The 55,353-nt window shown below is 71.7% G+C and carries 57 protein-coding genes and 1 pseudogene (2 of these 58 cut by a window edge); 19 read left to right on the forward strand and 39 right to left on the reverse strand.

The features are described from left to right. Positions 1-336, forward strand: the 3' portion of a protein-coding gene (locus JHE00_RS02160; protein WP_200314177.1) for an NADH:flavin oxidoreductase. The gene continues 864 nt to the left of window position 1, outside the view; 336 of the gene's 1,200 nt are visible here — the last part of the coding sequence; its start codon lies beyond the left edge, outside the window; its stop codon occupies positions 334-336. Continuing rightward, positions 333-1,889, forward strand: coding sequence for a long-chain-fatty-acid--CoA ligase (locus JHE00_RS02165; RefSeq protein ID WP_200314179.1), 1,557 nt, complete (start codon positions 333-335; stop codon positions 1,887-1,889). The genes JHE00_RS02160 and JHE00_RS02165 overlap by 4 nt, the downstream gene beginning before the upstream one ends. Positions 1,890-1,893: 4 nt before the next feature. Here the strand turns inward: JHE00_RS02165 and JHE00_RS02170 are convergent, their stop codons facing one another. Continuing rightward, on the reverse strand, positions 1,894-2,514 hold the full coding sequence (locus JHE00_RS02170; protein WP_200314181.1) for an L-threonylcarbamoyladenylate synthase: 621 nt from the start codon (positions 2,512-2,514) through the stop codon (positions 1,894-1,896). A gap of 126 nt (positions 2,515-2,640) precedes the next feature. Here JHE00_RS02170 and JHE00_RS02175 point away from each other — a divergent pair, with 126 nt between their 5' ends. Further along, positions 2,641-3,420 carry a DUF899 domain-containing protein gene (locus JHE00_RS02175; protein WP_200314183.1) on the forward strand — a complete coding sequence of 260 codons (780 nt, stop codon included), beginning with the start codon at positions 2,641-2,643 and terminating at the stop codon, positions 3,418-3,420. A 15-nt stretch (positions 3,421-3,435) separates the two neighbouring features. Here JHE00_RS02175 and JHE00_RS02180 read toward each other — a convergent pair whose 3' ends face one another. Further along, positions 3,436-4,143 (reverse strand): GntR family transcriptional regulator, encoded by a 708-nt coding sequence (locus JHE00_RS02180; protein WP_200314185.1) that lies wholly within the window; start codon positions 4,141-4,143, stop codon positions 3,436-3,438. Positions 4,144-4,296: 153 nt separating this feature from the next. Here JHE00_RS02180 and JHE00_RS02185 point away from each other — a divergent pair, with 153 nt between their 5' ends. Genes JHE00_RS02185 through JHE00_RS02210 form a run of 6 tightly spaced genes read left to right on the forward strand, consistent with a single transcriptional unit; the run spans position 4,297 to position 9,995 of the window. Beyond that, complete coding sequence (locus JHE00_RS02185) at positions 4,297-5,076, forward strand: enoyl-CoA hydratase/isomerase family protein (protein ID WP_200314187.1); 780 nt, start codon at positions 4,297-4,299, stop codon at positions 5,074-5,076. Beyond that, positions 5,073-6,302 carry a CoA transferase gene (locus tag JHE00_RS02190; protein WP_200314189.1) on the forward strand — a complete coding sequence of 410 codons (1,230 nt, stop codon included), beginning with the start codon at positions 5,073-5,075 and terminating at the stop codon, positions 6,300-6,302. The genes JHE00_RS02185 and JHE00_RS02190 overlap by 4 nt, the downstream gene beginning before the upstream one ends. Before the next feature lie 27 nt (positions 6,303-6,329). Beyond that, the gene (fabG, locus tag JHE00_RS02195; protein ID WP_200314191.1) at positions 6,330-7,070 is read left to right on the forward strand and encodes a 3-oxoacyl-ACP reductase FabG; all 741 of its coding nucleotides are present in this window, start codon (positions 6,330-6,332) and stop codon (positions 7,068-7,070) included. Between the two features lie 32 nt (positions 7,071-7,102). After that, positions 7,103-8,317, forward strand: coding sequence for an acetyl-CoA C-acetyltransferase (locus JHE00_RS02200; protein ID WP_200314193.1), 1,215 nt, complete (start codon positions 7,103-7,105; stop codon positions 8,315-8,317). Further along, positions 8,314-8,772, forward strand: a complete 459-nt coding sequence (locus JHE00_RS02205) for a MaoC family dehydratase (protein WP_200314195.1) — start codon at positions 8,314-8,316, stop codon at positions 8,770-8,772. The genes JHE00_RS02200 and JHE00_RS02205 overlap by 4 nt, the downstream gene beginning before the upstream one ends. A 26-nt stretch (positions 8,773-8,798) precedes the next feature. Next, positions 8,799-9,995: an acyl-CoA dehydrogenase family protein gene (locus JHE00_RS02210; RefSeq protein ID WP_200314197.1), complete on the forward strand. Its 1,197-nt coding sequence runs from the start codon at positions 8,799-8,801 to the stop codon at positions 9,993-9,995. Between the two features lie 45 nt (positions 9,996-10,040). On the opposite strand, the gene JHE00_RS02215 is transcribed toward JHE00_RS02210, so the two are convergent. Continuing rightward, positions 10,041-10,373: an STAS domain-containing protein gene (locus tag JHE00_RS02215; RefSeq protein WP_200314199.1), complete on the reverse strand. Its 333-nt coding sequence runs from the start codon at positions 10,371-10,373 to the stop codon at positions 10,041-10,043. Between the two features lie 61 nt (positions 10,374-10,434). Further along, positions 10,435-12,732: a SpoIIE family protein phosphatase gene (locus JHE00_RS02220; RefSeq protein WP_200314201.1), complete on the reverse strand. Its 2,298-nt coding sequence runs from the start codon at positions 12,730-12,732 to the stop codon at positions 10,435-10,437. 179 nt (positions 12,733-12,911) lie between these two features. Between JHE00_RS02220 and JHE00_RS02225 the strand changes: the two genes are divergently transcribed. After that, entirely contained in the window at positions 12,912-13,646 is a 735-nt protein-coding gene (locus JHE00_RS02225; RefSeq protein WP_200314203.1) for a class I SAM-dependent methyltransferase, read from the forward strand. On the opposite strand, the gene JHE00_RS02230 is transcribed toward JHE00_RS02225, so the two are convergent. The 4 genes from JHE00_RS02230 to JHE00_RS02245 form a co-directional block, all read right to left on the reverse strand. Further along, positions 13,624-14,025: a DUF4260 family protein gene (locus JHE00_RS02230; RefSeq protein ID WP_200314205.1), complete on the reverse strand. Its 402-nt coding sequence runs from the start codon at positions 14,023-14,025 to the stop codon at positions 13,624-13,626. The two genes, JHE00_RS02225 and JHE00_RS02230, sit on opposite strands and share 23 nt — an antisense overlap. Next, positions 14,022-14,609, reverse strand: coding sequence for a TetR/AcrR family transcriptional regulator (locus JHE00_RS02235; RefSeq protein ID WP_200314207.1), 588 nt, complete (start codon positions 14,607-14,609; stop codon positions 14,022-14,024). Before JHE00_RS02235 ends, JHE00_RS02230 begins: the two co-directional genes overlap by 4 nt. Next, positions 14,609-15,421 (reverse strand): alpha/beta fold hydrolase, encoded by an 813-nt coding sequence (locus JHE00_RS02240; protein ID WP_200314209.1) that lies wholly within the window; start codon positions 15,419-15,421, stop codon positions 14,609-14,611. The genes JHE00_RS02235 and JHE00_RS02240 overlap by 1 nt, the downstream gene beginning before the upstream one ends. Positions 15,422-15,490: 69 nt before the next feature. Next, positions 15,491-16,093, reverse strand: a complete 603-nt coding sequence (locus tag JHE00_RS02245) for a TetR/AcrR family transcriptional regulator (RefSeq protein WP_200314211.1) — start codon at positions 16,091-16,093, stop codon at positions 15,491-15,493. A gap of 91 nt (positions 16,094-16,184) precedes the next feature. Between JHE00_RS02245 and JHE00_RS02250 the strand changes: the two genes are divergently transcribed. Next, positions 16,185-16,967: an MBL fold metallo-hydrolase gene (locus tag JHE00_RS02250; RefSeq protein WP_200314213.1), complete on the forward strand. Its 783-nt coding sequence runs from the start codon at positions 16,185-16,187 to the stop codon at positions 16,965-16,967. A 13-nt stretch (positions 16,968-16,980) separates the two neighbouring features. On the opposite strand, the gene galT is transcribed toward JHE00_RS02250, so the two are convergent. After that, positions 16,981-18,057, reverse strand: coding sequence for a galactose-1-phosphate uridylyltransferase (gene galT, locus JHE00_RS02255; protein WP_200314215.1), 1,077 nt, complete (start codon positions 18,055-18,057; stop codon positions 16,981-16,983). A gap of 360 nt (positions 18,058-18,417) precedes the next feature. Between galT and JHE00_RS02260 the strand changes: the two genes are divergently transcribed. The 6 genes from JHE00_RS02260 (at position 18,418) to JHE00_RS02285 (ending at position 26,208) form a co-directional block, all read left to right on the forward strand. Then, positions 18,418-20,949, forward strand: coding sequence for a LamG-like jellyroll fold domain-containing protein (locus tag JHE00_RS02260; RefSeq protein ID WP_307831779.1), 2,532 nt, complete (start codon positions 18,418-18,420; stop codon positions 20,947-20,949). Between the two features lie 73 nt (positions 20,950-21,022). Next, complete coding sequence (locus JHE00_RS02265) at positions 21,023-21,472, forward strand: hypothetical protein (protein ID WP_200314218.1); 450 nt, start codon at positions 21,023-21,025, stop codon at positions 21,470-21,472. Between the two features lie 101 nt (positions 21,473-21,573). Further along, positions 21,574-22,656 (forward strand): ABC transporter substrate-binding protein, encoded by a 1,083-nt coding sequence (locus JHE00_RS02270; RefSeq protein WP_200314220.1) that lies wholly within the window; start codon positions 21,574-21,576, stop codon positions 22,654-22,656. A 9-nt stretch (positions 22,657-22,665) separates the two neighbouring features. Further along, on the forward strand, positions 22,666-24,243 hold the full coding sequence (locus JHE00_RS02275) for a sugar ABC transporter ATP-binding protein (RefSeq protein ID WP_200314222.1): 1,578 nt from the start codon (positions 22,666-22,668) through the stop codon (positions 24,241-24,243). Then, complete coding sequence (locus JHE00_RS02280; RefSeq protein ID WP_200314223.1) at positions 24,236-25,219, forward strand: ABC transporter permease; 984 nt, start codon at positions 24,236-24,238, stop codon at positions 25,217-25,219. The genes JHE00_RS02275 and JHE00_RS02280 overlap by 8 nt, the downstream gene beginning before the upstream one ends. Next, entirely contained in the window at positions 25,216-26,208 is a 993-nt protein-coding gene (locus JHE00_RS02285) for an ABC transporter permease (RefSeq protein ID WP_200314225.1), read from the forward strand. Before JHE00_RS02280 ends, JHE00_RS02285 begins: the two co-directional genes overlap by 4 nt. Here JHE00_RS02285 and JHE00_RS02290 read toward each other — a convergent pair whose 3' ends face one another. From JHE00_RS02290 to JHE00_RS02395, 23 genes and pseudogenes are all read right to left on the reverse strand, one after another. After that, a complete protein-coding gene (locus JHE00_RS02290) occupies positions 26,209-27,015 on the reverse strand; it encodes a DeoR/GlpR family DNA-binding transcription regulator (protein ID WP_200315771.1) in 807 nt (268 codons plus the stop codon). A gap of 161 nt (positions 27,016-27,176) precedes the next feature. Continuing rightward, complete coding sequence (locus tag JHE00_RS02295) at positions 27,177-27,995, reverse strand: SMP-30/gluconolactonase/LRE family protein (protein WP_200314227.1); 819 nt, start codon at positions 27,993-27,995, stop codon at positions 27,177-27,179. Continuing rightward, complete coding sequence (locus tag JHE00_RS02300; protein ID WP_200314230.1) at positions 27,992-28,906, reverse strand: sugar kinase; 915 nt, start codon at positions 28,904-28,906, stop codon at positions 27,992-27,994. Before JHE00_RS02300 ends, JHE00_RS02295 begins: the two co-directional genes overlap by 4 nt. Next, positions 28,899-29,519 (reverse strand): bifunctional 4-hydroxy-2-oxoglutarate aldolase/2-dehydro-3-deoxy-phosphogluconate aldolase, encoded by a 621-nt coding sequence (locus JHE00_RS02305; protein WP_200314232.1) that lies wholly within the window; start codon positions 29,517-29,519, stop codon positions 28,899-28,901. Before JHE00_RS02305 ends, JHE00_RS02300 begins: the two co-directional genes overlap by 8 nt. 11 nt (positions 29,520-29,530) lie before the next feature. Further along, positions 29,531-30,676 carry a galactonate dehydratase gene (gene dgoD / locus JHE00_RS02310; RefSeq protein ID WP_200314234.1) on the reverse strand — a complete coding sequence of 382 codons (1,146 nt, stop codon included), beginning with the start codon at positions 30,674-30,676 and terminating at the stop codon, positions 29,531-29,533. Then, positions 30,673-31,398: a FadR/GntR family transcriptional regulator gene (locus JHE00_RS02315; RefSeq protein WP_200314236.1), complete on the reverse strand. Its 726-nt coding sequence runs from the start codon at positions 31,396-31,398 to the stop codon at positions 30,673-30,675. Before JHE00_RS02315 ends, dgoD begins: the two co-directional genes overlap by 4 nt. 32 nt (positions 31,399-31,430) lie before the next feature. Beyond that, the gene (locus JHE00_RS02320) at positions 31,431-32,180 is read right to left on the reverse strand and encodes an SDR family NAD(P)-dependent oxidoreductase (protein WP_200314238.1); all 750 of its coding nucleotides are present in this window, start codon (positions 32,178-32,180) and stop codon (positions 31,431-31,433) included. After that, on the reverse strand, positions 32,168-33,094 hold the full coding sequence (locus JHE00_RS02325; protein ID WP_200314241.1) for a DUF4380 domain-containing protein: 927 nt from the start codon (positions 33,092-33,094) through the stop codon (positions 32,168-32,170). The genes JHE00_RS02320 and JHE00_RS02325 overlap by 13 nt, the downstream gene beginning before the upstream one ends. Further along, complete coding sequence (locus JHE00_RS02330) at positions 33,091-34,191, reverse strand: zinc-dependent alcohol dehydrogenase family protein (RefSeq protein WP_200314243.1); 1,101 nt, start codon at positions 34,189-34,191, stop codon at positions 33,091-33,093. The genes JHE00_RS02325 and JHE00_RS02330 overlap by 4 nt, the downstream gene beginning before the upstream one ends. Beyond that, positions 34,191-35,195 carry an ABC transporter permease gene (locus JHE00_RS02335; RefSeq protein ID WP_200314244.1) on the reverse strand — a complete coding sequence of 335 codons (1,005 nt, stop codon included), beginning with the start codon at positions 35,193-35,195 and terminating at the stop codon, positions 34,191-34,193. Before JHE00_RS02335 ends, JHE00_RS02330 begins: the two co-directional genes overlap by 1 nt. Before the next feature lie 21 nt (positions 35,196-35,216). Beyond that, on the reverse strand, positions 35,217-36,071 hold the full coding sequence (locus tag JHE00_RS36195; RefSeq protein ID WP_443678452.1) for an ATP-binding cassette domain-containing protein: 855 nt from the start codon (positions 36,069-36,071) through the stop codon (positions 35,217-35,219). A gap of 141 nt (positions 36,072-36,212) precedes the next feature. Next, a pseudogene (locus tag JHE00_RS36200) lies at positions 36,213-36,782 on the reverse strand (ATP-binding cassette domain-containing protein); the annotation flags it as partial. Further along, positions 36,779-37,771, reverse strand: coding sequence for a substrate-binding domain-containing protein (locus JHE00_RS02345; protein WP_200314246.1), 993 nt, complete (start codon positions 37,769-37,771; stop codon positions 36,779-36,781). The gene JHE00_RS02345 and the pseudogene JHE00_RS36200, both read right to left, overlap by 4 nt. Positions 37,772-37,872: 101 nt before the next feature. Continuing rightward, on the reverse strand, positions 37,873-39,417 hold the full coding sequence (locus JHE00_RS02350; protein WP_200314247.1) for an SDR family oxidoreductase: 1,545 nt from the start codon (positions 39,415-39,417) through the stop codon (positions 37,873-37,875). 68 nt (positions 39,418-39,485) lie between these two features. Beyond that, positions 39,486-40,148 carry a GOLPH3/VPS74 family protein gene (locus tag JHE00_RS02355; RefSeq protein ID WP_230422781.1) on the reverse strand — a complete coding sequence of 221 codons (663 nt, stop codon included), beginning with the start codon at positions 40,146-40,148 and terminating at the stop codon, positions 39,486-39,488. Further along, positions 40,138-40,359, reverse strand: a complete 222-nt coding sequence (locus JHE00_RS02360; protein ID WP_200314248.1) for a type II toxin-antitoxin system antitoxin — start codon at positions 40,357-40,359, stop codon at positions 40,138-40,140. The genes JHE00_RS02355 and JHE00_RS02360 overlap by 11 nt, the downstream gene beginning before the upstream one ends. A gap of 5 nt (positions 40,360-40,364) precedes the next feature. Beyond that, complete coding sequence (locus JHE00_RS02365) at positions 40,365-41,282, reverse strand: SPFH domain-containing protein (RefSeq protein ID WP_200314250.1); 918 nt, start codon at positions 41,280-41,282, stop codon at positions 40,365-40,367. Between the two features lie 108 nt (positions 41,283-41,390). Beyond that, on the reverse strand, positions 41,391-42,320 hold the full coding sequence (locus JHE00_RS02370; RefSeq protein ID WP_200314252.1) for an AEC family transporter: 930 nt from the start codon (positions 42,318-42,320) through the stop codon (positions 41,391-41,393). Between the two features lie 69 nt (positions 42,321-42,389). Further along, entirely contained in the window at positions 42,390-43,184 is a 795-nt protein-coding gene (locus JHE00_RS02375) for an SDR family NAD(P)-dependent oxidoreductase (RefSeq protein WP_200314254.1), read from the reverse strand. Between the two features lie 70 nt (positions 43,185-43,254). Beyond that, a complete protein-coding gene (locus tag JHE00_RS02380) occupies positions 43,255-44,451 on the reverse strand; it encodes a cation:proton antiporter (protein WP_200314256.1) in 1,197 nt (398 codons plus the stop codon). Positions 44,452-44,682: 231 nt separating this feature from the next. Next, positions 44,683-45,189: an RDD family protein gene (locus JHE00_RS02385; protein WP_230422782.1), complete on the reverse strand. Its 507-nt coding sequence runs from the start codon at positions 45,187-45,189 to the stop codon at positions 44,683-44,685. A gap of 2 nt (positions 45,190-45,191) precedes the next feature. Next, a complete protein-coding gene (locus JHE00_RS02390; RefSeq protein ID WP_200314260.1) occupies positions 45,192-45,653 on the reverse strand; it encodes a hypothetical protein in 462 nt (153 codons plus the stop codon). A gap of 160 nt (positions 45,654-45,813) precedes the next feature. Further along, on the reverse strand, positions 45,814-46,440 hold the full coding sequence (locus tag JHE00_RS02395) for a maleylpyruvate isomerase family mycothiol-dependent enzyme (RefSeq protein WP_200314262.1): 627 nt from the start codon (positions 46,438-46,440) through the stop codon (positions 45,814-45,816). A 51-nt stretch (positions 46,441-46,491) separates the two neighbouring features. Between JHE00_RS02395 and JHE00_RS02400 the strand changes: the two genes are divergently transcribed. Next, on the forward strand, positions 46,492-47,280 hold the full coding sequence (locus JHE00_RS02400) for an alpha/beta fold hydrolase (RefSeq protein ID WP_307831780.1): 789 nt from the start codon (positions 46,492-46,494) through the stop codon (positions 47,278-47,280). Here the strand turns inward: JHE00_RS02400 and JHE00_RS02405 are convergent. The 4 genes from JHE00_RS02405 to JHE00_RS02420 are packed head-to-tail and all read right to left on the reverse strand — an operon-like array spanning position 47,277 to position 52,197. Beyond that, complete coding sequence (locus JHE00_RS02405) at positions 47,277-48,311, reverse strand: FecCD family ABC transporter permease (protein WP_307831781.1); 1,035 nt, start codon at positions 48,309-48,311, stop codon at positions 47,277-47,279. The two genes, JHE00_RS02400 and JHE00_RS02405, sit on opposite strands and share 4 nt — an antisense overlap. Then, entirely contained in the window at positions 48,308-49,354 is a 1,047-nt protein-coding gene (locus JHE00_RS02410) for an iron chelate uptake ABC transporter family permease subunit (protein WP_200314267.1), read from the reverse strand. Before JHE00_RS02410 ends, JHE00_RS02405 begins: the two co-directional genes overlap by 4 nt. Beyond that, positions 49,351-51,177 (reverse strand): siderophore-interacting protein, encoded by a 1,827-nt coding sequence (locus JHE00_RS02415; RefSeq protein ID WP_200314269.1) that lies wholly within the window; start codon positions 51,175-51,177, stop codon positions 49,351-49,353. The genes JHE00_RS02410 and JHE00_RS02415 overlap by 4 nt, the downstream gene beginning before the upstream one ends. Positions 51,178-51,204: 27 nt before the next feature. Then, on the reverse strand, positions 51,205-52,197 hold the full coding sequence (locus JHE00_RS02420; RefSeq protein ID WP_200314271.1) for an ABC transporter substrate-binding protein: 993 nt from the start codon (positions 52,195-52,197) through the stop codon (positions 51,205-51,207). A 106-nt stretch (positions 52,198-52,303) separates the two neighbouring features. On the opposite strand from JHE00_RS02420, the gene JHE00_RS02425 reads away from it, so the two are divergent. Then, on the forward strand, positions 52,304-53,023 hold the full coding sequence (locus JHE00_RS02425; RefSeq protein WP_200314273.1) for a helix-turn-helix transcriptional regulator: 720 nt from the start codon (positions 52,304-52,306) through the stop codon (positions 53,021-53,023). Positions 53,024-53,115: 92 nt separating this feature from the next. Here the strand turns inward: JHE00_RS02425 and JHE00_RS02430 are convergent, their stop codons facing one another. The 3 genes in view from JHE00_RS02430 to JHE00_RS02440 are tightly spaced (at most 3 nt apart) and all read right to left on the reverse strand, a layout consistent with a single transcriptional unit that may run on beyond the window. Beyond that, on the reverse strand, positions 53,116-53,349 hold the full coding sequence (locus JHE00_RS02430) for a phosphopantetheine-binding protein (RefSeq protein WP_200314275.1): 234 nt from the start codon (positions 53,347-53,349) through the stop codon (positions 53,116-53,118). Then, complete coding sequence (locus tag JHE00_RS02435; protein WP_200314277.1) at positions 53,328-54,002, reverse strand: isochorismatase family protein; 675 nt, start codon at positions 54,000-54,002, stop codon at positions 53,328-53,330. The genes JHE00_RS02430 and JHE00_RS02435 overlap by 22 nt, the downstream gene beginning before the upstream one ends. A gap of 3 nt (positions 54,003-54,005) precedes the next feature. Further along, positions 54,006-55,353, reverse strand: partial view of a (2,3-dihydroxybenzoyl)adenylate synthase gene (locus tag JHE00_RS02440; RefSeq protein WP_200314279.1) — the 3' portion only. Its footprint extends 278 nt past the window's final position; 1,348 of the gene's 1,626 nt are visible here — the last part of the coding sequence; the start codon falls outside the window, past its right edge; its stop codon occupies positions 54,006-54,008.

The following is a 55,353-nucleotide window of genomic DNA, read 5'->3' on the forward strand; positions in this document are numbered from 1 at the left end:
TCCGGCACCAGGTTCCTGCGGTCCTACCCATACCGGGAGGCGTATCTGCTGGACCGGGCACTGCAGTTCCGGGACGCAGTGGACCTGCCGCTGATCCTGCTCGGCGGCATCACGCGGCTCGAGACGATGCGGCTGGCGATGCGGCACGGCTTCGAGTTCGTCGCGCTGGCCAGGGCACTGCTGCGCGAGCCGGACCTGCCCGCGCGGTTGCGTTCGGACCCCGCGGCCCGGTCGTTGTGCATACACTGCAACCGGTGCATGCCGACGATCTACGGCGGGACGCACTGTGTGCTCACCATCGACGCGAGCCGAGCCGGAATCGAGGTCAGGCCATGACCGCCACGACCAGCGGGCACATCTTCGACCCGGTGCGCCACTGGGAGCGCAGCGATCCCGGCCGGATCGCCGTGCGTTTCGGCGAACGCGACCGCAGCTGGGCCGAACTGGCCTCCCGGGTCCGCCGCAACGCCACCGCGCAGGTGGCCGCCGGACTGGAGCCGGGCGACCGGGTGGCGTTCGTGGACAAGAACCACCCGGCGTGCCTGGAGACCACGCTGGCGTGCGCGCTCACCGGCACCGTCAACGCCGTGGTGAACTTCCGCCTCGCGCCCGCGGAGCTGGCCTACGTGCTCAACGACTCTGGCGCGCGGGTCGTGTTCGCGGGCGCCGAACTGCTGCCCGCGATCGAGCAGGTCCGCGACGAACTGGACACCGTCGAGCGGGTGATCGTCGTCGGCGGCGAGCACGACGCCTACGAGGAGTTCCTGGCCTCGGGCACCGACACCGAACCCGGCCACACCGCCGATCCCGGCGACTGCTTCCTGCAGCTCTACACCTCGGGGACCACGGGACATCCCAAGGGCGCGATGCTCACCCACCGCTGCCTGGCCGCCCATTCCGCCGCCGCGGCCGAGGCGTTCGAGTTCACGCGCGACGCGGTGAACCTGGTGGCGATGCCGCTGTTCCACGTCGGCGGCACCAGCTGGGCGCTGGCCGGGATGTCGCGCGGGTGCGAGACGATCGTGGTGCGCGAGGTGATTCCCGAGGAGATCCTGGCCCAGTTCGGCAGGGACCGGGTGACGCACGCGTTCTTCGTGCCCGCCGTGTTCGGGTTCCTGCTGCGCGTCCCCGGCGTCGGCGACCACGACTACTCCTCACTGCGTTGCCTCGGCTACGGCGGCTCGCCGATGCCGACGCCGTTGCTGCGCCAGGCGCTCGACACCTTCCCGGTCGGCTTCTACCAGGTCTACGGGATGACCGAGGCCTCGGGCGTGTTCGCGGTGCTCGGCCCCGGCGACCACCGCGCCACCGGCCATCCCGAGCGGCTGACCTCGGCCGGGCTGCCCGTGCCCGGGGTGGAGGTGCGTGTGACCGACCCGGCCACCGGTGCGCCCGTGGCCGACGGCGAGCCGGGCGAGTTCCAGCTGCGCGGCGAGTTGGTGATGGCGGGGTACTGGAAGCGGCCACGGGAGACCGCGGAGACGATCGTCGACGGCTGGCTGCGCACCGGCGACGCGGGGCGCCGCGACGAGCACGGCTACCTCTACATCGAGGACCGCGTCAAGGACATGATCATCTCGGGTGGCGAGAACATCTACCCCGCCGAGGTCGAACGGGTGCTCGTCGAGTTCCCCGGCGTGGCCGAGGCGGCCGTCATCGGTGTGCCGGACGAACGCTGGGGCGAGACCGTGAAGGCCGTGCTGGTGCTCGCCGACGGCGCCACGCTCACCGAGCACGACGTGGTCGAGTTCTGCCGAGCACGGCTCGCGCGCTACAAGTGCCCCTCCACTGTGGACGTCGTGGAGTCGTTGCCGCGCAACGCCACCGGCAAGATCCTCAAGCGCACGCTGCGCGCCCCCTACTGGGAGGGCAGGCAGCGCGCGCTCTGAGTGCTCAGCTGAAACGCGCGGGGTCGCCCGCCCCGGCACGCACGATCTCGGGCTCGTCGGTGGAGAAGTCCACGACCGTGGTGGGCTCGGTGCCGCACTCGCCGGAGTCGATCACGGCGTCCAGCGAGTGGTCGAGCCGCTCCTTGATCTCCCAGCCCTGCGTCAGCGGCTCCTCCTCGCCGGGCAGCAGCAGCGTGCTCGACAGCATCGGCTCGCCCAGGTCGGCGAGCAATGCCTGCACCACGGTGTGTTCGGGGATGCGCACGCCGACGGTCTTCTTCTTGGGGTGCAGCAGCCTGCGCGGCACCTCCTTGGTGGCCGGGAGGATGAACGTGTAGCTGCCCGGTGTCGCGGCCTTGATCGCGCGGAACACGGCGTTGCTGATGTGGACGAACTGGCCCAGCTGCGCGAAGTCCTGGCACACGAGCGTGAAGTGGTGCCGGTCGTCGAGGTGGCGGATCGTCTTGATCCGGTCGATGCCGTCGCGATTGCCGAGCTGGCTGCCGAGCGCGAAGCACGAGTCGGTCGGGTAGGCGATCAGTCCGCCTTCGCGAACGATGTCCACCACCTTCCCGATCGAACGCGGTTGCGGATTGTCGGGATGGACGTCGAAGTACCTCGCCATGCGCAGAGCCTAGGGGTTGACGGGGGCCACCCGCGCCCCGGCGCGCCGGGGCCTTGCCAGTCCTCGGTGCCGAGGGAAGGCTTGGGCGCAGGAGATCCGGCACACCCGGCACACCCGGAGGACACCATGACGACTCCGCATGACCCGGCCGCCCCCACCTCGACCGTCCGCCCGCCCGTGGTGGACCTGGACACGTGGCAGGCCGCGCGCGACGAACTCCTGGTTCGCGAGAAGGCCCACACCCGTCAGGGTGATGCCCTCGCCGCGGCCCGTCGCAGGCTGCCGATGGTGGAGCTCGACGGGACGGTCGAGGTCGTCGGACCCGACGGGCCGGTGCCGTTCCTCGAGCTCTTCCAGGGCCGCGACGAGCTCGTCGTCTACCAGCACATGTGGCATGACGGCGCGCCGCACCAGGGGCAGTGCGAGGGCTGCACCACCACGGCGTGGCACCTCAGGGATGCGGTCTACCTCAACGCCCGCGGGGTCTCGTTCGCGATCCTGACCACGGGCCGCTGGGACGAGGTGGCCGCGTTCGTCGAGTTCATGGGCTACACCCAGCCCTGGTACTCGGTGCGCGACGTGGCCGCACCGATCGGCGGCGAGATGGGGTACCTCGCGTGCTTCCTGCGCGACGGCGACCGCGTGTTCCTCACCTACTCCACGACGGGGCGGGGCACCGAGCGCGTCAACGGGTCGATGGGGCTGCTGGACCTGACGCCCTACGGCCGGGGTGAGGCGTGGGAGGACAAGCCAGAAGGCTGGCCCGAGGGCGACGCCCCGTGCTGGTCGTGGCGTTCGGACGCCGACGGCATCGCCACGTGGGGTCCGACCAGTCGTCCGGTGCCGCAATGGACCCGTCCCGGCGCGACGCCGGTGGGCACGCTCGGACGGCACGACCACCACTGACCGCGTGGCCGCGGATCAGGTCTGCGGCTCGCCGAGCCTGCTGTCGACGTGGCGGCTCAACAGCTCACCCGCGTGACCGACGTGGGCCATCATCGCCGCGCGCGCGGCCTCGGCGTCGCCGGCGTGCAGTGCCTCGAGGATCGGGTAGTGGTCGTGCACCGAGGCCTGTACCCAGCCGCCGATGGTCTCGTAGAAGCGCGAGGGCATGTGCTTGACCGACTGGGCGAGGAACCACGTGAGCTTCGGCGACCGCCCGGCGCGCGCCAGCAGGTTGTGGAACTCGTGGTTGAGGCTCTCGATCTCCTCCACCCGGTTCTCGGCGAGCGCGGCGGCGAGGCTGGCCTGGATCTCGTCGAGGGTGGCCAGGTCCTGTTCGGTCAGCCGCGGCGTGGCGCGCGCGGTGAGCTCGCCCTCCAACTGCGCCTGGACCCAGAACAGGTCGCGGATGTCGTCGCCGGACAGCGGCGCGACCATGAAGCCCCGCCGTGGTTCGAGCTGCACGAGGCCCTCGGCGCGCAGCGTGAGCAGGCCCTCTCGGACGGGCGTGACGCTGACGCCCAGGTCGTCGGCGATGCGTTCGAGCCGGACGAACTCCGGGAAGCGCAGCTGCCCGGACATGATCAGCTCGCGCACGTAGGCGGCGACCTCGTCGGGCAGCCCCCGCTTCGGCTCGCGGACGGCGCGCGAGCGAGTGCGCCGGGGCGCGCTGGACGCCTGACTCATGTCGTGGAACCTCGCTGGTGCCGGGGAGCGCTCGACGCTCCAGAACCGTTCGGACAACTGTAACGGGTGTCTCCGACCAGGGGCTATGCAGGATCATATATTTCGGTTATAAAACATATGCAGCAGCGTCGCACCACGACCGGGAGGTCCTCGATGACCGAGGAACACGCAGTGCACTGGTCCGTCCAGGACGGCATCGCCACCGTGACACTGCATCGGCCACAGGTCCGCAACGCTCTCGACGACGCTTCCTGGGCCGCGCTGCGCACCGCGCTCACCGAGTTCGGAGAGCAGCGCATCCGCGCGCTGGTGCTCACCGGTGGCGACCGGTTCTTCTCCGCGGGCGGCGACGTCTCCAGCATGGCTGATCCCGGTGACCGGCTCACCGGCGCCGCCGAGCGGCTGCAGCGCGCGCACGGCGTCTTCTCCCTGCTCAGCACCGCGGAGTTCCCGGTCATCGCCGCGGTCGAGCGGTACGCGATCGGCGTGGCGTGGGGACTCGTACTGGCCTGCGACCTCGTGGTGGCCGCCGAGGACGCGTTCTTCCAGGCACCGTTCGCGCTACGGGGACTGGTGGCCGACGGCGCCACGGCGTGGGCGCTGCCCCGCGCGGCGGGCAGGCACCGCGCGATGCGGTACCTGCTGCTCGGTGAGCGCATGCCTGCCCGCGAGGCCTTCGAGTTCGGCCTCGTCACCGAACTCGCCGAGCCGGGCACCGCCACCACGGTCGCGAACGGCTTCGCCACCCGTCTCGCCGAGGGGCCTCGCGAGAGCAACGCACTGACGAAATCACTGGTCCGGCAGGGCGGAAGCGTCCCTCCCGAGGCGTTCCTGGAAGCGGAACGGCTCGCGGTCGCGCTCGCCGGGCACGGCAGGGACTCCGCGGAAGGACGCGCGGCGTTTCTCGACAAGAGGGAGCCTGACTTCACGTGAGTACCCCCGACACCCCGCTGGCAGGCCTGCGCATCGTGGAGTGCGCGACCTTCGTGGCAGGGCCCTCCGGCGGGATGGCGCTGGCCCAGCTCGGCGCCGAGGTCGTCCGGGTCGACCTGCCCCAGGGCGGCGGCGACCACCAGCGCTGGCCCGTCGCGCCCAACGGCACGAGCCTCTACTGGCACAACCTGAACAAGGGCAAGCGCTCGGTCACCATCGACTACCGGACGCCGCAGGGCCGCGAGCTGCTCGTCGCCCTCGCCACGGCGCCCGGACCGAACGCGGGCATCTACCTCGACAACGTCGCGGGCAGGTCCGGGCTGCGCTACGAGGAGCTGGCCGCCCGGCGTCCCGACCCGATCCACGTCCACGTGCAGGGCCACCCCAGCGGCAAGCCGGCCGTCGACTACACCGTCAACGCCGAGGTCGGCGTGCCCGACATGACGGGACCCCGCGACCACTCCGCGCCCGTCAACCACGTGCTGCCCGCGTGGGACTTCCTCACCGGCATGACCGCCGCCACCGGGGTGCTCGCCGCTCTGCACCGCAGGGCGAGCACCGGAGAGGGCTCCGCCATCTCGCTGGCGCTCTCCGACGTCGCGCTGGCCTCGGTGGGCAACCTCGGGTGGCTGGCCGAGGCGCGCCTCGCGGGCGAGGGCAGGGCCCGGCTCGGCAACCACACCTTCGGCAGCTTCGGCGTGGACTTCCCCACCGCCGACGGCCGCAGGGTGATGGTGCTGGCGCTGACTCCCGGCCAGTGGAACGCGCTGTGCACCGCCACCGGCACCACCGAGGTGTTCGCGGCGCTGGAACCGGTCTTCGACGCCGACCTCAGCACCGAGTCCGACCGGTACCGGCTGCGCGACACGATCGAGGCGATCCTGCGACCGTGGTTCGAGCGCAGGAACCTCACCGAGGTCGGCGAGCGGCTCGACCAGGCCAGGGTGCTCTGGGGGCCCTACCGCGACACCCACGAGGCCGCAACGCGCGCACTCGCCGATCCCAGCTCGATCGTCACCGAGATCGACCAGCCGGGTATCGGCCCGATGGCCACCTCGGCGGGACCGCTGCGCTGGTCGGGCGACACCCAGGCTCCGGTGCCCGCTCCCCTGCTCGGCGCCGACACCGACGCCGTGCTCAGCCGCGACCTGGGCCTGTCGCCGGCGGAGCTGGGCAAGATGCACGACGCCGGACTGGTGTCCGGCCCGCCCGCACCCCAACACTGAGACACGACCGAAGGGAACACGACGACCATGGCGCTACTGGACGGCAAGACCGCGGTGATCACCGGCGCGGCACAGGGCATCGGCTTCGCGATCGCGGAGATGTTCGCCCACGAGGGCGCCCGGCTCGTGCTCGGCGACCTCGACCTCGGCGCCGCACAGGCCGCGGCCGACAAGCTCGGGGGCGCGAACACCGCCGTCGCCGTGCGCTGCGACGTCACGAACTCCTCCGAAGTGGACACTCTGCTGGCCACCGCGGTGGAGACCTTCGGTTCGCTCGACATCCTGGTGAACAACGCGGGCATCACCCGCGACGCCACCATGCGCACCATGACCGAGGAGGAGTTCGACCAGGTCATCGACGTGCACCTCAAGGGGACGTGGAACGGCACCCGCAAGGCCTCCGCGATCATGCGGGAGCACAAGCGCGGCGCGATCGTCAACATCTCGTCGCTGTCCGGCAAGGTCGGCATGGTGGGCCAGACCAACTACTCGGCGGCCAAGGCGGGCATCGTCGGTCTGAGCAAGGCCGCGGCCAAGGAGATGGCCCACCACGGTGTGCGCGTCAACGCGATCCAGCCGGGACTGATCCGCTCGGCGATGACCGAGGCCATGCCGCAGAAGGCGTGGGACCAGAAGATGAACGAGATCCCCATGCAGCGTGCCGGGGAGGTCGCCGAGGTCGCGAGCGTGGCGCTGTTCCTGGCCAGCGACCTGTCCTCCTACATGACCGGCACCGTTCTGGAGGTCACCGGTGGCAGGTTCATGTGAGCCCGTCCCCGACGACAGCGAAAGGTACGACCATGCGTGACGCGGTGATCTGCGAGCCGGTGCGGACCCCGATCGGCCGGTTCGGCGGTTCCCTCAAGACCCTGACGGCGGCCGAGCTCGGCGAGATCGCCCTGCGCGGGCTGCTGGAGCGGAGCGGGCTCGACCCGGCCGCCATCGACGAGGTGGTCCTCGGCCACTGCTATCCGAGCAGCGAGGCTCCCGCCATCGGCAGGGTGGTCGCGCTCAACGCGGGACTGCCGATCACGGTGTCCGGCCTGCAGGTGGACCGCCGGTGCGGCTCCGGCCTGCAGTCGGTGGTGCAGGCCGCCATGCAGGTGCAGACCGGCGCGAGCGACGTGGTCGTCGCCGGTGGCGCGGAGAGCATGAGCAACGTCGCCTTCTACGCCACCGACATGCGCTGGGGCGTCAAGGGCGCGGGCGTGACACTGCACGACGGGCTCGCCAGGGGCCGCATCACGGCGGGAGGGCGGAACCACCCGGTGCCCGGCGGGATGCTCGAGACGGCGGAGAACCTGCGGCGGGAGTACGGCATCGGGCGCGACGAGCAGGACCGGCTCGCGCTCACCTCGCACGAGCGGGCCGTGGCCGCGCAGCGTTCCGGCGTGTTCGCGGAAGAGATCGTGCCGGTGACGGTGAGCTCCCGCAAGGGCGATGTCGTGGTCGACACCGACGAGCACCCGCGCGCCGACGCGTCGCTGGAGACGCTGGGCGGGCTGCGCCCGGTGCTCGGCAAGCAGGACCCGGAGGCGACGGTGACCGCGGGCAACGCGAGCGGGCAGAACGACGCCGCGGCCATGTGCGTCGTGACCCACCCCGACAAGGCGGCGGAGCTCGGTCTGCGCCCGCTGGCGCGGCTGGTGTCGTGGGGCGTGGCGGGCGTCGGCCCTGAGGTCATGGGCATCGGTCCCGTGCCTGCCACAGAGGCCGCGCTCGGCAGGGCCGGACTCGCACTGTCCGATATGGACCTCATCGAACTGAACGAGGCGTTCGCCGCGCAGGTGCTCGCGTGCACGCGGGAGTGGAAGTTCGGCGAGAGCGACTTCGAGCGGCTCAACGTCCACGGCTCCGGCATCTCGCTGGGCCACCCCGTCGGCGCGACCGGCACCCGCATCCTCGGCACGCTCACCAGGGAGCTGCAGCGGCGCGAGGCCCGCTACGGGCTCGAGACGATGTGCATCGGTGGCGGACAGGGGCTGGCCGCGGTGTTCGAGCGGGTGAGCGCATGACGGTCACCGTGCTGCCCTCGCTCGACGACGTCCGCGCGCAGCTGGGCACCGAACTCGGCCCCACGCCGTGGGAGACCGTGACCCAGGAACGCATCGACGCCTTCGCCGAGGCGACCGGCGACCACCAGTGGATCCACGTCGACGCCGAGCGGGCCGCCACCGGCCCGTTCGGCGGCACCATCGCCCACGGCTACCTCACGCTGTCGCTGCTGCCGCTGTTCGGCAGGCAGCTCTTCCGACTCGACGCGGGCACCGCGCGCGTGAACTACGGCGTCAACAAGGTCCGCTTCCCCTCCCCCGTGCCCTCCGGGGCGCGGGTGCGCGCCACGGCCACCTTCGCCGACCTCCGCGACGCCACCGGGGGCGCCCAGCTGACCACCCGCTACGTCGTGGAACTCGAGGGCGCGGACAAACCCGCCTGCGTCGCCGAGTCCATCACCCTCGTCCTACTCTGACCCGTCCCTGCGAAGGAGCACTTCCCATGGCCCGCCTGGCGCAGACCGCTGGTTTGTCCGATGTGCAGTCCGAGATCCTGTCCACGGTGCGGGCGTTCGTGGACAAGGAGGTGATCCCGCGGGCGCAGGAACTGGAGCACGCGGACGCCTATCCCAGCGAGATCGTCGAGGGCATGAAGGAGATGGGCCTGTTCGGGCTCACCATCCCGGAGGCCTACGGCGGCCTGGGCGAGTCGCTGCTGACCTACGCCCTGGTGGTGGAGGAGATCGCCCGAGGCTGGATGAGCGTGTCCGGGGTGATCAACACGCACTTCATCGTGGCGCACATGATCGCCAGGCACGGCACGGAGGAACAGAAACAGAAGTTCCTGCCGCGGATGGCCACCGGCGAGGTGCGTGGCTCGTTCTCCATGTCGGAGCCGGACCTGGGTTCCGACGTGGCCGCGATCAAGACCCGCGCCCGCCGCGACGGCGACGACTACGTGGTCGACGGCGCCAAGATGTGGCTCACCAACGGCGGCACGTCGAACCTGATCGCGCTGCTCGTCAAAACCGACGAGGGCGCCGAGAAGCCGCACCAGAACCTGACGGCCTTGCTGGTGGAGAAGCCCGAGGGCTACGGCGAGGTGGCGCCGGGACTGACGATCCCCGGCAAGATCGAGAAGATGGGCTACAAGGGCGTCGACACCACCGAGGCCGTGTTCGACGGCTTCCGTGTCAGCGCCGACGCCGTACTCGGTGAGGCTCCGGGGCGGGGATTCTCGTTCATGATGGACGGGATCGAGGTCGGGCGGGTCAACGTCGCCGCCCGCGCCTGCGGGATCGCGATCCGCGCGTTCGAGCTGGCCGTGGACTACGCCCAGCAGCGCCGCACGTTCGGCAAGCCCATCGCCGAGCACCAGGCCATTGCGTTCTCGCTCGCCGAGATGGCCACCAAGGTCGAGGCCGCGCACCTGATGATGGTCAACGCCGCCCGGCTCAAGGACTCCGGCGCCCGCAACGACGTCGAGGCCGGGATGGCCAAGCTGCTGGCCTCGGAGTACTGCGCGGAGGTCACCCAGGCGGCCTTCCGCATCCACGGCGGCTACGGCTACTCCAAGGAGTACGAGATCGAACGTCTCATGCGCGAGGCGCCGTTCCTGCTCATCGGCGAAGGCACCAGCGAGATCCAGAAGACCATCATCAGCCGCGGCCTGCTGCGCGAGTACAAGAACCGCGAGTGATGCGCGGTCGCGTCGGGGTGGTGACTCCGCCCTGGCGCGGCTCGGTCAGTTCTCCTCGCCGGGCGCGCGCACGTCGAGCACCTGGTCCAGACCGGTGACCTGGAGGCCGCGCCGCACCCCGGCGTTGCCGACGACGACGCGCAGTGGTGTGCCCTGCTGCTGGCAGCGCTGGTGTGTCCGCACGAGCACGCTCAGCCCCGACGAGGCCATGAACGTGACCTTCTCCAGGTCGGCGACCACCACCATCGGCGGGCGGGCCTCGGAGCACGCGGCCGCGAGCGCCGAGTCGAGGTCGTCGACCGTGTTCAGGTCCACCTCTCCGCTCGTGCGCACCGCCAGGGCGTCGTCGGCCCGCTCGGTGGTGATCAACAGCTGCATGTGCTCCCCGTCATCGCGTGAAGTCGATGCCCCTGCCGCACGACTTCCCGAGCCTGTTCTATCACGGAGTGGATTCGCGTTCCTGGTGGCGCGGCCCGCCGGGAACCCGCATCACGATCAGGCACGTGTCGTCGTCGGTGTCGGTGGTGGTGTGGGTGAGCAGGCGGTCGCTGAGCTGCTCGACGTCACCGCCGTCGGCCGCGGCGCGGGCGAGCTCCTCGACGCTCTCGTCGAGGAGCACGCCTCGTCGTTCGATGAGCCCGTCGGTGTAGAGCACGAGTGTGTCGCCGGGACGCAGCGCGGTGGTGGTCTCGTCGAACACCGCGGAGAAGTCGGCGCCGAGCAGGATCCCGCGCGGCAGCGGCAGCGCCTGCCCGCGGCCGTCGCGAACGAGCACCGGCGGCAGGTGCCCCGCGCGAGCCCAGCGAAACTCCGCCGAGCGCGGGTCGTAGAGCCCGCACAGCACGGTGGCGTTGACGCAACCGGACCCGCGCAACGTCGTGCCGTTGAGCCACGACAGCAGCTGCCCGGGACCCGCGCCGGTGCTCGCCAGACCACGCAGCGCGTTGCGTAGTGCCACCATGCCCTCCGCCGCGCCGACGCCGTGTCCGGCGACGTCACCGATCACCAGCAGTGCCCGCTCCCGGGGCAACGGCACGACGTCGTACCAGTCGCCGCCCACCGCGTGCTCGGACTCGGCGGGCCGGTATCGCACGGCGATGTCGAGCCCGGCGACCTGCACCGGCTCGGCGACCGCTGGCATGATCGCGTGCTGCAGCGCCCGGACGACGCGGTACTGCTGCCTCGACCGTTGCTCACTGTCGGCGAGCTGGTCCCGCGTCACCTCCAGCGCGATCTCGCTGCGGTACTGCGCGGAGAGGTCCTGGTAGATCCCCCGCACGGACACGAGTGCGCCCGTGTCGGCGACGACCGGCTCGCCGTGCGCCCTGATCCGGCGGATCGTCCCGTCGCCCCTGAGCAACCGGAACATCACCGTCGCGGCGTGCCGCTCGAGCAGCATGGCCTGGAAGTTCCGCAGCGCCGCCGCGTCGTCGGGATGGACCCACGTCGCGAGCTGGGACCAGTGCGGCGCGCCCGCCGACCTCGGACGGCCGAACAACGCGAAGGTCTCGTCCGTCCACGTCGTCTCGCCGGTGACGACGCTGTGCTCCCAGCCGCCGAGCCTGCCGATGCGCTGGATGTCGCCCAGCAGTGCGGAGATCCGGCCGGAGTCGTGGTCGGCACGCCAGTCGATGAGCACACCGTCGAGGAACGGCACCAGGCGCACCGTCACCTCACCGGGGCCGGCGGCCTCACCCGTGGCGCTGGACGGGATGCGGCCGAGCCTGCTCGGCACCCCGGTGCGCAGCACCTCGGCCACCCGCTCGACGATCCCGTGCACGGCGAGCAGCGGGTAGCTGCGCACCAGACCGCGCCCGACGAGCTGTGCACTCGTGCGTCCGGACGGGTCGGTGAAACCGGCGGCGACGTGGGTGATCTCGAAGTCCTCGACCTCGCCGGTCTCGTCACGCAGCGGCTGCACGAGCAGCCCGCTGTCGAGTACGGCGCCGAGCCAGCGGTTCTCCGGGCGTTCCGACGGTACGGGACCGCCGTCTCTGCCCCTGCCGGGGCACGACACGAGCACGTGCGCGGTGACGTCGGCCAGTGTCGTGAGCGTGCGCCGCACGTTCGGCGGCACCACGTGGTCCTCGGCGGACCAGACGACCTCGAGCACCCCGAGCAGCGCGGCGGACCCCCGCACGGGCAGCACGGCGCGGGCACCGCCGGGCCAGGGGCTCAGCGGGTGCTCGGTCGGGTCGGGCGCTCCAGAGCGCCACACCGGTTCGCCCTGACGCGCGACCCGCTGGGTGAAGGAGTCCAGCTGCGGCGGGATGCGGCGCCAGCGGCTCGTCTCGAGTGCGCTGAGCCCCGACCCGGCGACGAACTCCAGGGCACCGTCGGGCTGGAGCTCCCACAGTGCGGCCGCGGCCGCCCCGGCGAGGTGCAGCACCTGCGCCACCAGCGCGTCACCGAGCTCGCGGCGCTCGCCCGCGAGCTCGGTGATGGTACTCACGACGCCGGGCGCGACCGAACTCGTCCCGGGCAGCGAGGACTCTCGCTGCCCGATGAGATCGGCCGCCAGCTCCACGGTGCCGACGCCGGTGCGCTGCGCGAGCTCGTCGAGGTGTTCGGCGGCCTCGGCAGGTGTGCAGTGCAACTGTTCGATCAGGACTCCCTCGGCCAGGCACCGGATCTCGCGGGCGGCCCGGTGGTCGCGCAGCCGCTCGAGCTCACGTTGCTGCCGGGCGACGACCTCCGCCAGCGTCAGCAGCCCGCGATGGTGCGCCTCCCCGGTCACCCCTCGCCGCTGGACCGACACGTGGGTCCCCGTTCTGCCGCGCGCGTTCGTCGCTGTGGCCCGCCGCGGGCGTCGCGGCTGCCGACAGGTGCCCCGGCCCGGAATTCTACGCCCACATCGGGCCTGTTCTCGGCGCTCTGACCACGGTTTCGTCCGCGCCGGCCTGCCAGACTGGGCCCATGGCCGACCTCGCGTTCACCGACGGTGAGCTCGCCGCGTACTACGACGCCCTCAACCCGTGGGGACCCGCCGACGACTTCTACCTCCCGCTGGTGCTCGCCGCCCCGACGGTGCTCGACATCGGGTGCGGGACTGGCAGGCTGCTTCGCCGCGCCAGGACCCGGGGCCACGATGGAACGCTGTGCGGGCTCGACCCCGCGCCGGGCATGCTCGCCGTGGCGCGCCGGGATCCCGGGGTGCGCTGGGTCCTGGGCGAGCTCGCGTCGGTGTCGTGGCACGCGGAGTTCGAACTCGCCGTCATGACCGGACACGCGTTCCAGGTACTGCTGACCGACGCGGAGATCCTCGCCTCACTGCGGGCGGTGCACCGCGCGCTCGTGCCCGGAGGCGTGTTCGCGTTCGAGACCCGCAACCCGCTCGCCAGGCCCTGGTTGCGCTGGAACCCGGACGCCGCCGTCGAGGTCCGCGGCCCGGACGGCACCCTCGTTCGCGTGGAGCACCGGGTCGAGACCCCGGTGCGGGGCGAGCTCGTCCACTTCACGGAGACGTTCACGAGCGCGGAGTGGGACCGGCCGAGGGTGAGCCGGAGCAGCCTCCGGTTCGTCTCCGCCCCGGCGCTGTCGGATCTGCTCGCCGAGGCCGGGTTCGCTGTCGAGCGGCGGTTCGGCGACTGGTCCCGGAACCCGCTCACCGTGGCGAGCCCCGAGATCGTCACGGTCGCGCGGCGGAGCTGACCGGCCGGGCCGCGCACTGCCACCCGTCGCGGGTGCGCAGGCCGTAGCCGAGCGCGCGGTCGAGGGCGAGGTGCGCCAGCCAGGCGAGCGCGGGCGTGAACATCAGCACCAGCGTCGCGTGACTGACCGGCGCGACGAGGGAGAACACCAGCAGCACCACGGGAGGCAGCCAGTGGTGCAGCGCGTTGTAGACGGGTACCGCACGGGGCGCGAGCTGCCCCGGTTCGGTCCGCTGCCCGATGCCCAGCAGCAGTGCCGAGTCGGGGCCGATAAGCCCGGCCAGTCCGAGCGGAACGGCCCAGCCGCCGTACTTGATCGCCTCGAACGCGGCGAAGGCGAGCAGGAACAGACCGAGCACGGTCCAGCCGGCGCGGGTCATGGCGTGTCCTTTCCGCGCGGGGCGTGAAGTCCGGCGTCGATGGTGTCGACGGCGCGGTCGAAGCTGGTCTCCAGATCGGCGGGCAGTCCGAAGCCGCCGAGTTGCTCGAGCGCGACGAAGCCGTGCAGGGTGCTGCGCAGGACGCGCGCGGCGTGGACCGCGTCGTCGCCGTCCAGGTCGTAGCCGCGCAGCACGGTGAGCACGAGCGCGAGCAGCGCGTCGGTGTGCTCGCGGTATTCCTGGTCGGCGGGCGAGTGCGGATCGGGCGGCCGTTGGATGGCGGCGTAGCGGCCGGGGTGCCGGTGGGCGTAGTCGCGGTAGGCCCGGCAGCAGGCCAGCAGCGCGTCCCTGCCGGCGCGTCCGACGGTCGCGGCCGCCACCGCCTCGGTGAGGCCGCGCACTCCGGTGACGGCCAGCCGCGTGCGCAGGTCCGCCAGTCCGTCGATGTGCTTGTAGAGCGAGGGCACCCGCACCCCGAGCTGACCGGCGAGCCGGGCCAGTGACACCGCCTCGATGCCGTCGGTGTCGGCGATCCCGGCCGCCTCGGTGACGATGTGCGTCGCCGACAGTCCCGCGCGCGGCATCAGGCGAACACCCGCTCGAGCACCGGCGTCACTGCCGCGGCCGTGGCCTCGGGGAACTCGGCGGCCGGATAGTGCCCACAGCCCTCGATGAGCACCACGTCGCCGTCGGCGACCAGTCCGGCGACGGCGGACGCCTCCGCCGCGGGATCGGAGAAGTCCGGGTCGGCCGTGCCCATCACCACCCGAACCGGGCAGCGAACCCGCGGCGCGGCGGCCTCGCCGGGGGCGTGGTCGGCGGCGAGCATCGCGCGCAGCGCGGCCAGGTGTCCCGGCCTGCGCAGGCTGGCGCCGAGCGCGCGCTTCGCCTCGGTGAAATCGGCGGGCTTGTGGGTGGGGAACAGCCTCGACCAGTAGGCGAGCCAGGCCCACGTGGCCCGGCCGATGGCGAACATGGCGAGTCTGACCGTCGCCGACGGCGGGGGTTGCCGCCGCGCGAACGGCGCCGTGAGCACGAGTCCGGCGATCAGCTCCGGCGCTCGTGCGGCGGCGACGAACGACGCGCCCGCGCTGTAGGAGTTGGCGACCAGGAGGACGGGACCGGCGTCGAGTTCCGCGGCCAGCGCCGCGAGGTCGTCGGCGACGGCCGGGGTCGTGTAGTCGCTGAACGTGGCAGCGGACTCGCCACCACCACGCAGGTCGGTGGTAACGACGCGGTATCCCCTGGCCGTCAGCAACGGCCGCAGGTGCCGGTAGGCGGAGCGGGTGTCGCCGAGTCCCGGCGCACACAGCACCACCGGACCGTCTCCCTCGGTGTCGTCGTAGGCGATACGCCCGCCCTCCCGGTCGAGGTACCGGGTGCCGGTTGTGGTCATGACACTCCTTGGCTAGTGCTTCTAGCTTTCAAGCTAATACACTTAGCCAACGAGCGGCAAGGAGCGGGCTCAGGCTTGAGCGAGTGCCCGGTCGATCGCACGGCGAGCCCGACGGGCGGCCGTCCGGTCGTGCTCGAGCTGCATGGCCGCGTTCAGCGCCAGCCCGGCGGCGACGATCTCGAACAGCGCCTGGTCGACGTCGAACCCGGCGGGCAGTTCACCGTTCTGAACCGCTACGACCAGATCCGCCCGCAGCCGCTCCCGCCAGCGCGACCACACCTCGGCCACCACGTCGCGAACCCGGCCGGGACGGCCGTCGTATTCGGACAGCGCCGCGGTCATCAGGCAGCCACCGGGCAGCAGCGGCGCCTCCAGGTAGCCCACGGAGTTGTCGCACACCGCGCGCAGCCGCCGCAGGCCCGGCGGGTCTGCCAGCGCGGGCTCGACCACCCGGTGCCAGAAGTCCACGAACGCCTTGTCCAGCGTGGAGATCTGCAGGGCCTCCTTGGTGCCGAAGTGCTTGTGCACCCCGGACTTGCTCATCTCCAGCTCCTCGGCGAGCCGGCCGATGGTGATGCCCTCCAGGCCTTCCTCGGAGGCGATCTCGGCGGCCCGGCCGAGAATGCGGCCCCGGGTGAGCTGCGCGTCGGCCGCGGAGCGTCGTGGTGACATGTGACGAGAATAGCGTACGTGCGTTCGCTATTGATTTAGCGAACGCACGTACGCTAACTTCGCCACGACCACCGAGGCGAAGGAGTGCGAGATGCGGGTGCGACGGCTGGGCTGGGCCGGACTGGAGCTCGAAGCAGGTGGCGAGCGACTGGTGATCGACTTTGTACGGGACCTCTCACCACTGTTCCCGGGATGGAAGCCCGGCGAGGGGCTGGTGGCACCGAGCGGGAAGGCCACCGCCGCGCTGCTCACCCACCTGCACCGGGACCACACCGACGCGTCCGCGCTCGCGGACGTGCTGGCACCGGGGGCGCCGGTGCTGCGGCCCGCGCCCGGCCACGGCGACGAAGTGGACAACGTGACGACGCTGCCCGCCGAGCGCGAGCTGGCCGTGCACGGACTGGCCGCCGACGTCGTGGCCGACTGGGCGACCCGCGATGTCGGGCCGTTCCGCGTCACCGCGATTCCCGCCGTGGACGGGCTGGGCGACCCGCAGCTGAACTGGGTGGTGCAGGCCGACGGGCAGCGGGTCTTCCACGGCGGCGACACGATGTTCCACGGCTACTGGTGGCTGATCGCGCGCCGGTTCGGCCCCCTCGACGCGGCGTTGCTGCCCGCCAACGGCGCGGTGGTCGACGCGCCGCACCTGCAGCCGCCGAGCCCGCTGCCCGCCGCGATGGACCCGGGGCAGGCCGCCGCGGCCGCGGAGATCCTCGACGCCCGCTACGCGGTGCCCATGCACTATGAGGCCGAGCAGCCGGACAAGGTCGCGGGCTACGTCGAGGTGTCCGCCCCGGAGAAGGAGTTCCGTGCTGTCGCCGGACGGCGCGCACACGTGCTTGCTGTCGGGGACTGGCTGGATCTGGCCACCTGAGCGGGAGGCGGATTCAGATCTCGCGCAGCCTGCGGGCGATGTCCTCGGGCAGCGCGTCGGTGATGAAGGCGTCCATCCCGGACTCCGAGCCGGCGAGGTACTTGAGCTTGTCCGCCGTGCGCCGCACGGAGAACAGCTGCAGGTGCAGGTAGCCCAGCTCCTGCTCGTCGGCGACCGGGCCCTGGTGCCACGCCGCGATGTAGGGCAGCGGCGCGTCGTAGAGCCGGTCGAAGCGCCGCAGCACATCCAGGTACAGAGCCGCGAAGTCGGACCGCTCGGCCGCGGTCAGCTCCGGAATGGACCGGACACGGCGTAGCGGGTAGAGATGAACTTCGACCGGCCACCGGGCCGCGGCCGGGACGAACGCGACCCAGTGCTCGGTCTCGGCGAGCATCCGCACGCCCGCCGCGCGCTCGGCGGCGAGGATGTCGGCGTGCAGGTCGCGTCCCGTGCGCTCACGGTGTGCGCGGGCGACCTCGAACATCCGGCGCGTCCTCGGGGTGACGAACGGGTAGGCGTAGATCTGGCCGTGCGGGTGCCCCAGCGTCACGCCGATCTCGGCTCCCCTGCTCTCGAAGCAGAACACCTGCTCGACACCGTCCAGGGTGGACAGTTCGGCGGTGCGGTCGGCCCACGCGTCCACGACGAGCGTGGCCTGCTCCGTGCTCAGGTCGGCGAAGCGCGCGTGGTGGTCGCTGGTGAAGCAGACGACCTCGCAGCGGCCGAAGCCCGGCCGTACGGGTACCAGCGGGTGGTCGACGTCTGCCTCGGGCGGGACGGCCGCGGTGGACAGGCTCGGGAACCGGTTCTCGAAGATCGCCACCGTGTAGCCGGGAGACGGGATCTCGGTCTGGTTGCCCGCGCTGGACGGGCACAGCGGGCAGCTCTCCACGGGTGGCTGGAACGTGCGGTTCTGCCGATGGGCGGCCATCATCACCCACTCGTCGAGCAGCGGGTCGAGCCGCAGCTGCGAGGTGGTGCTCACCGCGGGCAGCGTCCGGGGGTCGCGCTGCGGGTGCACGGCCGCGTCGTCGGTGTCGAAGTACAGCAGCTCGCGGCCGTCGGCCAGCGTGGTGATCGTCCTCTTCACGGGTCACTGCTCCTCGGGCCTGCGGCGCATGAGACGAGCGAACGTGCGGCGCATTCAATCACGAAGCAACAAAAACGAACAGTCAGCATGCCAGAGCGTTACGCGTCGCGGCGACGAGCAAACGAGCGCATGATCATGCGCTGAATGTCCGATAACCGACACGCAGAGTGCGCCTGGTTCCGACCGGATTGGGCGGTTGGTGTTGAACCTTGCGCGAGTCTGGTTGCAACTGTTGACACCACTCCACAAACTGTGTGAACTGCTTCACACCGGGGTGTGATCCGCGTGAACCACGGTGCCCCGGACGTTGTGTCGTCGGCGACGACGCCGGCGAGTCCCCCCGAGAAAGGGTGTTCGACTGTGCTCCCACTCGCACCACTGACTCGAAGACGCGGAAGCGGTGCCCCGAAATCGCTGCTCACCGCAGCACTCTCGGCGCTGCTGCTGGCGGCGGTCGCGTCCCCGCCCGCACAGGCCCAGACGTCGACGGACTGGCAGCCCGGCGAACCGAGGCTCGTCACTCCCTGGACCGAGGACGTCTCGCCGGACAACGCCCTGCCCGAATACCCACGACCGCAGCTGACCCGCAAGGACTGGCAGAACCTCAACGGAGTCTGGGAGTTCGCGGGCGCCAGCGAGGGCGAGCAACCACCGTTCGGTGAGCAGCTCGACGAACGGATCCTCGTCCCCTACCCCACCGAGTCCGCACTGTCCGGCATCCAGCGGCACGAGGACTACATGTGGTACCGCCGCACGTTCGAGGTGCCGCGCAACTGGCAGGTGGGCAAGCACAAGGATCTGCGGATCAACTTCGGCGCCATCGACTACAAGGCCACGGTCTGGGTCAACGGCCAGGAGGTCGCCAACCATCAAGGCGGCTTCGGGGCCTTCAGCGCCGACGTCACCGACGCGCTGGACGGAAAGGGCGAGCAGGAGATCGTGGTCGGTGTCGAGGACCGCACCGACGCGACGTGGCAACCGGTCGGCAAGCAGCGCAACGTCCCGGACCGCGGCATCTTCTACGAGGGCGCCTCGGGCATCTGGCAGACGGTGTGGATGGAGCCGGTCGCGCGCTCGCACGTCGAGACGCTGGGCATGGAACCCGACATCGACTCCGGCACGCTCGGGCTCACCGTCCACTCGGGCGGCGAGGACGGCAGGCTCACCGTCGAGGCCACGGTCAAGGACGGCAAGCGCCGGGTCAGCCGCACCAGCGGCGACGCCGACGCGCCGCTGGAGGTCCCGGTACCCGACGCCAAGCTGTGGTCGCCGGACTCACCGTTCCTCTACGACCTCGACGTCGTGCTCAAGGACCGGGGCCGCGTGGTGGACCGGGTGTCGTCGTACTTCGGCATGCGCGAGATCGGCATGGTCGAGGGCGAGGACGGCAGGCAGCGGATCACGCTCAACGGCGAGATCACGTTCCTGATGTCCACTCTGGACCAGGGCTACTGGCCGGACGGCATCTTCACGGCGCCGACCGACGAGGCGTTGCGGTTCGATCTCGAGCAGCACAAGGTGCTCGGGTTCAACACGGTGCGCAAGCACATCAAGACCGAACCGGACCGGTGGTACTACCACGCCGACAAGCTCGGGTTGCTCGTGTGGCAGGACATGCCCTCGATGAAGACCGGAGGGCGTCCGCCCGCCGACGCGCAGGACCAGTTCGAGAGCGAGCTGCAGGAGCTCGTGGAGCAGAAGAAGAACTGGACCTCGATCATCGGCTGGGTGCCCTTCAACGAGGGCTGGGGCGAGTGGTCGCAGGAGGCCACCGGCCGCATCGCCGACGAGGTCAAGGAACAGGACCCGACCCGGTTGGTCAACGCGCACAGCGGGGTCAATTGCTGTGACTCGCTGGGCGACTCGGGCAAGGGCGACGTGATCGACTGGCACGCCTATCCCGGGCCGGCCACGCCGGTGCCGGACGACACGCGGGTCTCGATCGACGGCGAGCACGGCGGGTACGGGCTCGAGGTCGAGGACCACATGTGGTTCGGAGAGGGCCATGCCTACGAGATGCGGCCCGACTCGGAGAGCCTGACCGAGGCCTACGTCGAGAACCAGCGGGAGGTGCTCGCGGCGGCCCGCAACTGTGCGGTCAGCGGCGCGATCTACACGCAGATCACCGACGTCGAGCACGAGGTCAACGGCTTCTTCACCTACGACCGGCAGGTGGAGAAGATGGACTTCGAGCAGGTCAGGAAGATCAACGAGCAGATCATCCGTGAGGCCGACGGCACCGGTGGAGGCGGAACCGATCCCGGTCCCGGCACACCCGGGCTGGCGGGGGTCAACGCCTACAAGTTCAACGAGGGCGAGGGCACCACGGCGGCGGACTCGGTCGGAGGCGCCGATGCCGAGCTCACCGGTGCCGAGTGGACCACCGGTGTGCACGAGGGTGGACTGTCGTTCGCGGGTGACGGCGAGGCCGACTCCGGTGCCCCGCTGGTCGACACGGCGGGCAGCTACTCGGTGTCGGCGTGGGCGAAGCTCGACGAGGCGGGCGACGGGTTCCAGACCGTCGTCAGCCAGGACACCGGCGCCAACAGCGCGTTCTTCCTGCAGTACTCCGGGCAGGACGAGCGCTGGGCGATGAGCTTCGTGGGTCTGCGGACCCTCTCGCCCGAGAAGCCGGAACCGGGCCGCTGGTACCACCTCACCGGCGTGCGCGACGCGCAGGCAGGCACGGTGGAGCTGTTCGTCGACGGCGAGAAGGTCGACGAGCAGGGCGCCTGCGGCGCGGCGGAGTCCACGGGCAACACCGTGATCGGCCGTGCCCAGTACGGCGGTAACGAGGTCGACCACCTGCGCGGCGACGTCGACGACGTGCGCGTGTTCGACAGGGCGCTCTCCGAGGACGAGATCGCCGAACTCGCCACCGCAGGCGAGTGATCGACTCCCTGGGCGGGGCCGCACGCGGGCCCGCCCAGGGATCTCCCTCCCCCACCCCACCCGGAGTGCCAGGATGCGTTCTCCGCCGCGTCGCCTGTTCACCGTCGGCGTGCCGCTGACCCTGCCGGCCACCCGGCGACGGGTAGCGGGTGCGGACCCGTCGTCCGCGGCGGTGCTCGCCGCTCCGGTCGCGGGGACGTCCGACGACGTGGCCGTGGCGGTGGAGCCGCGCTCGTTCTCGGGTGGCGCTCGCGGGGACGGCGTGTTCTTCGGTCTCGCCCGAGGCCCCCGGGACCTCGCGCCGAGCCGGTACGACCACCGCCACGCGGCCCCCGGCGTGGACGTGCGTGTTGACGGGCAGGGCCAGTGCGACGACGGGACGGGCGGTGGCCGCGCCTCCACCGGGTGGGCCGAACGGGATGGGCGGTGGCACCGGTTGCGCGCGCCCACGCCTCGTGAGGTCTCAGGGGCCGGGAGTCCCGCCGTCGGCGTTCGGCTGACCGTGCTGGGAGGCGCCGATTGACATCCGGTTGTTGCTGTTCCTTGATGATTCGAATCTTGCGCGAAACTGTTTGATCCTGGTTGATTGTTCCGGTTGGGGCCTGGGTGAACAAAGGAGTTCTCATGACACGCTCGTCTTTCCCGCGCTCGTGGCGCGTGCTCGCCTCCGCCGCCGTGCTCGGCGCGGCACTCGCCGGGTGCACCAACCCCGGCGACGATCAGTCGGGGTCCAGTCCCTCCGCGCAGGGCGGCGGTGACGACCAGGTCGTGAAGGAGAGCTCCGGCGAGGGCTGCACGCTCGAGGCCTACGGCGCCGAGAAGCTGGACCTGACCGACGCCGTGGTCGGCTTCTCGCAGTCGGAACCCGACACCGCGGCGTTCCGTGCCGCCGAGACCAAGTCGATCCGCGACGCCGCCACCGAGGCCGGGGTCAAGGACCTGCTCGTCACCAACGCCAACAACGAGCTGCCCAAGCAGATCGCCGACATCCAGAACATGCTCAGCCAGGGCGCCGACTTCCTGATCGTGGCTCCGGTGAACTCCGACGGGCTCGACCCGGCACTCACCGCGGCCAAGAACGCCGGTGTGCCGGTGCTGACCGTCGACCGCAAGGTCACCAACACGCACTGCGAGGACTACGTCGCCTTCCTCGGCTCCGACTTCCGCGACCAGGGCAAGCGGGCGGCCGACGCGCTGAACACCGTCACCGAGGGCGAGGCGAAGGTCGCGGTGCTGCTCGGGGCGTCGGGCAACAACGTCACCGACGACCGCAACGCCGGCTTCAAGGAGCAGGTGCAGGCGGAGTACCCGGGCCTGGAGATCGTGGCCGAGCAGACCGCCAACTTCGCCCGCGACGAGGGCCAGGCCGTGGCCGAGCAGCTGCTGCAGTCCAACCCGGACATCTCCGCGATCTACGCGCACAACGACGAGATGGCGCTCGGCGCGGTCACCGCGGTACAGGCGGCGGGTCTGCAGCCGGGTGAGGACGTCAAGATCGTCTCGATCGACGGCACCCGCAACGCCGTGCAGGCGATCGTCGACGGCCAGATCAACGCCGTGATCGAGTCCAATCCCCGCTTCGGTCCGCTCGCGTTCGACACGGCGCAGAAGTTCTACGCGGGTGAGGAGATCGCGGAGGACGTGATCATCTCGGACGACGAGTACAACCGGGACAACGCCGAGGCCAACCTCGGCAAGGCCTTCTAGGAGACGGACGTGACGGCGACCCCTGCCGGCACGGCGCGACCGTCGCCCGCCGGTACCGCGCCCGTGCTCGAGACCGAGGGGCTGAGCAAGTCCTTCGGTCCCGTGCGCGCGCTGCGGGCGGTGGACTTCGCGCTGCGCCCCGGCGAGATCCACGCGCTGGTCGGCGAGAACGGTGCCGGCAAGTCCACGCTCATCAAGCTGCTGACCGGTGTGCACCGGCCCGACGCGGGCACGATCCGCTTCGCCGGGGACGAGGTGGCCTTCTACCGGCCCGCCGACGCCCAGCGGGCCGGGATCTCCACGGTGTACCAGGAGATCAACCTGGTGCCGCTGCTGTCGGTGGCGCGCAACGTGTTCCTCGGCCGCGAACCCCGCACCCGGCTCGGGCTGATCGACACCGCGGCGATGAACCGGGCGGCCGCGGAGCTGGTCGGCTCGCTCGGCGTCGACGTGGACGTGACGGCCGATCTGGGCAGGCTCGGTCTCGGTGTGCAGCAGATGGTGGCGCTGGCCAGGGCGATGTCGGTGGAGTCCCGGGTGGTGATCATGGACGAGCCGACGTCGTCGCTGGAGTCGCGCGAGGTGACCACGTTGTTCGGCGTGGCCCGCACCCTGCGCGAGCGCGGGGTCGGGCTGGTGTTCGTGTCACACCGGCTCGACGAGCTGTGGGAGCTGTGCGACCGGGTCACGGTGCTGCGCGACGGCAGCCACGTCCACACGGGACCGATGGCCGGACTCGACCGGGTGAGCCTGGTGGCCACGATGCTGGGCCGCGAGGTCACCGAGGTGGTCCGCGAGGGCGCGACCGGGTTCGGTGACACGCACCGCCAGTCCGGTGAGCCGGTGCTCGCGGTCAGCGGCGTAGACGTGCGGCACCGGCTGCGGGACGTGGGCCTGAGTGTGCGGCCGGGCGAGGTCGTCGGGCTCGGGGGCCTGCTCGGTTCCGGTCGCAGCGAGACCGTCAAGGCCGTGTACGGCGCCCTGCCGGTGCGTGCTGGTTCGGTGCGGGTCGGCGGCCGGGTGGTGCGGGCCAACTCGGTGCGCCACGCCCTGCGCGCGGGGATCGCGTTGCTGTCGGAGGACCGCAAGGCGGAGGGCATCGTGCCGGACCTGTCGGTGCGCGACAACATCGCGCTGGCGGTGCTGCCGAAGTTCTCGCGCGGCGGGCTGGTGTCGGAACGGCGCATCGACGCGCTGGTGGACACGTTCATCGACCGGCTGCGGATCAAGGCCGCGAGCCCGGCGCAGAAGGTGCGGGAGCTCTCGGGCGGCAACCAGCAGAAGGTGCTCATGGCGCGCTGGTTGTGCACCGAGCCCAAGGTGTTCCTGCTCGACGAGCCGACGCGCGGCATCGACGTGGGCGCCAAGGCCGAGGTGCAGGCGCTGATCGACGACCTGGCCGGGCACGGGCTCGCCGTGGTGCTGATCTCGAGCGAGCTGGACGAGCTGGTGGAGGGCGCAGACCGGATCCTGGTGCTGCACGACGGCTCCGTCGCGCGCGAGCTCACCGGGGAGCACAAGACCACGCGGGAGCTGCTCGCCGCGCTCGCGGGTGGCGCGGAGCGGACGGAGCAGGTCGATGAGTGAGGGCACGCGGGACACCGCCGCGCCGCCGGAGCCGCGCGCGGGCAGGCGCCCCGACGCCGACTGGATCCGCCGCAACGGCGTCTATGTGGCGCTGGCCCTGCTGGTGCTGATCAACGTGGTGGCCACGGACAACTTCGTCAGCGAGAACACACTGCGACTGCAGTTGATCCAGGTGACGCCGGTGCTCATCGTCGCGCTCGGGATGGCGCTGGTGATCGGCACCGAGGGCATCGACCTCTCCGTGGGCGCGGTGATGGCGATCGCGGCGGCGCTGGTCCCGCTCTACATCGGCTACGGAACCGGGTTCGCGCTCGGGATCTCGGTGCTCGCGGGCGCGCTGTGCGGACTGCTGGCCGGGGTGCTGGTCGGCAAGGTCGGGGTGCAACCGATCATCGCGACGCTGGGCATCATGGTGGCGGGCCGCGGGCTCGCGAACCTCTTCGGCGGCGAGATCAAGAGCATCCGCGATCCCGGATTCGTCGAGCTCGGCTCCGGCACCGTGTTCGGCATTCCCTACGTGGTGCTGATCGCGGCGGCCGTGGCGGCGCTGGTGTGGTTCCTGGTGCGGCGTTCGACCTACGGGCGTCAGCTGGTGGCCATCGGCGGCAACAAGCGCGCCGCCGAACTCGCGGGCCTGCCGGTGCGGCGCGTTCTCATCACCACCTACGTCGTGTGCGGGCTGCTGGCGGCGCTCGCGGGGGTGCTGCTCGCCGCACGTTCACAGGCCAGCGATCCCACCAAGATCGGCCTGCTCGTGGAGCTTTCGGCGATCACCGCGGTGGTGATCGGCGGGACCCCGCTGTCGGGCGGGCAGGTGCGCATCATGGGCACGATCGCGGGCGCGCTGTTGATGCAGCTGATCACCGCGACGCTGATCTTCCACGACATCCCCGACTCGACGGCGCAGATCGCGCAGGCGGTGATCGTCGTCGCGGCGGTGTACGTGCAGCTGGGACGCAGGAGGGCACGACGATGACGACCACCGTGCGGCGGGAGGAGTCGGCCCCGGCGAGCCCGAAGGCCCGGCTGGCCGGGCTCGCGCAACGCCAGGGCGCCCTGGTGATCCTCGTGGTCGCGGTCGTGGCCGCGACGTTCTCGTTCGACACGTTCGGCACGGCGGGAAACCTGTCGAACATCGCGCTGCAGGCGTCGTTCCTCGCGATCGTGGCGCTGGGCATGACGTTCGTGATCATGTCCGGCGGCATCGACCTCTCGGTGGGCTCGGTGTTCGCGCTCGGGGGCGTGCTCGCGGCGTGGGGCTCCCAGCACGGCACGTGGGCGGCGATCCTGTTGCCGCTCGGCGTGTGCGGGCTCGTCGGTCTGGTGCAGGGCCTGGTGATCGCGCGCGGCGGGTTGCCCGCCTTCATCGTGACGCTCGCGGGGCTGCTGTTCGCGCGCGGGCTGCTGCTGCTCATCAGCGACGAGGGCTCGACGACGTACAAGGTGCCACCGGACTCGGCGTTCCGTGAGCTCGCGCAGGGTGAGCTCTTCGGCATCGGCTACCCGGTGTGGCTCGTGCTGGCGGCGTTCGCGCTCGGCGGTCTGGTGCTGCACCGCACGTCCTACGGGGCCACCGTGCTCGCGGTGGGCGGGCAGGAGGACGCGGCCGACCTGATGGGCCTGCCGGTGCTGCGGACCAAGGTGATCGCCTACACGGTGTCCGGGTTGCTGGCCGGGATGGGCGGGCTGCTGATGGCGTCGTACACGTCGTCGGGGGTGACCGTGCTCGGCGTCGGCATGGAGCTCGAGGTGATCTCGGCGGTCGTGCTCGGCGGCACGCTGCTCACCGGTGGCGCGGGCACGGTGCTCGGCACGCTGGTGGGAGTGCTGCTGTTGCAGGTGATCCGCAACGTGATCAACCAGGTCGGGTCGCTGAACTCGAACTGGCAGGCCGTGATCAGCGGGACGATCCTGTTGCTGGTGGTGACGGTGCAACGCTGGCTGGCGACCGTGCAGCGCCGTTAGCTAGTGGTGGGCCCCCGTGCCGTTCTCGGTCACGTCGGGGTCCACCACGATCAGCTCGCCGACGCGCTCGCGCAGGCCCGCCCGGTACTCGTCCTCGAGCCCCGAGTCGGTGATGAGCACGTCGGCGGCCTCGATGCCCGCGATGGTGCTGATCCCGAGCACGCCGTACTTGGTGTGGTCGGCCAGGACCACGAACCGCCGCGACGCGTCGACGAACGCGCGGTCGGTCTCGGCCTCCACGAGGTTCGGGGTGGTGTAGCCGCTGCGCAGGTCCATTCCGTGCACGCCGAGAAACATCAGGTCCAGGTTGACCGAGCGGATCGCGGCGACCGCGAACGGGCCGACGAGCGCCTCGGACGGCGTGCGGATCCCGCCGGTGAGGACCACGGTCTGGTCGGGCCGGGGATGGCCGGAGAACAGATCGGCGACCTGGACCGAGTTGGTGACCACCGTGATGTCGGCGACGTCGCGCAGCAGCCGCGCGAACGTCCACGTGGTGGTGCCGCCCGAGATCCCGAGTGCCATGCCTGGTTCGACGAGCCGCAGCGCGGCGGCGGCGATGGCCTCCTTCTCGGCGTTCTGCCGGTTGGACTTGGCGGCGAAACCAGGTTCCTCGGTGCTGCGCCCGCCGGGCAGCACGGCGCCGCCGTGCACCTTCTGCAGCTGGCCTTCCTGCGCGAGGGCCTCGAGGTCGCGGCGGATGGTCATGTCCGAGACACCGAGGTGGGCCACCAGCGCGCTCACCCGCACGGCTCCGCTGCGCCTGACTTCCTCGAGGATCCGCGTTCGCCGTTGGCTCGCCAGCATGGTGGTGTGTGGTCCCTCCACTCGGTTCACAGCACAGGATCGCACAGGAACCGCACCACATCGAGGCTCCGAGCGGGTCTGTGTCCAGGCCGAAACCCGCTGGCGCGCACGGAATCCACCGCGATCCGCACACGTTCGCACACGGCGCGGACGCGCTGGGCTCAGAGCGTCGTGGTGAGCACCGCGCCGTCGAACTCGCCGGGCGAGCCGAGACCGACCGTCGCGGAGGTGAGCACGAGCCGCTCGCCCAGCACGCACACGCTCGTGGGCTGCGTGGCGGGAACCTCCACCACGCGTGCGAGCTCGCCGTCCGGCGAGTAGCGGTGGACGCGGCCCGCGCCCCAGATCGCCGACCACAGGTGACCGTCGGCGTCCACCGTCATGCCGTCCGGGCTGCCGTGCTCGACGGTCGCGAACTCGGTGCGCTCCCCCAGTTGCCCGCTCGCGGGGTCGACGGCGAACCGGTGGATCACGCCCCTGGCGCTGTCGGCGAGGTACATCGTGGTGCCCTCGGCGTCGAACGCGGGGCCGTTGGGCACGGTGAGCCCGCCGAGGGCGCGCGTGACCGTCCCGTCCGGATCGACGCGGTAGAGCGAGCCCGCGCCCGGGGTGTTGTCGTAGGCCATCGACCCCGCCCAGAACCGGCCGTGCGGGTCGGCCACGGCGTCGTTCATGCGCATCGGGGTGGCGGCGCCGTCCTCGGGACGCGCGAGCCAGCGCTGCACGCCGGAGTCGCCGAGCACGGCGATGCCGGTGCCCGCCGCGGCGAGCCAGCCGCCACCGGGCAGCGGTGACACCGCGCCCAGCGGTTCGTCGAGCTGCAGCAGTACGCGGGGTTCGCCGTGCTCGGGCAGTTCGAGCAGCCGTCCGGTGAGGATGTCGACCATGATCAGCCGGTCGCCGATCAGGCGCAGTCCCTCGCCGAGTGCGAACCGTTCGCCGGGCCACGCCGTCCAGTCGCCGGTCGTCTCGCCGCTCATCGCAGTGCCGCTCCTTCGCCGAGTGCCAGCAGTTCCAGTTCGCTCCTCGTCGGCAGGCCCTCCCAGTCGCCGGAAGTGGCGACGGCGAAGGCACCGGCCCTGTTGCCGCGTTCCAGCCGTGCGGCCGGGTCGAGTCCGTCGAGCAGTGCGGAGAGGTAGCCGGCGGTGAAGGCGTCGCCCGCGCCGACCGAGTCCACGACGGGCACGCGGTGTCCGGGCGCCCGCTGCTCACCGTCGGCCGTGGTCACGGCGGCGCCGTCGGCGCCGAGCTTGGTGACCACCTCGCGCACGCCCGCGTCGAGCAGGGCGCGCGTGCCGCCGACGAGCTCGAGCTCGTCGGCGGAGCCGATCACCACGTCGGCGCCGCGGGCGATCGGCGTGAGCGCCGCCGATGCCTGCTCGGCGGGCCACAGCTTCGCGCGGTGGTTGACGTCGAGGGACACGGTGGCACCGCGTTCGCGGGCCTGCGCCAGCGCCGCCTCGACGGCCTCGCGCGGGCCGTCGCCGAGCGCCGGGGTGATGCCGGTGAGGTGCACCAGCCGCGTGTCCTCGCCCAGCGCGACGTCGGCCGCGCTCAGCCGGGACCCGGCCGAACCGGCACGGTAGTAGCGCACCCTGGTGACGTCGGGCAGCCGCTGTTCGAACAGGATCAGCCCGGTCGGCGCGGACCCGTCACGTTCCACTGTGGACACGTCGACGCCCTCGGCGCGCAGCGTGCGCACCACCAGGTCACCGGTCTCGTCGGCGCCGACCCGGCCGACCCAGCGCACGGAGTGGCCGAGCCTGCTCAGTCCGATCGCGACGGTGGACTCCGCTCCGGCGATGGACGAGTGGAACGTCGTGCCCAGCCGCACCAGTCCCGCGGCGCGCAGCGACACCATCGTCTCGCCGAGGGTCACGACCTCAGGCACGGGCGGCAGCCACGAACCGGACCGCGCGCTCGCGCAGTGCGTCGAGGTCGCCGCCGTGGGGTGCGTCGCCGCCCAGCGGGCTGCCGACGCCGACCGCGAGCGCGCCCGCCTTCAGGTACTCCGGCACGTCGGCCAGACCCACGCCGCCGACGGGCACGAGGCCCAGGCCGGGGAACGGGTCGCCGAGCGCCTTGACGTAGCCGGGTCCGAGGCTGCCGGCGGGGAACAGCTTCACCGCCGTGGCACCGGCGCGGTGGGCGGCGAGCACCTCGGTGGGCGTCATCGCGCCCGCGAGCACGGGCAGGCCCAGTTCCAGTGCGACGTCCACGCCCTCACCGAGTGCGGGGGTGACGGCGAACGTGGCGCCCGCGTCGCGGGTGGCCTTGGCGTCGTCGGCGCTGAGCACAGTGCCCGCGCCGATGTGGGCGGCCGACCCGAGTTTCGCGCAGACGCGGGTGAGCACGCCGACGGCGTCGGCTGAGGTGAGCGAGACCTCCAGCAGTGTCACGCCCGACTCGACGAGCACCTCGGCGGTGCGCTCGCACGCCGCCGGGTCGCTGCCGCGGATGATCGCCATCAGCCGGTTCTCGGTCAGGATTTCGGTCAGGTCCATGGGTTCTCTCCTCACCACTCGGCGAACGAGCCGTCGTCGTGCCGCCACACGGGGTTGCGCCACCGGTGGCCTCGCCGGTCGGCCGCGCGCACGGCGTCCTCGTCGATGTCCACGCCGAGCCCGGGGGCGTCCCAGCGGCGGATGGCGCCGTCGGGGAAGGCGAACGGCGCGCGGTCGAGTACGTAGTCGAGCAGTTCCGCGTCGGTGTTGTAGTGGATGCCGATGCTCTGTTCCTGGATCAGGAAGTTCGGGGTCGCGAACGCCACCTGCAGGCTCGACGCGAGCGCGATCGGCCCGAGTGGACAGTGCGGGGCGAGCAGCGCGTCGAAGGTCTCGGCGAGCGAGGCGATGCGGCGGACCTCGGAGATCCCGCCCGCATGCGAAAGGTCCGGCTGCGCCACGGCGATCCCGGCCTGCAACGCGGGCAGGAACTCGGTGCGGGAGTACAGGCGCTCGCCGCACGCGATGGGCACGGCGCTGGCCTCCACCACGTCACCGAGGCGGTGCGTGTACTCGGGCAGCACCGGCTCCTCCACGAACAGCGGGTGCAGCGGGGCGAGCTCGGGGATGACGCGGCGCGCGGCGGCGACGCCGAAGCGGCCGTGGAAGTCCACGGCCACGTCCCGGGAGTCGCCGAGCACCTCGCGCACGGCGGCCAGCCGCGCGACGACACCGTCGACCTCCTGGCGGGTGGGCATGCGCCCGATGCGGCCGGAGCCGTTCATCTTCACGGCGGTGAGGCCGCTCTCCACCTGCTGGGCCGCGGCGTCGGCGACGGCCGAGGGCTCGTCGCCGCCGATCCAGCCGTAGACCCGCACCTCGTCGCGCACGGCGCCGCCGAGCAACTGGTGCACGGGCGCGCCCAGCGACTTGCCGAGGATGTCCCACAGTGCCTGGTCGAGCCCGGCCACGGCGCTGGAGAGCACCGGACCGCCGCGATAGAACGCGGCCTTGGTCATGAGCTGCCACAGGTCCTCGACCCGGCGCGGGTCCTGTCCCACGAGCAGGTCGGACAGCTCGTCCACGGCGGCGCGCACGGTCTCGGCCCTGCCCTCGACCACGGGCTCGCCCCAGCCGACGATGCCCTCGTCGGTGGCGATCCGGCAGAACAGCCACCTCGGCGGCACCAGGAACGTCTCTACGGAGGTGATCTTCACTCGGTGACTGCTTCTTTCTCTTGCGGGTGCCCAGTGCCCAGCACGCCGTCGGCGTCCTGGGTGGCCTTGTCCAGCAACGAGGTCACCGCCGCGGCGGCGGCCTCGGGGTCACGCCTGCGCACGGCCTCGACGACCACGGCGTGGCTCGGCACGGGATCGTCGGCGGCGGCCTCGTGCACGAGCGCGTCGCGCAGGCGCAGTGCGGGCTCGATGAAGACGTCCATCCTGGCGAGCATCTCGTTGTGCGTGGCCCGCAGCATGGCGCGGTGCCAGCGCAGGTCGGCGGCGACCTCCGCGTGCGCTCCCACGGCGTCGGTCATCTCCGCGAGCGCGGCGTCCAGTTCGGCCAGGTCCTCGTCGTCGCGGCGCAGCGCCGCCATCGACGCGACGGCCGGTTCGACCACGGCACGCACCTCAGCGAGGTCGCGCAGCACCGCGGCGGTGTCTCCGGCCTGGGAACGCCAGTGGATCACGTCGCTGTCGAGCAGGTTCCAGTGCTCGCGGTCGCGCACGTAGGTGCCGCGCTTCTGCCGCGCCTCGACCAGCCCCTTCGCGGCGAGCACCTTCATCGCCTCGCGCAGGGCCGTCATGCTGACGTCCAGGTCGCGGCCGAGGGCGCTCAGGTCGATCACGTCTCCCCTGCCGAGCTCGCCCGACACGATGCGCGCACCGAGCGTGGCCACCACCTGCCCGTGCACACCACGGCCGCTGTAGCCGCTCATCACCGCGCTCCTCCCCATTGGTCCGGTCCCCGTCACGACGAGGACTTGTACACGCTCCAGCCACCGTCCACGGTCAGCGTGGCGCCGGTGATGAACGAGGCGTCGGCGCTGGCGAGAAAGGCGATGGCCGCGGCGACCTCGGCCGGTTCTCCCAACCTTTTCACGGCGGTCTGCTCGGCGGACAGCCGCCGGTCGGCCTCGTCGATGCCGTCCCACGCCGCCGTGAGCACGGGCCCGGGCAGCACGGAGTTGACGCGCAGCACCGTTCCGTACTCCACGGCGAGCTGGCGGGCGAGCCCGGTGAGCCCGGCCTTGCTCGCCGCGTAGGCGGGCCGTCCCGGCAGTCCGACGAGGGCGTGCACCGACGAGGTCAGCACCACCGATCCCGTGCCGTCGCGGGAGAGGTCCGCCAGGCACGCGGTGACGCCGAGGAACGTGCCGGTGAGGTTCACCGAGAGCTGCCGTTCCCACGACGCCACACTCGTGTCGTGGGCCGGGCGCACGTCGACGGTGTAGGCGTTGCTGACGAGCACGTCGACGCGGCCCAGCTCGGAGCGGCAGTGTCCCACCGCGCGCGCCCAGTCGGCCTCGGAGCTGACGTCGCAGCGCACGCCGGTGGCGCGCCCGCCAGCCTCGGTGATCCGCTCGACGGTCTCGCCGGGTTCGTCGATGTCGAGCACCGCCACCGCCGCCCCCTCGGCGGCGAGGCGCTGCGCGGTCGCGGCGCCGATGCCCTGCGCGCCACCGGTGACGATGGCGACCTTGCCGTTCAGTCCGCGCATGGGCGCACCTCCACGTCGATCGTCAGCGTGGTCTGCTCCCCCGGTCGCAGGGTGGTGAGCGGGCCGAGGACCTCGCACTCCACGATGCGGGCGGGTGGGTCCAGGTCGCCCAGTTCGGCGAGCGGTTCGGGCAGCGGGTACTCGAGCCACACTTCGACGCGCGAGCCCTGGTCGGGGTACTCGGAGTTCTCGTCGACGGTGAAGCGTTGCGTCAGCGTGGTGCCCTCACCGGTGTGCGACAGCCAGCCCGTGGCCGCGGGGAAGCCGAGCTTGCCCACCACGTCCTGGTGCGGGATGTAGGTGGCATCGCCGCGCTGTTCCCACCGGGGGAAGCCGGTTCCGGCGAGCAGCGGGGTCACGCGCTCGGGACCACCGACCAGGGTGCCGCCGTCGCCGTCGGCGGCGAGCTGCGTGACGTTCCACAGCGCCCAGCGCACGTCGCGCGCAGAGGTGTTGAGCGCCGTGAGTGTCAGCCGGTAGCCGTCCTCGCCGTCGCGCAGTTCGAACCGGCGCTGCAGCCGCAGCCCGGTGCGAGGGTCGTCGCCACTGGTCAGCGTCACGGTCGCGACGCCGTCGCGCTCGTCGGTGGTGACGGCGTAGGCGCCCGAGTCGAGCACCGGGTCCGGCGGACCCGCCCACTGGCCGTCGCCGTCCCAGCCCTGCGGGGCGGGCCAGGTCTTGTCGCCGCCGTAGTTCATCCAGTCGCCCAGGCTGCCCGCGACGGGCCGGTGCACGTGACCGGCGTGCAAGCGCAGCTCGTCGGTGAGCAGGTCGGCGTTGCGCCACAACAGTTCCCTGCCGTCGGCACCGGACAGCGACAACAGCCTGCCGCCGAGCTCGGGCACGATCCCGAGGCGCAGCCGGTCGTTGGCCAGCCACACGACGCCGGGAGTACCGTCCTGCCGTTCGATCACGAGGCGGGCACCTCCGAGGGCAGCAGCACGACTTTGCCCTGGCTGGCTCCGGCGGCGAGCCGGTAGGCCTCGTCGGCCTGTGCGAGCAGGAACCGGTCGCTGACGACCTGCTCGGGGCGCAGGCCCCAGCGGGCGAGGTTCACGGCGAGCTCGGCCATGGCGGGCAGCGACGTGACCCACGAGGCGTAGAGCGTCAACTGCTTGTGCAGCAACGCGTCCGACACCTCGGTCTCGAGCGTGCCACCCTCGCCGACCAGCGACACCCGGCCCCATTCGGCGGCACCGGCGATGGCCGTGGACCGGCCGGCACGGGAGCCGGAGCAGTCGATGGTGGTGATCGCGCCGGGTGCGCCGAGCGCGTCGGCGACGAGTGCCGCGGTGGCCTCGGCGTCGGACTCGGGGGCCAGGGTCGCGTCGAACACGCCGAGCCCGTCGGCCCAGGCCCGCCGCTGCGGCGACACCTCGACCCCCACCACGCGGCGCGCGCCCATGCCCTTGCCGATCATGCCCGCGGCCAGCCCCACCGGGCCCAGCCCGACGACGAGCAGGTCGCCGTCGCCGTTCACCCGGATGCGGCGCAGGCCCTCGTAGGCGGTGCCGAAGCCGCACGCGATCAACGCGCCATCCACATAGGACAGCTCGTCGGGCAGCGGCACGCACGTCGACTCCTCGGCCAGCACGTAATGGGCGTGCCCACCGTCGCGCTGCCAGCCGTAGGACTCGCGCTCGGGTGAGGTACAGCTGATGAAGTAGCCGCGCCGGCAGTTGTCGCACAGCCCGCAGCCCGCGATGTGGTAGACGATCACGCGGTCGCCGGTGCCGAAACGGCGGCAACCGGGCCCGGTGGCGACGATCCGGCCGGAGGGCTCGTGGCCCGCGACCACCCCGCGGTAGGCGGGTCCGTCGACCCCGCGATGCCCCTTGTGCTCGTGGTAGATGTAGCCGATGTCGGAGCCGCAGATGCCCGAGGCTCCCACCTCGATCAGCACCTGCCCCGGCCCCGGCTCGGGCACGGCCAGCTCGCGCAGCACCGCGGTCGAGTCACCGGGCAGGTACGCCCCGGTCATCCTTTGGGTCGAGGTCGTCTTCGAGCTCATCAGGTCTCCCTCGTCGCACGCGCCCGCTTGGTGATCACGACGTTCACCAGCACGGCGGCCACGATGATCACACCGCGCACCACGTTCTGCAGGAACGAGTTGACCCCGAGCAGCACCAGCCCGTTGCTGATCACGGTGATGAAGCCGACGCCGAGCAGCGTGCCCAGCATCGTGCCCCGTCCGCCCGCCAGCGCCGTGCCACCGATGACGACCGCGGCGATCACGTCGAACTCGAGCCCGGACGCGGCGCCACCGTTGCCGGAGCCGAGTCGCGCGGCCAGCAGCACGCCGGTGATCGCCGAGAGCAGGCCGGTGGTGGCGAAGAGCAGCACCCGCACCCTGGCGAGGTTGATGCCCGCCATGCGCGCGGCGGGCGCGTTGCCGCCGACCGCGTAGACGGAGCGGCCGTAGCCGGTGTAGCGGGCGACGTAGGCGAAGACGAAGAACAGCACCACCATGATGATCGCGGGCGTCGGGATGCCGAGGATCGAGCCGCCGAGGGTGTTCATCAGGCCGCTCTCGGGCAGCACCACGGGCAGCGCGTCGGTCAGGTAGAGACCGAGGCCGCCGAGCGCGCTCCAGATACCGAGCGTGGCGATGAACGAGGGCACGTCGAACCGCGCGCGCAGCCAGCCGGCGAGCGCGCCCCACGCCGCACCCGCGGCGAGTGTCAGCAGGATCGCCGGGCCGATCCCGAGTCCCCATTCGGCGGCGCCCTTGGCGACGAGCACCGAGGAGAACGCGACGGCGGGGCCGATGCTGATGTCGATCTCGCCGGCGATGATCACCAGCGTCACACCCCACGCGGCGATACCGACGGTCGCGGCGTCGCGCAGCATGCCGAGCTGGTTGTCCAGGCTCAGGAACCCGGCCGCCGTGCTGCCGAGGACGACATAGAGCACGACGATCGCGGCGATCAGGCCGATCTCGTTGAGCGAACGGCCCGCGAAGGGCCTGCCCACGCGGCCGCGACGCTGCTGCGGCGTGGTCTGGGTAGCTGTCATGTCTCGTTCCTTGTCGAGGTCTCAGGCCGCCATCGCGGCGGAGAGCACGGAATCGGTGGTGAGGTCAGCTCCGGTGAGCTCCGCGGCGACGCGGCCCTCCCGCAGGGTCAGGACGCGGTCGCACACCAGGGGCAGCTCCTCGAGCTCGCCCGAGACGAACACGATCGCGGCGCCCCCGTCGGCGAGTTCGCGCACGAGGCGGTAGATCTCGGCCTTGGCCTGCACGTCGACGCCCCGGGTGGGTTCGTCGAGCAGCAGGATGCGGCTGCCCGCGTGCAGCCAGCGGCCGATCACGGCCTTCTGCTGGTTGCCGCCGCTGAGGTTCACGATCGGGGTGCGGGCCGAGGCCGTGGCGATGGAGAGCCGCTCGATGAGCCGCTCGGCGGCTTTGCGCACCCGGCCGGGGCGCACGGTGGGGCCCGAGCTGACGGTGGAGAACTTGGACAGCACCAGGTTCTCGTCGACGCCGAGCAGCGGCACCACGCCCTCGTCCTTGCGGTCCTCCGGGGTCATGCCGATGCCGAGCCGCTTCATCACGGCCGCGCTCGGGTGGGCGATCTCGCGGCCCTCGACGCTGATCGTGCCGTGGGCGGCCGGGTCGAACCCCGCGAGCGCGCGCAGCACCTCGGTGCGCCCGGATCCCATGAGCCCGCCGATGCCGAGCACTTCGCCCGCGTGCAGATCGAACGACACGTCGAGGACCTTCGGGGGCACCGCCAGCCCGCGCACCGACAGCAACGGCGTCCCGTCGCGGTCGACGTTGCGCTCGGGCGGGCGCTCCGCCGCTCTCGCGGTGTCGCCGAGCATGAGCGAGACGATGGTGCCCGTGTCGGCGTCGCCCACGTCGACGGTGTCGACGATGCGGCCGTCGCGCATCACTGTGGCACTGTGGGAGATCCGGCGGATCTCCTCGAGCCGGTGGCTGACGTAGAGCACGGCCACGCCCGCCGACGCGATGCGGGTGACGGTCTCGAGCACCACGTCCACCTCGGCGGCGGCGAGCGCGCTCGTGGGCTCGTCGAGGATCAGCAGCCGCGGCTGCTCGCGCACCGCGCGGCAGATCTCGACCAGCTGCCTGCTGGCCAGCGAGAGCGACCCGACCGGGGCGTCCGGGTCGATGTCGAGCCCGAGCCGCCCGAACACGTCGGCCGCTCCCGCCCGCATCGTCGCGTAGTCGACGGCACCGCCGCGGCGCGGCCAGCGGCCGAGGTAGAGGTTCTCGGCGACGCTGAGCTCGGCGACCAGGCTCAGCTCCTGGTGCACGGTGTTGATGCCGAGCTCGGCGGCCCTGCGCACGCCGCCGTCGCCGAAGGCCTCCCCCGCCACCGTCACGGTGCCGGCGTCGGGACGCTCCACTCCGGACAGCACACGGATCAGCGTGGACTTACCGGCGCCATTGCGGCCGAGCAGCGCGCGGATCTCGCCCGCGCGGATCGACAGGTGCGCGTCGGTCAGCGCACGCACGCCCGGATAGTGCTTGGTGACCCCGTCGACCACGATGACGGTCGAGCCGCTGGCGACGTCGGCAGCCACTGCTTCTCCTTCGCTGGTTCGGTTGCTCTCCCGCTGGTTCGCGCCCGCCGTCACGGCACACCGTCCGGGTGCGTGCGCAGCCAGTCGGAACCGTCGTCGGGGGTCGCGTAGAGGTCGATCGGCGCGGGCACGACCGTGTACTCGGTGAGCTTGCCGGTGCGCACGTCGTCGGCCGCCTGTGCCGCGAGCTTGCCGACGGCGATGCCGGAGATGTCGACGACACCCTTGAGGATGTTCTCGGCGGCCAGTGCCTGCGCGGCCTCGGTGGACATGTCACTGCCGAAGACCACGGTCTGGCCGACCTTGCCGCGCGCCTGCACGGCCCGCACCGCGCCCATCGTCGCGCCACCGGCCTCGCCGTAGAACGCATCGAGGTCGGGATTGGCGGTGAGGATGCGCTCGGCGACGTCCACGGCCTCGTCGATCGTGGCGCCCTCCTGGTTGGCCACGATCTTCGCGCCGGGCAGCTTCTCCTGCAGCGCCTGTTCGAAACCGTGCCTGCGGTCGATGCACACCTCGACGAACTCGCAGTTGACCACCGCGATCGTCGGTTCGGTGTTGCCCTCGGCGAGGAAGTACTCCGCGGCGCGCTCCCCGAGCATGCTGCCGAAGCGCACCGGGTCGCCCAGCACGTACGCGGACACGTACTTGCGGGCGCTCTGTTCGGCGACGCAGGTGTTGTAGCAGATCACGGGGATGCCGCTCTCGTGCGCGAGTTCCAGCGCGGGCACCGACGCGGTGGCCGAGGCGGGAGAGAGGATCAGCGCGTCCACCTTCGCGGCGCTGACCTGGTCGATGAACGTGCTCTCCTTGGAGGCATCGCCCTGTGCGTTGAGCTGGAGCAGCTGCGGCGTCCTGCCGAGCGCTTCGGCCTCCTGCTGCATGCCGACCCTGACCCCGGCGTAGAAGCCCTGCGCGTCCATGTAGACGACACCGAACCGGCCGTTCTCGCCGACCTTGCCGCCGCAGGCGGCCACCATGCCGAGCAGCACGACCGCCACCAGCGCCAGGCCTGCCCGGCCACGACGCCCCGTTGCGCCCATCAGGTTCTCCTCGATCCTCGCTTCGTGCCAGCCTGCCCAGAGCGGGGGCCGTGCGCACAGTCTTGCTCGCGAAGGACCTCGGCGTCAACATTAATTATTAATTAATCTCGAACGGGTGGCCGTGGCGCTGTGAGCCGCCGGTACGGCAGGAACCGCTGGAACCCCAGCCCCCGCAACCCGGGCGTCGCCTCGATCAGCGCGGGCACCGCGTCCTCGGCCCGGAGCCGCGACTCCACCACCGCCTGATGAGCGGCCTCGTCCCGGAACTCGGCGTAGTTGACCACGCTCGACCCGTCCACGGCGACGTGGAAGTGGTTGCTCGCCATGCCCCCGACCGGCTCGCTGTCCGGCCGCGTCGCCGGATGATGCTCGTCGAGCAGAGTGTCCACGAAGGACCGCGCCGCCCGCTGCCCGTCGGTCTCGAACGACACCAGCACCACGACGCCGGTCCGGAGCCCGGCGTCGGGAACCACACTCCGGTAACGCGTGTAGGACCCCAGCCCGTCGCGCCGGATACCGGGCACCGCGTCGTCGATCGCCCTGATCCGCTCGGGCGGATCGGTGTCGCGGAACGCCTCGACCGCCTCGGGTCCGGTCCACTGTGAATAGTTCAGGACGGTGCGACCATCGGTGCCGAGCAGCACGCTGTGCGAGAGCAGCCCGGCGGGCCACGGCGCGTCGCCCCACGCCGCCATCGCGGCGTCCGCCGCCGCCCGCTGCCGCCGCGACGTGTCCAGCGTCCACGTACTCACCAGCGCCAGCCCGGCATCAGGGTGCTCGATCTCGGGCGCCGGATCGGTGAACTCCGCCGCGTGCCGCGACAGCCAGTCCCCGAACGTCCGCGGCGGCCGCCCGGTGACGAGCTCGACCGTGTCCAGCACCGGCCCCGGCTCCGCGCGCATGTCCTCAAAGGACTCACGGAACCAGTCCGCGTCGGCCTCGGTGAACCCGCTCCCCAGCAACCCGGCGCGCCAGTCACGCTCCGGTAGCTCCTCCCAGTGCAGGGGCCGGCCGATCCGCTCGGCGATCCGCGCCACCTGCTCGACCGGGGTGAGCAGGTCGCGTCCCGTCAGTTCCAGCACCCGGCCCGCGTAGCGCTCGTCCGTCAGCGCCTCCACGGCGACCTCGGCCAGATCCCGCTCGTCGAGCAACGTCACCGGCACGTCGCCGAACGCGCCCCGCACGACGTCGCCGCCACGCGTCTGCTCCGCCCACACCAGGAGGTTGGTCGCGAACGCCGTCGGCCGCAGGAACGTCCAGCTCAGCCCGGACTCGCGGATCGCGCGCTCGATCGCGTGGTGCGAGCGGCCGATCGTGTTGTCGTAGTGCTCGACCCCGTCGCGCACCGCGGCCGAGGAGAGGAACACGACGCGGCCGGTGTGCGCGGCGATCGTGGCGTCCGCCTCCCGCGCCGCGGCCAGGTCCCCGATTCCCGGCCACATCAGAAACACCGCGTCAACACCTTCGAGTCCACGCAGCTCCCGCTGGCTGCCCCGGACCACCTCGATCGCGGACGGTAGCCGCGCGCCCTCCGGATCACGGGTCAGCGCCCGCACCCGGACCCCGCGCCGGGCCAGGCCCAGCGCCACCTCTCGCCCGACGTTGCCCGTCGCGCCCGTCACCAACACCGTCGTCGTCTCGTCCATGCCGGTGACGCTACGAAGACCGGCCGGACGCCGAATCCGTCAGACGACTGGGCTCCCCTCAGTCCTGCTCAGCCGTTGCCGCCGCCGCTGTGCGCGGCAGCCGTGTGCTGCGCCGACACCGCCTTCCGCAGCGCCGTCACCACCGGCGCGACCGACCCGCCACCCAGCTCGCCGATCCGGCCTGTGAACCGGCGGCGTTCCCGCCCACTGAACACCGCAGCCAGCTGCGCCGCCGACGCGAGCGCCGCCAGCGCGCCGATCTCCCGATCCACCCGCCCCACGGGCTGGCTCCCGCGAACGGCCCGGCCCACCTGCTCCCCGAGCCGACGTGCCACGTGCGGCTGGCGCAGCGTCACCCGTGTCGCGGGGAACAACCCGAGGACCCGGTGCCGCTCGACCCTCACCACCCGCGCCGCCACCAGCTCGGCGTGCACCAGCTCCATCGTGCGCGCCCGGTCCTTCGCGACCCACCGTCGCCACGCGCGCGGCGGATCCTGCTCGATCTGGTCCCACACGTGCCGCAACACCGAGTCGGCCGGACCGGGCGGCGCGGTGACGGGATGCGCCTTGTCGCCGTCGTCGGTGAGATGGCCGTGCAGCACGAGCTCCGCCAGCGCCGCGGCACGCAGGAGATGGCCCAGCTGGCCCTTGCCGGTCAACTTCTGCTTGCGCCGGTCGAACGCGAGCAGCAACGCCCTGGCCGGCAACGTGGACGTGGTGTCAGTCATCATCACCGTCTCCCTCCGTCGTGGATTTGCGTGGCCGCCCTGGCGACCGGATCTTGCCCACCCCGCCCGGCAGGCGGCCCGCGTCGGCGAGCGCCTTCCGCAACAGGAACTCGATCTGCGCGTTGGTGCTCCGCAGCTCGTCGCCCGCCCATCGCGCGAGCGCGTCGTGCACCACGGGATCGAGGCGCAACAGGAGTTTCTTGCGTTCGGCCACGGCAACTACTGGTAGAGCGTCCCGGAGTTCACGACCGGCTGGGCATCCCGGTCGCTGACCAGCACCACGAGCAGGTTGCTCACCATGGCGGCCTTGCGCTCCTCGTCGAGCTCGACGACGTCGTTCTCGGCGAGCTTGTCCAGCGCCTGCTCCACCATGCCGACGGCGCCCTCCACGATCCGCTGCCGCGCCGCGACGACGGCGCCCGCCTGCTGGCGGCGCAGCATCGCCTGCGCGATCTCCGGCGCGTAGGCCAGGTGCGTGATGCGCGACTCGATCACCTGCACGCCCGCCGACGCCACGCGCGCCCCGATCTCCTCCGAGAGCCTCTCCGTGATCTCGTCGGCGTTGTCGCGCAACGAGAGCCCGTGTCCGTCGTGGATGTCGTACGGGTAGGCGTTGGCGATGTGGCGCACGGCGGTCTCGGTCTGGATCGCGACGAACTCCACGAAGTCGTCCACTTCGAACAGTGCCTGCGCGGTGTCGCGGACCTGCCACACCACCACGGCGGCGATCTCGATCGGGTTGCCGTCGGCGTCGTTGACCTTGGCGACGTCGCTCTCGTGGTTGCGGATCCGGGTGGACACCCTGCGCCGCACGGTGAACGGGTTCACCCACTGCAGGCCGTCCCTGCGCACCGTGCCCGTGTACTTGCCGAGCAGCTGGATCACCCGCGCCTCGCCCGGTGCGACCGGCGTCAGCCCCGCGAGCAGCACGAGGCCGGCGAGAGTCGCCAGTGCGCCGAGCACGATCACCAGCGCGGTGCCGCCGATTCCGCCCACGACGACCAGCGCCGTGCCGCCGAACACCAGCACGGCACTCACGCCGAGCATCGCGAACCCGGACACCGCCCTCGCCTGCCGCTCCCCGACCTTGGGCGTCGGCATCGCCACTGCGGTCTCGGTGATCGTCATGGACCCCATCCCTTCCCCGTGCGGACGCGTCCCCGCGTCCCGTTCGAACGACATCATAGTGATATCACATTTTGGGGATGACGGGGGAGTGCCCCGAGCACGAAGCAGGAACGCGCCTCAGGTGAGCAGGGCGACCAGCACGAACATCACGGGCATGCTCACCAGCGTCGTCAGCAGCACGGCGTCCCGGCTGATCGCGACACCCTGGTCGTAGCGCACCGCGTAGCCGAACACGTTCTGCGCCGTCGGCAACGCCGCGCACACGACGACCACCAGCAGCCCGTGCCCGTCGAGGCCCAGCATCAACCCCAGCAGCAGTCCCAGCAACGGGTGCACGATCGTCTTGATCAGCACCACCGACAGCAACAGCGGCATCATTTCGCCCCGCCGCAGCGGCCACGCCGCCGACCGCAACGAGATGCCGAACGCCAGCAACATCCCCGGCACGGCCAGATCGGCCAGCAACTCGATCGGCGCCATCACCGGCTCGGGCGGCACGATCCCGGTACCCGACGCGAGCAGACCAGCCGCCGTGGCGACCGCGATCGGATTGCGCAGCGGAGCCGTCACCGCGCGCAGGATCCGCGGCCTGCCACCGTTGGCCCGCTCCGAGAGCACGTCGAGCACGGTCGTGAACACCGGTGTCAGCACCGCGAGCTGGAACAGCAGCACCGGCGCCACCTCGGCGGCATTACCGAACACGTACGTCGCGATCGGCAAGCCCAGATTGCCCGCGTTGACGTACCCGCTCGCCATCGACGCCATCGCGGTCTCCCCCGCGGGCCTGCGCCGCAACAGTCCGATGGGGACGTACGCCGCGCACGCCAGCGTGCTCGTCACACCCGTGACGACGAGATCCTCGGAGAACACGGCCCCGACGTCGGCGTGGGCCAGCGTGGTGAACAACAGTGCGGGACTCGCGACGAAGAACGCGGTGCGCGACAGCACCTGCGTCGCGTGCGGACCCAGCACACCGGTGCGGCCCACGACATAACCCACCAGTACGACGACCCCGATGACCAGGAAACCCTGGACGACCCCGTTCACTGTGCAGTCACGTCACAGCACCGTAGCGCTGTGACGGAGATCAACCCGGGCCGGGTACCTGCCGCGCGGCTAGGGCACGATCGAATCGACGTACCCGCCGTCGACCCGCACGGCCGCGCCCGTCGTGGCCGACGCCTGGTCGGACCCGAGGTACACCACCATGTTCGCGATCTCCTCAGGCTCGATCAGCCGCTGCAACAACGACTGCGGACGGTGCAACCGCATGAACTCGCGCTGCGCCCGCTCCCACGGCAGATCCCGGTCCACGAGCTGGTACACGAACTCCTCGACACCACCGGTGTGCGTGGGACCGGCGATCACCGAGTTCACCGTCACGCCCGTGCCGGCCGCTTCCTTCGCGAACCCGCGCGAGACGCCCAGCAACGCGGTCTTCGACACTCCGTAGTGGATCATCTCCGCGGGGATCACCACGGCCGAGTCACTGGCGATGTACTGGATCCGGCCCCAGCCACGCGCCACCATCGCCGGCAGGTACTGCCTCGTCAGCCGTACCGCCGCGAGCACGTTGACCTCGAAGTAACGCCGCCACTGGTCGTCGGTGATCTCCAATGCCGGTGTGGCGCCGAAGATTCCGAGATTGTTCACCAGGATGTCCACCCGGGGCAGCGTCTCGAGCAGCTGCCGCGCGCCGTTCTCCGTCGCCACGTCGGCTGGTGCGCTCACCACGTCGGCGCCCTCGACCTCGGCACGCAGCGCCTCCACGGCACGCCCCACCGACTCCGCGCCGCGGCCGTTGACGGCCACCCGCGCGCCCGACCGCGCCAGACCTGCCGCGATCGCGGCGCCGATCCCCTGCGTCGAGCCCGTCACCAGCGCCGTCCTGCCCGTCAGATCCAGCCGCATGCCCCGGTCCTCTCCCGCGTGGTTGGCGTTCCCCGCGCATCGTAGGTCCGGTGTGGGTCCCTGCGACGGCTCACGCGTGGTCACGGGAGCCCGACACCGCGGCCCCGTACCGTGACGCCAGCGGCTGCGCGCTGAGCCCGTGGGCCACCACGCTCACCAGCACCGTGAGCGCGATCGTCCCCACCGCGGGCGCGGCGACGATGCCGAGCTCGTCGATCGCCAGCAGCGCGAAGATGATCGACGGCAGCCCGCGCGGACCGAACCAGCCGACGAACGCCACCGTGGCGATCCCGAGCCGCATCCCGAGCATCGACACCGCCACCGGAACCATCCGCAGCACCGTCAGGCTCAGCACCGTGTAGAGCGCGATCTGCCAGCTGAACGTGTCCCCCACGATCGGGAACACCACCGCACCGAACAGCAGCCACACCAGCGCCGCGGCGAGTCCGCCCGTCTCCTCGACGAACTTCACCTGGGCGAGTTCGAACTCCCCCGCGACGTTGCCGAACGCCAGCCCGCCGACGAACGCCGCCACGAAGCCGTTGCCGCCCGTCGCGACCGCCGCGGTGAAGGCCGTTACCACCAGCGCGAGCATCGCCGGTCCCGCGAAGGAGCCGGCCAGCCAGCCCCGCCGGTGTGAGGCACTCGTGAGCACGCCACCCGCCGCACCGACGAGCGCCCCGATGCCCGCGCCCACGGCCAGTTCCACGAGCGCGTCCGTGACGCCGCCCCGTTCGCTGCCCGCGACTCCGGCGATGGCCACGAGCACGATCGGTGTCGCGACGCCATCGTTGAGGCCGCTCTCCACGTTGATGGCCCTGCGCACCCGCTCCGGCACGGCGGGATCGGTGAGTACCGCGGCTCCAAGCGCGGCGTCGGTCGGCGCGAGCGCGGCACCGACGAGTACGGCCAGCCACCCGCTGACACCGGGCAGCATCGAGGCGGCCAGCAACCACCCACCTGCCACGGTCAGCGGCAATCCGACCCCCAGCAATCTGCCGTACCACGCGAGATCGGCCCTCGGCTGTGGCAACCGCACACCCGAAGCGTCCGAGAACAGCACCAGCGCCAGGGTGAGCTCGATCAGAAGCTGGAAGGCGTGCAGCTCCACCTCGAAGATCCCGACGACCGGCGACAACAGCCCGCCGAGCGCGACGAACACGATCGGAGCGGTGAGCTCGGCGCGTTGCAGCCTTCCGCCCACCAATCCCCACAACAGCAAGGAACCCGCGATGACCGCGCCCGCCGTCGCGGTCTCTGCAGTCATCGCGGGCTCCGCGTCGCGACCGGCGGCGTGTTCCGGCTCCCCCCGTCTGCGGAGCCGGAACCAGCGCCGCCTCTCCCGCGCCGCGCGCCACAGGGGATGGCTGGTACCTCGCGACTACCGCCGATCACCACCACGTCGCCTCGACTCGGTCATACCGGCCGCAACACCAACATGGTGGTGAGCCGCGGCGGGCGGGGCCTCGCATTCCGGGGGTGAGATCGCGCGTTGCGCTCATTCGCGGGCCATCCGCGTGTGCGTGCTCCAGTCGTAGGTGACGGTCGTGCGGAGCACGAGGTCCTGGATCGAGTGGCGGGCCGGGCTCACCGCGACCCAGACCAGCCCCACCGGGAACAGCGTGCAGAAGGCCGCGCGCAGCAACGCCCGTGCCCACCCGAGCGACCTGCCGTCGCGACGGGTGACGCGCAGCCCCAGTACCCGGTCGCCGTAGGTGCGCCCGCTGATCCGCCAGCACACCGCGAAATAGAGGATCGCCACCCCGATCGCCAGCCCCACCACCGCGTGTCGTGGCGCGGACGGGAAGTGGAACCGCACGGGATCGGTGACGAGCACCGCCCCGCACACGACTAGGTACCCGACACCGAGCACCGCGAGCACGAGACCGAGATCGAGCACGCTGGCGACAGTCCTGCTGACGAGCCCGGCGGACCGGCCCTGCCACGCCCTGGCCTCCTCGGGCACCGGTGTCAGCCAGACCCGTTTCGGCTCGTCGGCGGCCATCGTCATCCTGTGCGCCAGGGGCGCAGTACCCTCCCGGTCCAGTACGCGACGGCCTCGTCGGCCCGCATCGACTGGACCCGCACGTCGCGCACCGTCTCGGCGGCGACCGAACCGGTGGACACGCGGATGATCTCCGGCAGGTCGATCTCGGCGGCGACCTCCGTGACCAGGTCTGCGAGGTCGAGCTGGCGCACCACGTCGGCCGCGACCACGGGTACGACCTTGCGATAAGCCGCCGTGAGCTCGTCCAGAGCGACCTTCCGGCCGCGTTGTCCGGTCTCGGCGAGCGCGAGCAGCCGCTGCCCGACCCGGTGGTCCGGCCTGAGGAGAAACCCGGCCACCGGCCGCGTGGCCCGGTGCAGTCTCCGGCCCGCTCGCAGCCCGGCACGCACGCTCTCGACCGCGAGGCCGAGCACGACATCCACGGCCACGGGCTCGGGTTTTTCCGCCCGCTGCTCTGACACGCCACGATGCTGCGGCCGCACGCGAACCCGCGACTCACACGCCGGGGGTGAGATCGGTGGGAGCGTCCCGGTCTTCCATGCGGGTTGTTCAGATGGCGGGGATGGTGAGAGCGGTGATAGCCGCGCCCAATGCCGAGCTGTATAGGTCGTTATACATCTTTTACCACCGTCGGCTGCGGCGCACGAGCGTCGCCTGGCCAGGCCCCGAGAGTTCGGGCACCACGGCCGCCCTTCCCGCGATCGCCAGCAGGAGAGCCTCGGCCTTGCCGCGCACCACCTCTCCCCTGCCCCACGTCCAGTCCAGGTCCGTGGCGACCAGCCGCAGTCCCCTCACCCGCAGCACACCTCGGATCACCGGTGCGTAGAGCGCGACCGTGAACGCGGGCCGGAGCCGCTCGGCGGGAATCTCCCTCGGCAGCCCGAGCGGCCGCCGGATGTCCTGGTGATGGATCAGCGCGTCGGTCAGACCGATGAACCCACCGCCCACCGCTGTGAGACCACGGGGCGACGGGTTCCTCGCGAGCAACGCGAGCAGATCCGCGGGCTCGTAGGAGCCGTAGTCCTCCAGCCCGACGGCGTTGATCCGGCCTGGCGTGAACCGGCCGCGGGCCGCCCGGCGCAGCAGCTCCCGGCCGTCCAGCTCGTCGTAGCTGAGCATGTGCGCCACGACGTCGCGCACGGTCCAGCCCTCGCACAGCGACGGTGTGTCCCACTGCTGCGGGGTGAGCGCGGCGAGCAGGTCGGCGAGTTCGGCTCGTTCGGCTGCGGCGAGCGAGATCAGGTTCACGCGGCAAGTATGGGTGAACGGCCACGGTGGGTCACTTTGTACGATCCGCGCGTGCCCTATGCGCGAGCATCCGACGACACAGCCCTGTACTACGAGGTCCACGGTGACGGCGAGCAGACCCTGCTGCTATTGCCGGGGCAGTCCAACGGTCACCACTGGTGGAACAGCGCGCGACCGGATTTCGACTCCGTGTTCCGCACCGTCGTGCTCGACTACCGCGGGATCGGCGACAGCGACAAACCGGACACGGACTCCTACAGCACCAAGGGTTTCGCGCTCGACGCACTGGCCGTGCTCGACGACGTCGGCGCCGAGCGGGTGCACGTCTACGGCACGTCGATGGGCGGGCGCGTGGCGCAGTGGCTGGCCGCGGAGCACGCCGAGCGCGTGGACCGGCTCGTGCTGGGCTGCACCTCCCCCGGCTCGCCGCACGGCATCGAGCGCGGCGAGAACGTCCGCCGCGCACTGGGCCAGCGCGACGCCCGCGCGGCCCGCCACGCATTGCTCGAGCTCATGTACACACCGGAGTGGATGGCGGCGAATCCCGGGCCGTACAACACGATCGGCGTGCGCGGCACCCCGAGTCACGTCCTGCGCCGCCACCGCAGGGCCAGCGCCGAGCACGACAGCTGGGACGCGCTGCCCTCCATCACCGCTCCGACACTCGTGGTGCACGGCACCGACGATGTCTTCAATCCCACCGAGAACGCGCCGCTGCTCGCCAAGCGCATCCCCGGCGCCCGGATGGAGCTGATCGCGGGCGCGCGGCACGCATACTTCGAGGAGTTCCGTTCCGTGGCGAGCCCGCTGGTGCTGGACTTTCTCACCGAGGTGTCCTAACGCCGACGCGCCTCGTGCACCAGCAGCCACACGAGGTAGGCGCCGCCGATGCAGACGGTCACCACACCCACCGGCAGCTGCACCGGGTCGAACACCCACTGCGCGGCCCCGTCCGACGCGGTCAGCAACAACGCGCCGACGCAGGCCGAGGGCAGCACCGTGACCCCGGCCGCGCGGGTGAGCCTGCGGGCGATCTGTGGCGCGGCGAGGGCGATGAAGTTGATCGGCCCCGCCACCGCCGTCACCACGGCCGTGAGCGCCACCGACAGCACCAGCAGACCCAGCCGCGCACGCTCGATGCGCACACCGGACGTGGTGGCGATCGCGTCGCCCAGCTCGAGCTGCCGCAGCGGTCGCGCCGCCACGCACGCCACCAGGATCAGCAGCGCCGCCGTCGCGGTCGCGATCCCCGCGTCGGGCCAGCGGGCGCCGTTGAGGCTGCCCGCCGTCCACGCGCTCGCACCCAGCGCCACCTCGACGTCGGCGGTGAGCAGCAGCCAGGTGTTCAGCGAGCCGAGCATGGCCGTGATGCCGATGCCCACGATGATCAACCGGAAGCCCTGCATGCCGCGGGACCACGCGAGCAGGTAGACCACTACCGCGGTCGCGATCCCGCCCGCGAGCGCCCCGAACGCCAGTTGCCCGTACGTGCCACCCGCCACCACGAGCACCAGCAGCGCTCCGGTGTGCGAGCCACTGGTGAAGCCGACGATGTCCGGACTGCCGAGCGGGTTGCGCGTGAGAGACTGGCAGATCGCGCCACTCACGCCGAGCGCGGCCCCGAGCACGAGCGCGGAGAGCACCCTCGGCAGCCGCCACTCCACCACCACGGTCGTCGCCGCGCGGTCCCCCTGCCCCAGCAGCGCCCCCACGACCTCGCCCGGGGTCAGCGCGATGCTGCCCAGGCCGAGCCACACCAGCGCGAGCACCACCGCCACGGCCAGGCACACAGCCCCGGCCACCACGGCTCGCCCGCCGACCCGCGTCGACAGCGTGCCCAGGCGCAGGGTCCGGCCCGTCGCCGCGGTCACGAGGTGCTCGCCCTTCTGCGCCGCACCATGCCGACCAGCACGGGCGCGCCGACGAAGGCCACCACCACGCCGACGGGGACCTCACCGGAGCCGACGAGCACGCGGCCCAGTACGTCGGCCGTCAGCACGAGCACGGGCGAGAGCAACACCGAGACCGCGACGATCCAGCGCTGGTCGGGGCCGACGATCCAGCGCGCGACGTGCGGCATCATCAGGCCCACGAAGCCGACCGGTCCGGCGATCGCGGTGGCACCTCCGGCGAGCAACGTCACGGCCACGACGGCGCCGGCACGCACGAGCGTCAGGTTGGCGCCGAGCGCACCCGCCAGCTCCTCCCCCAGCGCGACGGCGTTGAGCGGGCGGGCCACCAGCGCCGCGAGCAGGAGCCCGGCTGCGACGAACGGCAGCACCGTGCCCAGCATCGGCAGGTCGGCCGCCGAAAGCGAGCCCGCCGACCAGAACCTCATCCGGTCGAACGTCTCGGGGTCCAGCAGCACGAAGCCGGTGACGATGCCGCTGAGCACCGCCGCCAGCGCGACGCCGGAGAGCACGAGCCGCTCCGGGCTCGCCGGACCCCGGCCCGCCGCGGCGATCACGTACACCGCGCACGTGGCGACCAGCGCGCCGAGCAGTGCGAACCAGACGTAGCCCGCGATGCTCATCCCACCGGAGACGGCGAGCGCGAGCGCCACGAAGAACGCCGAGCCCGCGTTGACCCCGAGAATGCCGGGATCGGCGAGCGGGTTGCGGGTGACGGCCTGGATCAGCGTACCGGCGACCCCGAGCGCGAGGCCCACCAGCAGTCCGGCGACGGTGCGCGGCAGCCGGGTCTCGCGCACGATCGTCTGGTCGTAGCTGCCGTCGAAGTCGGTGAGCGCTCGCCACACGGCCGACAGCGATACATCCGCGGATCCGGCCACCAGGCTCAGCCAGCACGCGCCCGCGAGCGCGCAGGCGCCGAGCACCAGCCCCAGCGTCCGCCGCCCGCCGGTGTGGCGGGTGCCCGCGTCGCCGGCGGGCGGCCGACGCTGCGCCGTTGTCATCGTGCGGTCAGCTCGACCACCAGGTGGCCCCACCCCAGCCGGTGCACGTCGCCGACGTCGAACCCCGCCCTGTCCGCCAGCGCGGTGAGATCCACCGTGGATCTGGGCGGGGAACCGGTCGCGGCCCAGTGCCGCATGGCCGAGGTGAGTTCCTCGCGATCGTCGGGTTCGTCGTCCTCAGCGGTCTCGACCAGCAGGACCCTGCGCCCGTAGGACGCTCCGGTGAGCGAGGCGAGCAGTGCCACGGCCTCGCCGTCGTTCATGCGTCCCAGTGCGAGCGCGCACACCGTGGCGTCGGCCTCGACGGGCTCGCCCTGGGGCACGATCGTCACGGCCTCGCGCGCACCGCCGTCAGCGAGCGCGTTCTCCAGTACCGACACCACGACCGGCCCCTCCTGGACCACCATCGGCGTGCCGGGCCGGGTGCCGTGCACGGCCTGCGCCACGACGGCCGACCCCGGACCGGTGAGCCGCAGCCGCTCACCGTCGCGCCACGCGGGACTGGCCACGATGCCCTCGGCGAGGTAGGCGAACGACCAGCCCATCCCGTCGCTGACGCGCTCGAGCCGCTCGTGGTCGGCGGCCAGCGTCGCCGACATCGTGGCGCCGTGGGCGAGGGCGAACGCCGACGCGCCGGTGCGCAGGCTCTCGGTGAGCCGGTGCAGCGCGGCGTCCACCATGCCGTCCACGTGGCGATCGTCAAGGCGCCGCACCAGGAACCGGTCGTCGAGCAGATCCTCGCCGAGCCCGCCCAGCCGCACCAGGCCGTCGTCGCCGATCGCGAGCACGTCGACGGACGCGAGGTAGCGGGTGAACAGCGACGCGGCCTCCGCACCGAGCCCGGCGAGCGCCGCCAGCTCGCGTGGCGGCGTCGGCCCGCCCGCGACCGCCGTCAGCAGCCCGGTGCTCACGGCGGCGCGCACGGCGAAAGTCGGCATCGGGTCGAGCAGCAGCTCCAGCGGCGAGAGCTCGTGACCGTGGTCATTGACGTTGGCGGCGACCGCGGGTTGTTCCCCGTCAGCCCTCGGGACGGGAGCGCGCCAGTAGCCGGTGATGTTGACGTGCCGCTTGGCCAGGCCACGGGTGTAGGTGCACCAGCGGCGCAGGGGCTTGAGCGCGCCGGCCTCGCCCCCGCACCAGAGGAACGGCGTGCCCTCCGGCCAGTGCGCCGCCATCACGTGCTCGGCGAGCACCGACGGCGCCCCTGGCGGAGTGCGCAGCCATGTCACCTCGACGTCGCCCTCGACGTTGAGCGGGTACTCGTCCGCACCCTCCTGCCTGATCTCGAGCACGACCCTGATCGGCCCCGCGACGGGCCGTTCGTCGAGGAACCGTCCGATAGCGGGCAGCGCGGTCTCGTCGCCCACCAGCAACACCGAATCCACATCGGACGGGAGGACGAGCGACGACTTGGGACCCACGCAGTGCACGACGTCGCCCGGCTCCGCGCGCCGCGCCCACGTGGCCGCGGGCCCGTGTCCGTGCAGGACGAAGTCCAGATCGAGCTCGCGAGCCACCGGATCGAAGCGCCGTGGGGTGTAGTCCCTGCTGATGCGCGCCGAGCTGTGCGGCCAGTCGATGCCCGAACGGTGCTGCACCGGCAGGTCGGCCTCGGTCTGGCCCGGTCCGGGGAAGAGCACCTTGATGTGATCGTCGAAGCTCTCGGTGACGAACGCGGGCAGGTCGAGTCCGTCGCGGTGGAACGCCGCGAGGTGCTCACCGGTGAGCGTCACCCGGCGCATCCGGGGCGAGGGGTCGCTCACCCTGGCCACCGTCAACCGCCGCAGCACCACCGGGAACGTGATGAGGTCCGCTGTCCGCATCGTGTGCTGGTTCTCCTCGGTCGTGCGTCAGGCCGCGAACTGCTCGGCGACGTGGTCGAGCGTGGCCATCACGGCCTGGTAGTCGGCCCGGTAGGTCCAGTCCGGCAGGTCGAAGGCCCTGTCGGCCTCGAACGCGGGCAGTCCGGCGTAGAGGGGGTTGCCCGCGAGCTCGTCGGAGGTGACGTCCTGGTGGAACCCGACGACGAACACCGTGGGCGTGCTGACGAGCTCGCCCAGCTGCTCCTCCGCGAAGCGCAGCGAGTCACCGCTGCTCACCCGCTCGAGCTCGGGGTGCCGCCGCGTGACGGGTTCGGCCTCGAAGCCCAGGTCGGCCATCAGCGAGGGCAGGTCCGAGTCCTCGGGCAGCAGGTAGGGCACGCGCTCCGCGGTCATCAGCAGATACGTCACCGGACCTTCGGGGCGGGCGATGGAGCTCTCGATCTCCTCGGCCCTGGCGGTGTAGGCGTCCATCAGCTCCGTGAGCTCGTCCTGCTTGCCGAACACCTGCTCGCCGAGGAACGACAGTTGCTCGTCCCAGGTGGTGAGCTCGTTGCTCAGCAGCACGGTGGGCGCGATGTCGGTGAGGCGGTCGTAGACCTCGGCGGCCTGCACCGCGGGCATGCCCTGGCCGCCACCGATGATCACGTCTGGTTCCTGCGCGAGGATGGCCTCGAAGTCGAAGCCGTCGGGGCTCCACGGCAGCACCGTGGTCCCGGCGGCTGTGGCCTCGTCGGCCCAGAACTCGGAGAAGCCGTCCTCGGTGCCGTTGGCCGGCACCGGGATCGTCGCGGTCACCGGCACGTCGAGCGCGTAGAGGTAGCCGGTCAGACCCGAGTTGAGCACCACGACCTTCTCCGGGTCGGACGGGATGCTCACCGGCCCCTGGTCGGTCTCCACGGTGACGTCGCCGGACGCAGGCGTCCCGGACTCTCCCGAACTGCTCGTCCCGCAGCCCGCGGCGACCAGCGCCACGACCACGAGCCCGCACGCCCGTGCCTTCCACGGCAAGCCACCGCGCACGTGTTTCCCCTCTCCCGCCCAGCAGGGCACTCCAAAAGCAAGGTTAGGCTAACTTAGCCTTGTCGAGGGTCACCAAGGTGACGAGCCAGAACACGGAGGTGACATCGTGACCGCTGCCGACACCTACGGCGCCGTCGTCGAGCACGTCCCCGAGCATCACCGGATGCGCTTCGCCGGGCACGACACCCACAGCCACGACGAGCCGCACCTGATCTGGGTCGTCTCCGGCCGGGGCCGCGTCACGACGCCGGCCGGGGTGTACGTGCTGCCGAGCGGCACGGGACTGTGGCTCGCCGCGCGGGTTCCGCACGCCATGTCCTGGGACGAGCCCGGCTTCGCGGGTGGCTTCCTGCTCCACGAGTCCGCGACGCCCGTCGCGGGCGCGGCCGTGATCGACGACGCGCGGGTGGCCGAGTCCGTGGCGGCGGTCCTCGTCGCCGCGCCGGGTTCCGACACCGATCGCGCGCCGTTTCGCGCGCTGCTGGCCGACGCGCTCGCCAGGACAGAACCGACCGCGTTCGCGTTGCCCCGGCCCGCGCACCCGGTCGCGGCGACGATCGCCGACGCACTGCTGGCGGGCGAGGCGGCCACACTGGAGACGCTGGCGCTCGGGCACCACCTGAGCCCACGCCATGTCCAGCGCCTGTTCCTCGACGAGACCGGGCTGACGTTTCGCCAGTGGCGGTCTCGGGCGCGGCTCAACCGGGCACTCGCCGAGCTGCGGTCCGGCGCCACGGTGACCAGGGCCGCGCAGCGCAGCGGCTACCGCACGCGGCAGGGGCTCGTGAAGGCGCTGCGGCGCGAGGGTGGCCCGGCTCTGGGGTAGTGCCCGGTCGGGAGCGCGGAGCTCGCCGTCTGGAGCGCGGAACTCGCGGTCGGGAGCGCGGGACTCGCGCGCCGGAGTGCGGGACTCGCGGGTCAGGTGCCCAGGAGGCCGTGCCAGCCTTGGATCGTGGGCTGTTCGGCGAGCTGGACGAAACTGACGTGCGCGCCCTCGGCCCGCCAGCGTTCCACGAGATGCATCACGCGGATCGAGTCCAGGCCGTGGTCGATCAGATCGTCGTCGTCGGCCACCTCGTCGACGTCGGCCTGCAGAATCTCGAGCACGTCGGCCCTGATCCGATCCAGGCTCAGCTGTTCGCGTGCGCCCATTGGCCACCCCTCGTCGCGTCGGTGATCCGGTCGAGCAACTGGGCCGTCGACAGCACGACGCCACAGCGCAGCGCCGCGTACCGCAGCGCCATCTCGTGGTCGGTCAGCGAGAAGTCGGCGACCGCGTCGGACACCAGGAACGGCTGCACGTCCTGCATGAACGCCTCGCACGCGGTCAGCAGACAGCCCATGTGCGCGTAGATACCCGTCACCAGCAGTTGATCGCGACCCCACTCGGCCAGCCGCGCGCGCAGGTCGGTGCGCTGGAACGCGCTGTAGCGCCACTTGGTCAGCCGCAGGTCGCCGGGCCCTGGCCGCAGCTCGGTGATGATCGCCTCGTCCTCCGGCACCGCGCGCAGTCCCGGCCCCCACAGGTCGGTGAGCAGCCTGCGGTCCTGTGGTTCCTGGTCGCCGGGTTGCGCGGAGAACACCACCGGGATGCCGAGGCCGCGCGCGTCGGCGCACAGCCGCATGATGTTGGGCACCACCGTCGCCAGCGGCTGTTCGCCCCGCTGGTAGGCGCGCACGAAGTACTCCTGCATGTCGTGGACGAGCAGGACGGCACGCGACGGGTCGACAGTCCAGTCGACCCTGCTCTCCGGCAGGTCCGCCTCCCCGGGGACCGGGTAGGGCGCGATGACGGGCAACGCCATGCTTCAGGACTCCTTTCGGGACAGTGACTCGGTGATCGCCCGGCGCAGCACGGCCTTGCTCACCTTGCCGACCGGCGTGCTGGGGAACTCGTCGACGATCTGGATGCGGTCGGGCAGCTTGTAGGCGGCGAGACCGCGCTCGCGCAGGAACCGTTTCAACGCAAGGGGTTTCGGTGTGCGGCCCGCCACCGGAACGACGAACGCGCAGGTGCGCTCGCCGAGGTAGTCGTCGGGCATCGACACCACCGCGGCGTCGTGGACGTCGGCACAGGCGAGCAGGTGGTTCTCCACCTCTTCCGCGGCCACTTTCTCGCCACCGCGGTTGATCTGGTCCTTCGCCCTGCCCTCCACCACCAGGTAGCCGTCCGGCGTGCGGCGCACGATGTCACCGGTGCGGTAGAAGCCGTCCGGGGTGAAGGCCTGCGCGTTGTGCTCGGGCGCCCGGTAGTAGCCGCGGATCGTGTACGGGCCGCGGGTGAGCAGGTGCCCGGTCGTTCCGGGTGACACCTCGGCGTCCTCGTCGTCGACCACGCGCACCTCGTCGTCGGGAGAGATCGGGCGGCCCTGGGTGGTCGTGACGACGTCCTCGGGGTCGCCGAGTCGCGTGTAGTTCACCAGCCCCTCGGCCATCCCGAACACCTGCTGCAGCGTCACTCCCAGCTCGGGGCGCACCCGGCGCGCGGCCGCCTCGCTGAACTTGGCGCCGCCGACCTGCAGCACGCTCAGCGACGTCAGGTCGTACGACGTCGACGCGGCCGCACCGAGCCAGGCCAGCGCCAGTGGCGGGACCAGCGCCGTGATCGTCACGCGCTCGCGCTCGATGAGCGGGAACGCGACGTCCGGCGCGGGGGACGGCGACAGCACCACGGTGCCGCCCGCATGGAAGACGCCGAGCGAGCCTGGCGAGCTCATCGGGAAGTTGTGCGCGGCGGGCAACGCCACCAGGTACACCGAATCCGGGGTGAGTGCGCAGATGCGCGCACTCTCCCTGACGCTGTAGAGGTAGTCGTCGTGGGTGCGCGGGATCAGTTTCGGCGTGCCGGTGCTGCCCCCCGACAGCTGCAGGAACGCCAAGTCCGACGCCCCGGGTCCGGGGCCGGTGTCCGGCTCGTGGGCGAGCAGGCTCTCGTACTGCGTGAACCGTCCCGGCTCGCCCACCACGACCACGTGCCGCAGTCCCGGGACGCGCTCGCGGACCTGCTCGGCGAGACCGGTGTAGGAGAAACCGTCGTGCTCGTCGGTGACGACGTAGGCGGCCGCCTCGGTGAACTCGCAGAAGTAGCCGATCTCGGCCAGCCGGTGCGCTGGCAGCGCGAACACCGGCAGCGCGCCGATGCGGAACAGCGCGAAC

It is taken from the genome of Prauserella cavernicola, from assembly GCF_016595675.1.
Classification (GTDB): Bacteria; Actinomycetota; Actinomycetes; order Mycobacteriales; family Pseudonocardiaceae; genus Prauserella_A; species Prauserella_A cavernicola.

What these genes read in the sequence shown, in the direction of transcription:
- JHE00_RS02165 (WP_200314179.1), top strand. Translation starts at nt 333, where the DNA reads ATGACCGCCACGACCAGCGGGCACATCTTCGACCCGGTGCGCCACTGG.
- JHE00_RS02170 (WP_200314181.1), bottom strand. Translation starts at nt 2,514, where the DNA reads ATGGCGAGGTACTTCGACGTCCATCCCGACAATCCGCAACCGCGTTCG.
- JHE00_RS02175 (WP_200314183.1), top strand. Translation starts at nt 2,641, where the DNA reads ATGACGACTCCGCATGACCCGGCCGCCCCCACCTCGACCGTCCGCCCG.
- JHE00_RS02180 (WP_200314185.1), bottom strand. Translation starts at nt 4,143, where the DNA reads ATGAGTCAGGCGTCCAGCGCGCCCCGGCGCACTCGCTCGCGCGCCGTC.
- JHE00_RS02185 (WP_200314187.1), top strand. Translation starts at nt 4,297, where the DNA reads ATGACCGAGGAACACGCAGTGCACTGGTCCGTCCAGGACGGCATCGCC.
- fabG (WP_200314191.1), top strand. Translation starts at nt 6,330, where the DNA reads ATGGCGCTACTGGACGGCAAGACCGCGGTGATCACCGGCGCGGCACAG.
- JHE00_RS02200 (WP_200314193.1), top strand. Translation starts at nt 7,103, where the DNA reads ATGCGTGACGCGGTGATCTGCGAGCCGGTGCGGACCCCGATCGGCCGG.
- JHE00_RS02205 (WP_200314195.1), top strand. Translation starts at nt 8,314, where the DNA reads ATGACGGTCACCGTGCTGCCCTCGCTCGACGACGTCCGCGCGCAGCTG.
- JHE00_RS02210 (WP_200314197.1), top strand. Translation starts at nt 8,799, where the DNA reads ATGGCCCGCCTGGCGCAGACCGCTGGTTTGTCCGATGTGCAGTCCGAG.
- JHE00_RS02215 (WP_200314199.1), bottom strand. Translation starts at nt 10,373, where the DNA reads ATGCAGCTGTTGATCACCACCGAGCGGGCCGACGACGCCCTGGCGGTG.
- JHE00_RS02225 (WP_200314203.1), top strand. Translation starts at nt 12,912, where the DNA reads ATGGCCGACCTCGCGTTCACCGACGGTGAGCTCGCCGCGTACTACGAC.
- JHE00_RS02230 (WP_200314205.1), bottom strand. Translation starts at nt 14,025, where the DNA reads ATGACCCGCGCCGGCTGGACCGTGCTCGGTCTGTTCCTGCTCGCCTTC.
- JHE00_RS02235 (WP_200314207.1), bottom strand. Translation starts at nt 14,609, where the DNA reads ATGCCGCGCGCGGGACTGTCGGCGACGCACATCGTCACCGAGGCGGCC.
- JHE00_RS02240 (WP_200314209.1), bottom strand. Translation starts at nt 15,421, where the DNA reads ATGACCACAACCGGCACCCGGTACCTCGACCGGGAGGGCGGGCGTATC.
- JHE00_RS02245 (WP_200314211.1), bottom strand. Translation starts at nt 16,093, where the DNA reads ATGTCACCACGACGCTCCGCGGCCGACGCGCAGCTCACCCGGGGCCGC.
- JHE00_RS02250 (WP_200314213.1), top strand. Translation starts at nt 16,185, where the DNA reads ATGCGGGTGCGACGGCTGGGCTGGGCCGGACTGGAGCTCGAAGCAGGT.
- JHE00_RS02265 (WP_200314218.1), top strand. Translation starts at nt 21,023, where the DNA reads ATGCGTTCTCCGCCGCGTCGCCTGTTCACCGTCGGCGTGCCGCTGACC.
- JHE00_RS02270 (WP_200314220.1), top strand. Translation starts at nt 21,574, where the DNA reads ATGACACGCTCGTCTTTCCCGCGCTCGTGGCGCGTGCTCGCCTCCGCC.
- JHE00_RS02280 (WP_200314223.1), top strand. Translation starts at nt 24,236, where the DNA reads ATGAGTGAGGGCACGCGGGACACCGCCGCGCCGCCGGAGCCGCGCGCG.
- JHE00_RS02285 (WP_200314225.1), top strand. Translation starts at nt 25,216, where the DNA reads ATGACGACCACCGTGCGGCGGGAGGAGTCGGCCCCGGCGAGCCCGAAG.
- JHE00_RS02290 (WP_200315771.1), bottom strand. Translation starts at nt 27,015, where the DNA reads ATGCTGGCGAGCCAACGGCGAACGCGGATCCTCGAGGAAGTCAGGCGC.
- JHE00_RS02295 (WP_200314227.1), bottom strand. Translation starts at nt 27,995, where the DNA reads ATGAGCGGCGAGACGACCGGCGACTGGACGGCGTGGCCCGGCGAACGG.
- JHE00_RS02305 (WP_200314232.1), bottom strand. Translation starts at nt 29,519, where the DNA reads ATGGACCTGACCGAAATCCTGACCGAGAACCGGCTGATGGCGATCATC.
- JHE00_RS02315 (WP_200314236.1), bottom strand. Translation starts at nt 31,398, where the DNA reads ATGAGCGGCTACAGCGGCCGTGGTGTGCACGGGCAGGTGGTGGCCACG.
- JHE00_RS02320 (WP_200314238.1), bottom strand. Translation starts at nt 32,180, where the DNA reads ATGCGCGGACTGAACGGCAAGGTCGCCATCGTCACCGGTGGCGCGCAG.
- JHE00_RS02330 (WP_200314243.1), bottom strand. Translation starts at nt 34,191, where the DNA reads ATGAGCTCGAAGACGACCTCGACCCAAAGGATGACCGGGGCGTACCTG.
- JHE00_RS02335 (WP_200314244.1), bottom strand. Translation starts at nt 35,195, where the DNA reads ATGACAGCTACCCAGACCACGCCGCAGCAGCGTCGCGGCCGCGTGGGC.
- JHE00_RS36195 (WP_443678452.1), bottom strand. Translation starts at nt 36,071, where the DNA reads ATGCGCGACGGCCGCATCGTCGACACCGTCGACGTGGGCGACGCCGAC.
- JHE00_RS02345 (WP_200314246.1), bottom strand. Translation starts at nt 37,771, where the DNA reads ATGGGCGCAACGGGGCGTCGTGGCCGGGCAGGCCTGGCGCTGGTGGCG.
- JHE00_RS02350 (WP_200314247.1), bottom strand. Translation starts at nt 39,417, where the DNA reads ATGGACGAGACGACGACGGTGTTGGTGACGGGCGCGACGGGCAACGTC.
- JHE00_RS02355 (WP_230422781.1), bottom strand. Translation starts at nt 40,148, where the DNA reads ATGATGACTGACACCACGTCCACGTTGCCGGCCAGGGCGTTGCTGCTC.
- JHE00_RS02365 (WP_200314250.1), bottom strand. Translation starts at nt 41,282, where the DNA reads ATGGGGTCCATGACGATCACCGAGACCGCAGTGGCGATGCCGACGCCC.
- JHE00_RS02375 (WP_200314254.1), bottom strand. Translation starts at nt 43,184, where the DNA reads ATGCGGCTGGATCTGACGGGCAGGACGGCGCTGGTGACGGGCTCGACG.
- JHE00_RS02380 (WP_200314256.1), bottom strand. Translation starts at nt 44,451, where the DNA reads ATGACTGCAGAGACCGCGACGGCGGGCGCGGTCATCGCGGGTTCCTTG.
- JHE00_RS02385 (WP_230422782.1), bottom strand. Translation starts at nt 45,189, where the DNA reads ATGGCCGCCGACGAGCCGAAACGGGTCTGGCTGACACCGGTGCCCGAG.
- JHE00_RS02410 (WP_200314267.1), bottom strand. Translation starts at nt 49,354, where the DNA reads ATGACAACGGCGCAGCGTCGGCCGCCCGCCGGCGACGCGGGCACCCGC.
- JHE00_RS02415 (WP_200314269.1), bottom strand. Translation starts at nt 51,177, where the DNA reads ATGCGGACAGCGGACCTCATCACGTTCCCGGTGGTGCTGCGGCGGTTG.
- JHE00_RS02430 (WP_200314275.1), bottom strand. Translation starts at nt 53,349, where the DNA reads ATGGGCGCACGCGAACAGCTGAGCCTGGATCGGATCAGGGCCGACGTG.
- JHE00_RS02435 (WP_200314277.1), bottom strand. Translation starts at nt 54,002, where the DNA reads ATGGCGTTGCCCGTCATCGCGCCCTACCCGGTCCCCGGGGAGGCGGAC.